Origin of the sequence: Xanthobacter nonsaccharivorans (genome assembly GCF_043194755.2) — a bacterium.
GTDB lineage: Bacteria > Pseudomonadota > Alphaproteobacteria > Rhizobiales > Xanthobacteraceae > Xanthobacter > Xanthobacter autotrophicus_G.
Map to the genome: position 1 here is coordinate 113876 of NZ_CM195526.1, position 55527 is coordinate 169402.

At 70.5% G+C, this 55527-nt stretch carries 53 protein-coding genes (2 of these 53 only partly in view); 30 read left to right on the plus strand and 23 right to left on the minus strand.

The features are described 5' to 3' along the window. The 4 genes from ftsZ to recN form a co-directional block, all read left to right on the plus strand. On the plus strand, positions 1 to 1025 hold the 3' portion of the coding sequence (ftsZ, locus tag V5F59_RS00510) for a cell division protein FtsZ (protein WP_393979303.1). Its footprint begins 802 nt before the window's first position; only the last 1025 of its 1827 coding nucleotides appear in the window; its start codon lies beyond the left edge, outside the window; it ends in the stop codon at positions 1023 to 1025. Between the two features lie 460 nt (positions 1026 to 1485). Next, the gene (gene lpxC, locus V5F59_RS00515) at positions 1486 to 2421 is read left to right on the plus strand and encodes a UDP-3-O-acyl-N-acetylglucosamine deacetylase (RefSeq protein ID WP_393979305.1); all 936 of its coding nucleotides are present in this window, start codon (positions 1486 to 1488) and stop codon (positions 2419 to 2421) included. Between the two features lie 473 nt (positions 2422 to 2894). Then, the gene (locus V5F59_RS00520) at positions 2895 to 3749 is read left to right on the plus strand and encodes an outer membrane protein assembly factor BamD (RefSeq protein ID WP_393979765.1); all 855 of its coding nucleotides are present in this window, start codon (positions 2895 to 2897) and stop codon (positions 3747 to 3749) included. 6 nt (positions 3750 to 3755) lie between these two features. Continuing rightward, complete coding sequence (gene recN, locus V5F59_RS00525) at positions 3756 to 5438, plus strand: DNA repair protein RecN (RefSeq protein ID WP_393979307.1); 1683 nt, start codon at positions 3756 to 3758, stop codon at positions 5436 to 5438. A gap of 23 nt (positions 5439 to 5461) precedes the next feature. On the opposite strand, the gene arfB is transcribed toward recN, so the two are convergent. Then, positions 5462 to 5884 carry an alternative ribosome rescue aminoacyl-tRNA hydrolase ArfB gene (arfB, locus tag V5F59_RS00530; RefSeq protein WP_393979309.1) on the minus strand — a complete coding sequence of 141 codons (423 nt, stop codon included), beginning with the start codon at positions 5882 to 5884 and terminating at the stop codon, positions 5462 to 5464. A 125-nt stretch (positions 5885 to 6009) separates the two neighbouring features. Beyond that, the gene (olsB, locus tag V5F59_RS00535; RefSeq protein WP_393979311.1) at positions 6010 to 7128 is read right to left on the minus strand and encodes a l-ornithine N(alpha)-acyltransferase; all 1119 of its coding nucleotides are present in this window, start codon (positions 7126 to 7128) and stop codon (positions 6010 to 6012) included. A gap of 357 nt (positions 7129 to 7485) precedes the next feature. On the opposite strand from olsB, the gene V5F59_RS00540 reads away from it, so the two are divergent. Next, positions 7486 to 8103 carry a hypothetical protein gene (locus V5F59_RS00540; RefSeq protein WP_393979313.1) on the plus strand — a complete coding sequence of 206 codons (618 nt, stop codon included), beginning with the start codon at positions 7486 to 7488 and terminating at the stop codon, positions 8101 to 8103. Positions 8104 to 8181: 78 nt separating this feature from the next. On the opposite strand, the gene V5F59_RS00545 is transcribed toward V5F59_RS00540, so the two are convergent. Further along, a complete protein-coding gene (locus tag V5F59_RS00545; protein WP_393979315.1) occupies positions 8182 to 9714 on the minus strand; it encodes a YifB family Mg chelatase-like AAA ATPase in 1533 nt (510 codons plus the stop codon). Positions 9715 to 9850: 136 nt separating this feature from the next. Here V5F59_RS00545 and V5F59_RS00550 point away from each other — a divergent pair, with 136 nt between their 5' ends. Beyond that, a complete protein-coding gene (locus V5F59_RS00550; protein WP_393979317.1) occupies positions 9851 to 10633 on the plus strand; it encodes a class I SAM-dependent methyltransferase in 783 nt (260 codons plus the stop codon). A gap of 470 nt (positions 10634 to 11103) precedes the next feature. On the opposite strand, the gene gshB is transcribed toward V5F59_RS00550, so the two are convergent. The 9 genes from gshB to V5F59_RS00595 form a co-directional block, all read right to left on the minus strand. Then, on the minus strand, positions 11104 to 12048 hold the full coding sequence (gene gshB / locus V5F59_RS00555) for a glutathione synthase (protein ID WP_393979319.1): 945 nt from the start codon (positions 12046 to 12048) through the stop codon (positions 11104 to 11106). Positions 12049 to 12272: 224 nt separating this feature from the next. Further along, positions 12273 to 12662 (minus strand): YraN family protein, encoded by a 390-nt coding sequence (locus V5F59_RS00560; RefSeq protein ID WP_393979321.1) that lies wholly within the window; start codon positions 12660 to 12662, stop codon positions 12273 to 12275. Further along, positions 12655 to 13599: a 16S rRNA (cytidine(1402)-2'-O)-methyltransferase gene (rsmI, locus tag V5F59_RS00565; RefSeq protein ID WP_393979323.1), complete on the minus strand. Its 945-nt coding sequence runs from the start codon at positions 13597 to 13599 to the stop codon at positions 12655 to 12657. Before rsmI ends, V5F59_RS00560 begins: the two co-directional genes overlap by 8 nt. A gap of 100 nt (positions 13600 to 13699) precedes the next feature. Continuing rightward, the gene (gene hypF, locus V5F59_RS00570; RefSeq protein WP_393979325.1) at positions 13700 to 15994 is read right to left on the minus strand and encodes a carbamoyltransferase HypF; all 2295 of its coding nucleotides are present in this window, start codon (positions 15992 to 15994) and stop codon (positions 13700 to 13702) included. A 6-nt stretch (positions 15995 to 16000) separates the two neighbouring features. Beyond that, positions 16001 to 17455 (minus strand): nickel-dependent hydrogenase large subunit, encoded by a 1455-nt coding sequence (locus tag V5F59_RS00575; protein ID WP_393979327.1) that lies wholly within the window; start codon positions 17453 to 17455, stop codon positions 16001 to 16003. A 13-nt stretch (positions 17456 to 17468) separates the two neighbouring features. Then, positions 17469 to 18476 (minus strand): NADH-quinone oxidoreductase subunit B family protein, encoded by a 1008-nt coding sequence (locus V5F59_RS00580; protein WP_393979329.1) that lies wholly within the window; start codon positions 18474 to 18476, stop codon positions 17469 to 17471. Beyond that, entirely contained in the window at positions 18473 to 19849 is a 1377-nt protein-coding gene (locus V5F59_RS00585) for a sensor histidine kinase (protein WP_393979331.1), read from the minus strand. The genes V5F59_RS00580 and V5F59_RS00585 overlap by 4 nt, the downstream gene beginning before the upstream one ends. A 75-nt stretch (positions 19850 to 19924) precedes the next feature. Beyond that, entirely contained in the window at positions 19925 to 20866 is a 942-nt protein-coding gene (locus tag V5F59_RS00590) for a hypothetical protein (protein WP_393979333.1), read from the minus strand. 119 nt (positions 20867 to 20985) lie between these two features. Further along, positions 20986 to 21633, minus strand: a complete 648-nt coding sequence (locus V5F59_RS00595; RefSeq protein ID WP_393979335.1) for an alpha-ketoglutarate-dependent dioxygenase AlkB family protein — start codon at positions 21631 to 21633, stop codon at positions 20986 to 20988. A gap of 174 nt (positions 21634 to 21807) precedes the next feature. Here V5F59_RS00595 and V5F59_RS00600 point away from each other — a divergent pair, with 174 nt between their 5' ends. Together V5F59_RS00600 and V5F59_RS00605 are read left to right on the plus strand one after the other, a co-directional pair. After that, on the plus strand, positions 21808 to 22401 hold the full coding sequence (locus V5F59_RS00600) for a hypothetical protein (RefSeq protein WP_393979337.1): 594 nt from the start codon (positions 21808 to 21810) through the stop codon (positions 22399 to 22401). Positions 22402 to 22665: 264 nt separating this feature from the next. Then, positions 22666 to 23046 carry a VOC family protein gene (locus tag V5F59_RS00605; RefSeq protein WP_393979339.1) on the plus strand — a complete coding sequence of 127 codons (381 nt, stop codon included), beginning with the start codon at positions 22666 to 22668 and terminating at the stop codon, positions 23044 to 23046. A 73-nt stretch (positions 23047 to 23119) separates the two neighbouring features. Here the strand turns inward: V5F59_RS00605 and pncA are convergent, their stop codons facing one another. Continuing rightward, positions 23120 to 23782, minus strand: a complete 663-nt coding sequence (pncA, locus tag V5F59_RS00610; RefSeq protein WP_393979341.1) for a bifunctional nicotinamidase/pyrazinamidase — start codon at positions 23780 to 23782, stop codon at positions 23120 to 23122. 247 nt (positions 23783 to 24029) lie between these two features. Between pncA and dnaK the strand changes: the two genes are divergently transcribed. Both dnaK and dnaJ read left to right on the plus strand, forming a co-directional pair. Next, positions 24030 to 25925, plus strand: a complete 1896-nt coding sequence (dnaK, locus tag V5F59_RS00615; protein WP_393979343.1) for a molecular chaperone DnaK — start codon at positions 24030 to 24032, stop codon at positions 25923 to 25925. A gap of 294 nt (positions 25926 to 26219) precedes the next feature. Then, the gene (gene dnaJ, locus V5F59_RS00620; protein WP_393979345.1) at positions 26220 to 27359 is read left to right on the plus strand and encodes a molecular chaperone DnaJ; all 1140 of its coding nucleotides are present in this window, start codon (positions 26220 to 26222) and stop codon (positions 27357 to 27359) included. A gap of 26 nt (positions 27360 to 27385) precedes the next feature. Here dnaJ and V5F59_RS00625 read toward each other — a convergent pair whose 3' ends face one another. Continuing rightward, positions 27386 to 28417, minus strand: coding sequence for an NAD-dependent epimerase/dehydratase family protein (locus tag V5F59_RS00625; protein ID WP_393979347.1), 1032 nt, complete (start codon positions 28415 to 28417; stop codon positions 27386 to 27388). Between the two features lie 79 nt (positions 28418 to 28496). Between V5F59_RS00625 and V5F59_RS00630 the strand changes: the two genes are divergently transcribed. From V5F59_RS00630 to cobT, 8 genes are all read left to right on the plus strand, one after another. After that, positions 28497 to 29117, plus strand: a complete 621-nt coding sequence (locus tag V5F59_RS00630; RefSeq protein WP_393979349.1) for a TetR/AcrR family transcriptional regulator — start codon at positions 28497 to 28499, stop codon at positions 29115 to 29117. A 64-nt stretch (positions 29118 to 29181) separates the two neighbouring features. Continuing rightward, a complete protein-coding gene (locus tag V5F59_RS00635; RefSeq protein WP_393979351.1) occupies positions 29182 to 29799 on the plus strand; it encodes a class I SAM-dependent methyltransferase in 618 nt (205 codons plus the stop codon). Between the two features lie 55 nt (positions 29800 to 29854). Further along, complete coding sequence (locus tag V5F59_RS00640; RefSeq protein WP_393979353.1) at positions 29855 to 30436, plus strand: histidine phosphatase family protein; 582 nt, start codon at positions 29855 to 29857, stop codon at positions 30434 to 30436. Further along, positions 30433 to 31167 carry an orotidine-5'-phosphate decarboxylase gene (pyrF, locus tag V5F59_RS00645; RefSeq protein ID WP_393979355.1) on the plus strand — a complete coding sequence of 245 codons (735 nt, stop codon included), beginning with the start codon at positions 30433 to 30435 and terminating at the stop codon, positions 31165 to 31167. The genes V5F59_RS00640 and pyrF overlap by 4 nt, the downstream gene beginning before the upstream one ends. A gap of 27 nt (positions 31168 to 31194) precedes the next feature. Next, a complete protein-coding gene (locus V5F59_RS00650; RefSeq protein ID WP_393979357.1) occupies positions 31195 to 31839 on the plus strand; it encodes a DUF1330 domain-containing protein in 645 nt (214 codons plus the stop codon). A gap of 308 nt (positions 31840 to 32147) precedes the next feature. Next, positions 32148 to 32963 carry a 4-hydroxy-tetrahydrodipicolinate reductase gene (gene dapB / locus V5F59_RS00655; RefSeq protein ID WP_393979359.1) on the plus strand — a complete coding sequence of 272 codons (816 nt, stop codon included), beginning with the start codon at positions 32148 to 32150 and terminating at the stop codon, positions 32961 to 32963. Between the two features lie 19 nt (positions 32964 to 32982). Further along, a complete protein-coding gene (locus V5F59_RS00660) occupies positions 32983 to 33612 on the plus strand; it encodes a 2,3-bisphosphoglycerate-dependent phosphoglycerate mutase (protein WP_393979361.1) in 630 nt (209 codons plus the stop codon). Positions 33613 to 34082: 470 nt separating this feature from the next. Further along, a complete protein-coding gene (gene cobT, locus V5F59_RS00665) occupies positions 34083 to 35105 on the plus strand; it encodes a nicotinate-nucleotide--dimethylbenzimidazole phosphoribosyltransferase (RefSeq protein WP_393979363.1) in 1023 nt (340 codons plus the stop codon). 114 nt (positions 35106 to 35219) lie between these two features. On the opposite strand, the gene V5F59_RS00670 is transcribed toward cobT, so the two are convergent. Next, positions 35220 to 36257 (minus strand): sensor histidine kinase, encoded by a 1038-nt coding sequence (locus V5F59_RS00670; protein ID WP_393979365.1) that lies wholly within the window; start codon positions 36255 to 36257, stop codon positions 35220 to 35222. A 270-nt stretch (positions 36258 to 36527) separates the two neighbouring features. Here V5F59_RS00670 and V5F59_RS00675 point away from each other — a divergent pair, with 270 nt between their 5' ends. The 12 genes from V5F59_RS00675 (at position 36528) to sciP (ending at position 49320) form a co-directional block, all read left to right on the plus strand. Then, positions 36528 to 37019 (plus strand): thermonuclease family protein, encoded by a 492-nt coding sequence (locus V5F59_RS00675; protein WP_393979367.1) that lies wholly within the window; start codon positions 36528 to 36530, stop codon positions 37017 to 37019. A 115-nt stretch (positions 37020 to 37134) separates the two neighbouring features. After that, on the plus strand, positions 37135 to 37746 hold the full coding sequence (locus tag V5F59_RS00680; protein WP_393979369.1) for a glutathione S-transferase family protein: 612 nt from the start codon (positions 37135 to 37137) through the stop codon (positions 37744 to 37746). 4 nt (positions 37747 to 37750) lie between these two features. Beyond that, positions 37751 to 38494: an MBL fold metallo-hydrolase gene (locus V5F59_RS00685; RefSeq protein WP_393979371.1), complete on the plus strand. Its 744-nt coding sequence runs from the start codon at positions 37751 to 37753 to the stop codon at positions 38492 to 38494. Next, positions 38472 to 39131, plus strand: a complete 660-nt coding sequence (locus V5F59_RS00690; protein WP_393979373.1) for a uracil-DNA glycosylase family protein — start codon at positions 38472 to 38474, stop codon at positions 39129 to 39131. Before V5F59_RS00685 ends, V5F59_RS00690 begins: the two co-directional genes overlap by 23 nt. A 198-nt stretch (positions 39132 to 39329) precedes the next feature. Then, positions 39330 to 40460, plus strand: coding sequence for an iron-sulfur cluster carrier protein ApbC (gene apbC, locus V5F59_RS00695; RefSeq protein ID WP_393979374.1), 1131 nt, complete (start codon positions 39330 to 39332; stop codon positions 40458 to 40460). Between the two features lie 213 nt (positions 40461 to 40673). Then, entirely contained in the window at positions 40674 to 41765 is a 1092-nt protein-coding gene (locus tag V5F59_RS00700; protein WP_393979376.1) for a TRAP transporter substrate-binding protein, read from the plus strand. Positions 41766 to 42211: 446 nt separating this feature from the next. Next, positions 42212 to 43138: a glycine--tRNA ligase subunit alpha gene (locus V5F59_RS00705; RefSeq protein ID WP_393979767.1), complete on the plus strand. Its 927-nt coding sequence runs from the start codon at positions 42212 to 42214 to the stop codon at positions 43136 to 43138. 18 nt (positions 43139 to 43156) lie between these two features. Then, entirely contained in the window at positions 43157 to 44503 is a 1347-nt protein-coding gene (locus tag V5F59_RS00710; RefSeq protein ID WP_393979378.1) for an MFS transporter, read from the plus strand. Between the two features lie 28 nt (positions 44504 to 44531). Next, a complete protein-coding gene (locus V5F59_RS00715) occupies positions 44532 to 45851 on the plus strand; it encodes an MFS transporter (protein ID WP_393979380.1) in 1320 nt (439 codons plus the stop codon). A gap of 116 nt (positions 45852 to 45967) precedes the next feature. Next, a complete protein-coding gene (gene glyS, locus V5F59_RS00720) occupies positions 45968 to 48052 on the plus strand; it encodes a glycine--tRNA ligase subunit beta (RefSeq protein WP_393979382.1) in 2085 nt (694 codons plus the stop codon). 136 nt (positions 48053 to 48188) lie between these two features. Further along, positions 48189 to 48629, plus strand: coding sequence for a nuclear transport factor 2 family protein (locus V5F59_RS00725; RefSeq protein ID WP_393979384.1), 441 nt, complete (start codon positions 48189 to 48191; stop codon positions 48627 to 48629). A 415-nt stretch (positions 48630 to 49044) separates the two neighbouring features. Continuing rightward, complete coding sequence (gene sciP / locus V5F59_RS00730; RefSeq protein WP_203194441.1) at positions 49045 to 49320, plus strand: CtrA inhibitor SciP; 276 nt, start codon at positions 49045 to 49047, stop codon at positions 49318 to 49320. 70 nt (positions 49321 to 49390) lie between these two features. On the opposite strand, the gene phnN is transcribed toward sciP, so the two are convergent. From phnN to phnG, 8 genes are all read right to left on the minus strand, one after another. Beyond that, entirely contained in the window at positions 49391 to 49960 is a 570-nt protein-coding gene (phnN, locus tag V5F59_RS00735) for a phosphonate metabolism protein/1,5-bisphosphokinase (PRPP-forming) PhnN (RefSeq protein WP_393979387.1), read from the minus strand. Further along, positions 49957 to 51096 (minus strand): alpha-D-ribose 1-methylphosphonate 5-triphosphate diphosphatase, encoded by a 1140-nt coding sequence (locus V5F59_RS00740; protein ID WP_393979389.1) that lies wholly within the window; start codon positions 51094 to 51096, stop codon positions 49957 to 49959. The genes phnN and V5F59_RS00740 overlap by 4 nt, the downstream gene beginning before the upstream one ends. A 45-nt stretch (positions 51097 to 51141) precedes the next feature. Continuing rightward, a complete protein-coding gene (gene phnL, locus V5F59_RS00745) occupies positions 51142 to 51819 on the minus strand; it encodes a phosphonate C-P lyase system protein PhnL (protein ID WP_509211151.1) in 678 nt (225 codons plus the stop codon). Positions 51820 to 52058: 239 nt separating this feature from the next. Next, positions 52059 to 52847 carry a phosphonate C-P lyase system protein PhnK gene (gene phnK / locus V5F59_RS00750; protein WP_393979393.1) on the minus strand — a complete coding sequence of 263 codons (789 nt, stop codon included), beginning with the start codon at positions 52845 to 52847 and terminating at the stop codon, positions 52059 to 52061. Further along, a complete protein-coding gene (locus V5F59_RS00755) occupies positions 52840 to 53721 on the minus strand; it encodes an alpha-D-ribose 1-methylphosphonate 5-phosphate C-P-lyase PhnJ (protein ID WP_393979769.1) in 882 nt (293 codons plus the stop codon). Before V5F59_RS00755 ends, phnK begins: the two co-directional genes overlap by 8 nt. A 26-nt stretch (positions 53722 to 53747) precedes the next feature. Continuing rightward, positions 53748 to 54893 carry a carbon-phosphorus lyase complex subunit gene (locus tag V5F59_RS00760; protein ID WP_393979395.1) on the minus strand — a complete coding sequence of 382 codons (1146 nt, stop codon included), beginning with the start codon at positions 54891 to 54893 and terminating at the stop codon, positions 53748 to 53750. A gap of 3 nt (positions 54894 to 54896) precedes the next feature. Next, positions 54897 to 55502, minus strand: a complete 606-nt coding sequence (gene phnH, locus V5F59_RS00765; RefSeq protein WP_393979397.1) for a phosphonate C-P lyase system protein PhnH — start codon at positions 55500 to 55502, stop codon at positions 54897 to 54899. Further along, positions 55502 to 55527, minus strand: the 3' end of a protein-coding gene (phnG, locus tag V5F59_RS00770) for a phosphonate C-P lyase system protein PhnG (protein ID WP_393979399.1). Its footprint extends 478 nt past the window's final position; only the last 26 of its 504 coding nucleotides appear in the window; its start codon lies beyond the right edge, outside the window — the gene reads right to left on this strand; the stop codon is at positions 55502 to 55504. Before phnG ends, phnH begins: the two co-directional genes overlap by 1 nt.

Below are 55527 nucleotides of genomic sequence, written 5' to 3' on the forward strand. Positions count from 1 at the left end.
TCACCGGCGGCAAGGACATGACGCTGTTCGAGGTGGACGAGGCGGCGACCCGCATCCGCGAGGAAGTGGATCCCGACGCCAACATCATTCTCGGCGCCACCTTCGACGAGGTGCTGGACGGCATCATCCGCGTGTCCGTGGTGGCCACCGGCATCGATCCGGCCGTGATCCCCGAGCAGCTCGCCCCGGTCACCGACCGCTTCCCCGAGCTCGCCGGCCGCAAGATGTCCAACGCCGGCCGCGCCGCCGTCGAGGCGACCCGCGAGGCGCAGATCCGCAGCGCCGTCGCCGCCATCAGCGCCGACGACCTGATCGGTCTCGACGATGCGGGCCAGTCGCCCCAGTCGTTCGCGCCGAACGCGCCGGCTCAGCCCGCTCCGGCCGCCCCCCAGCCGGCCCCGGCCGAGCGTGCGGTCGCCATCGACGACGTGACCATCCGCACGGCTCCCCCGAAGGCCAACACCTACTTCGCGGAGCCGGAGCCCCCGGCCCAGCCCGCGCCGGTGATGGACGACGAGTTCGCGCCCTACATTCCGCCGCAGGGCCAGCGCCCGCGGTCCCCGCGCATGCCGCGCGTGGACGAGCTGCCGCTGCCCGCCCAGAACCAGATCCGCGCCCAGCGCGGCGAGCCGCCGGTGGCCCAGGCGCAGCCGGACAAGAAGCGCATGACCCTGCTGCAGCGTCTCGCTCACGTGGGTCGCCGCGATGAGCCGGAGCCCGAGCCCGTCCGCCGCGAGCAGCCGAGCATGCGGGCTCCCGACCGGCGCGGCATGGACCCCCGCCAGGGTGACCCTCGCCAGGGCGATCCGCGTCAGGGCGAACCCCGCCAGGGCGATCCACGCATGGAAGGCCGCGGCGACGTGCGCCCGACCCTGCCCGGCCGTCCCGGCGAGCCCGTCTCGGAGTTTGCCAAGCGCCCCCCGGCCCGCCCCGCCGCGGAAGTCCCCTCCCGCCCGGCACCGCACCGCGGCGATGAGGACGACCAGCTGGAGATCCCCGCCTTCCTGCGCCGCCAGGCGAACTGACGGATCCATCACGAACGGCCCGACGGGCATGCCTGCCGGGCCGTTCGCTTGCCATATTCGGGAGCAGTGCGACGTGTGCGAAATCGGGCGCTGCCCGGCGGTCCGTTGATGCGGAGCAGAGGGAGCATCCGGGGGCGCGATTCGCGCCGGGACACTGCGGCGGAAGCCTCACACAGCGTGTAACAAACTCTGCGGGAGCCCGCGGTCCGCGTCCGGTAAGTATCTGATAGTTAATGAAAATTTGACGCGTAAGCTTGGTAACAGAGGGTAAGCAAGCGTGATTTGGCGTCGCCCCTCGAGGCGACTAGGGTGCAACCCACCAAAAGCGTTCCACACGTCTCGCGTTGACAGTTTCTTCGTACAACCGAGGCGAAAGTGGGAAGGCAAGGTGAAAGTTTGTGGGAAGGAATGCGGCGGCCAAAGGCCCCGAAGCCTTCCCGGAAATGGGACGGCACCGGACATGCAGACCACTCTGGCTCGCGAGATCGCCCTTAAAGGTGTCGGCGTTCATGCCGGGGTCGAAGCGACCCTCACCCTGAAGCCAGCTCCCGCGAATACCGGTATCGTCTTCATCCGTTCCTTCGCCGACCAGGCGCCCCGCAAGGCCACCGTGAGCCGCACCTCCGTGCAGGCGACCGACCTCGCCACCGTTCTGGGTGATCGCTCCGGCGCTCTCGTTTCCACCGTCGAGCATGTGCTGGCCGCCTTCAGCGGGCTTGCGATCGACAATGCGATCGTCGAGATCGACGGCCCCGAGGTTCCGATCCTCGACGGCAGCGCCGCCGATTTCGTCGCCGCCGTGGACGCCGTGGGCGTGGCCGAGGTGCGCGGCAAGCGCAAGTATCTCAAGATTCTCAAGCCTGTCCGCGTCGAGAATGGCGCGTCCTTCGGTGAGCTTCTGCCCTACGACGCCGGCTTCCGCCTTGAGGTGGAGATCGAGTTCGGCCATGAGGCGATCGGTCGTCAGCGTTTCGCTGCCACCATGTCTCCCGGGGTCTTCCGCCGCGAGCTCGCTGCTGCCCGCACCTTCGGCTTCCTGAAGGATGTGGAGCGCCTGCGCGCTGCAGGCTATGCCCGCGGCGCCGCGCTCGAAAACACCGTCTGCCTCGACGAGGGCGGCGTGATCAATCCCGACGGCCTGCGCTTCTCCGACGAGTTCGTGCGCCACAAGGCCCTTGATGCGGTGGGGGACCTCGCCCTCGCCGGCATGCCCCTGCTGGCGCGCTATCGCTCCTTCCGTGGCGGTCACAAGCTGAACTTCCAGGTGGTGGACGCCCTGTTCGCCGACCGCTCCGCTTATGCCATCGTCGAGGCACCTGCCCGTCCGGTGCGCGAGGTGGTGGGCGCGGATCTCGGCGTGGCGAGCCCGGTACCGGTCTTCGCTCCGGAGATCTGACCGACGTCCCTTCCGGTTCTGAAAGGCGTCCGAAGCCACTTCGGGCGCCTTTTGCTTTCGCGTGGGGCCTCCATGGCCAGGCTCATCAAGCTTCGTTGACGCTGCGGAGGCATGTGATCCCGCCAGGTGATCGGGCTCCGGCCGCTCTTGCGACAAGATCGTGAGCCGGCGTTGCGGGAGTGACACACTCGCCCGCTCCCGAAGGCCCGTCGGTATCCCCGCCGCCTGGCCGCCACATTGCGGACGGAAAGGCCCTATAGCGCGGAGGCTGCATGTTTTCCTCGAAGCTTGACGGGCGGGGTCCAGGCGTCTGCGGGTGAAACATGGTCGCGGCATGCGTGCGCGGGGCTCGGGCCTCGGGTATCGGGTGTCCAGGTTCCGGGGAAGGGGGATTTGCGCAGAGCGCGATTTCCCTTGGCCGGCACCTCAGTTACAAGCAACGCCATCGGGCGCGGGACGGAAGCTGAACCGTGATGCGATTCTTTAACGAGGCCCTGCACGCGCGCGCTGTTGTCCGTGGCGTCGCGCTCGCGCTTACCCTGTCCATGGGCGCGCTCCTTGCCGGCTGCGCCGCCGACAAGGACGACGTGCTCATTCCGGATGAGCCTGCGGAGAAGATCTACAATGAGGGTCTGACCCTCCTGCGGCGTCAGGAGCCGGAGAAAGCGGCCAAGCGATTCGAGGATGTCGACCGCACGCACCCCTATTCGGAGTGGGCGCGCAAATCCCTCATCATGACCACCTACGCCAATTTCGAGGCCGGAAAGTACGACGAGGCGATTGCCTCGGGCCGCCGCTACGTGGCGCTCTACCCTGGCTCGCAGGATGCCGCCTATGCGCAGTATCTCGTTGCCTCGGCCCTCTACGAGAACATTCCCGACATCAGCCGCGACCAGCGCAAGACCCGCCAGGCCCTGGATGCCCTTGAGGATGTGGTGCGCAAGTATCCAAATACGGAATACGCGGCGACGGCGAAGAAAAAAATCGAGGTGGCGCGCGATCAGCTGGCTGGCAAGGAAATGGCCATCGGTCGCTACTATCTGGAGCAGCGGAACTACACAGGTGCCATCAACCGCTTCAAGATCGTGGTGACGCAGTATCAGACCACCCGCCAGGTGGAAGAGGCGCTGATGCGCCTCACCGAGGCCTATATGGCCCTGGGCGTGGTGAGCGAGGCGCAGACCGCTGCCGCCGTGCTCGGCTATAACTTCCCCGACAGTCCGTGGTATAAGGACGCCTACAAGCTGGTTCAGGCCGGTGGCTCCGAACCGCAGGAAAACAAGGCGTCCTGGATCAGCCAGGCGTTCAAGAAGGCGGGGCTTGGCTGATCATCCATGTTGGCTGCGCTCTCGATCCGGGACATCGTCCTTATCGAGAAGCTCGATCTCACCTTGTCCGAGGGCCTCACGGTCCTGACCGGTGAGACGGGGGCTGGCAAATCCATTCTGCTTGATGCCGTATCCCTCGCCCTCGGTGGGCGGGGCGACGGCACGCTCGTTCGCCACGGGACGCAGAAGGGGCAGGTGACGCTCACCTTCGACCTGTCCGTCGACCATCCCGCCCACGCCGTCCTCGCCGCTGCCGAGCTGCCCGACGAGGGGCCCCTCGTGATTCGCCGTATCCAGATGGCGGACGGGCGCACCCGTGCCAGCGTGAACGAGGAGCCGGTGAGCGTGCAGACGCTCCGGCAGATCGGCGCGAGCCTCATTGAGCTGCACGGTCAGCACGACGACCGGGCGCTGGTGGATCCGGCGAGCCACCGCACCCTGCTCGACGCTTTCGGCGGGGTCGCGGCGCAGGCGGAGCGGGTGGGCATCCTCTGGCGGGCGTGGCGCGCCGCGCACTCGGAGGCGCGCGCGGAGCGCCAGCGCCTTGAGACGGCGGCGCGGGAGGCGGATTTCACCCGCCATGCCGTGGAAGAGCTGAAGGCCCTTGCCCCGGAGCCCGGGGAAGAGGCCGCCCTTGCCGAGCGCCGCACGGGCATGATGCGTGCGGAGAAGGTCGCCGCCGATCTTGACGAGGCGCTGGACGCCGTGGCCGGCGGCGCCTCGCCCATTCCTTCGCTGGCCGCCGCCGTCCGTCGCCTGGAGCGCCGGGCCGGGGAGGCTCAGGACCTCGTGCGGCCGGCGGTGGAGGCCATCGACCAGGCCCTCGACGCCCTTGAGACGGCGCGGGCTCACCTGGAAGCGGCGATTGCCGATGCAGCCTTCGAGCCGGCGGAACTGGAGCGGATCGAGGAGCGGCTTTTCGCCCTGCGCGCTGCCGCCCGCAAATATGGCGGCACGCCGGACGACCTGCCTGGCATTGTCGTGCGCTTCTCCGATGAGCTGGAACGGCTCGACCAGAGCGCTGCAACCCTGGCGCGCCTGGAAAAGCAGGTGGCGGCGGCGGAAGCCGCCTATCGTGCCGCGGCTGATGCGCTTTCCAGGGAACGCCACACGACCGCAGCCGTGCTCGACGCGGCCGTGGGGGCTGAGTTGCCCCCCCTGAAGCTGGAGCGCGCCGCCTTCATCACCAAGGTGACGAGCGACCCGCAGGCGGCGGGGGCCGACGGCTATGATCAGGTGGAGTTCTGGGTCCGCACCAATCCGGGCACCCGGCCCGGCCCGCTGATGAAGGTCGCGTCGGGGGGCGAGCTGTCGCGCTTCCTGCTGGCGCTGAAGGTGGTGCTGGCCGACCGGGGCTCGGCGCCCACCCTCATCTTCGACGAGATCGACACGGGCGTTGGCGGCGCGGTGGCCGACGCCATAGGCCAGCGCCTCGGCCGCCTTGCGCAAAAGGTCCAGGTGCTGTGCGTGACCCATGCCCCCCAGGTGGCGGCGCGGGCGCTGCACCATCTGCTCATCGCCAAGGCAACGGCCGACGGTGCCCCCGATCAGGACGCCCCGGTCACGACGCGGGTGGCGCCCCTCACCGCCTCGACCCGCCGCGAGGAGATTGCCCGGATGCTGGCCGGCGCAAGCGTGACGCCGGAGGCCCGCGCCGCAGCCGACCGCCTGCTGAAGGCGGGGCGATAGCGCCGGATTCGCTGGCGGCGGGCTTACTCGACCGCAGGCTTGGCCTGCCGCAGGGACTTCACATGCCCTCGGCGCTCCTTGGCCGCGAGCCGGCGCTCCTTGGAGGCAAGGGTCGGCCGCGTGGCCCGGCGGGCTGGCATGACAATTGTGGCGCTGCGCAGCAGCTCCACCAGGCGGGTGAGCGCATCCTCACGGTTGCGCTCCTGGGTGCGGAAGCGCTGCGCCTGGATGATGATGACCCCGTCCTGGGTCATGCGCTTGCCGGCAAGGCGCGGCAGGCGTTCCTTCACCCCATCCGGCAGATGGGGAGAGCCCCAGGCATCGAAGCGCAGCTGAACGGCGCTCGACACCTTGTTCACATTCTGGCCGCCAGGTCCCGATGCACGCACGAACGCAAGCTCGATCTCATCTTCGGAGATGGCGATGCGCGGGGTGATCTCGATCATGGCGGACCTTGGGACGTGGGCCGGTCAGCCGGCGGTGAGGCTGAACGGATAACGCGTTCCGCCGTTTTCACCTAGAGCCGGTTCCTGGCGGATTGCCGTGGCCGCCAGGCTGGGGGCGTCGCCCTTCAGATGGCGTGGCGATTCGCCGTGGGCCCGAAATGCTCCACATAGCGCGGGCTAATGACCGAGACCGGCAGGATGATGAGCACGTCGGTGGTCCCGAACTGATGGTCCACCACCGCCCCGTCCCCCACGAAGCCGCCGAGCCGCAGGTACCCCTTGATGAGGGGCGGAAGCGCCTGCAGCGCCGCCTTCGGGCTGATGTCCTCCTTCGCCATCCGATCCATCGCCACGTAGCGGGCGTCGATGGCACGGGCGCGCCATTCCTCCGGCGCCAGCGCATTGTGGTGAAGGAACGAAAGCGGCAGCGCGAGCTCCGCCGGGTCGGTGCCCTCCAGGCTGGCGCACCCGAACATGGCGTCGATCTTGTTGCGCAGGATGTAGGTCCATACCCCGTGCCACAGGAGCTCCACCGTGCGCTTGTTGCGGTAGGGCTTCAGCACGCATGAGCGGCCAAGTTCCAGGAACTTGTGCGTCGGATGGGTGTCGATGACCCGGGTCACGTCGAATTCGCCCTGGGTGTAGAAACCGCCATGACGCCCCGCCACTTCCTGCCGCAGCAGGCGGTAGGTGCCGACGACCTTGGGCTTGCGACGGCCGAGCACCATCTTGCCGGCGTCATGATCCAGCACCAGCAGGTGCTCGCAGATGGTGTCGAAGCTGTCCATATCCCGGCGGGCGATGCGCGCCGTCGCGTCCGGAACGGCGGACATTTCCTCGTAGAACACCTTGTAGCGGAGCCGTTGCGCGCGGCGCACATCCCGCGCCGTGCGGGCGAGCCGGACCTCCAGAGCGCCGATGCGACCGAGGACGATGCCGTCCTCGTCATGCGGCAGCGCATCCTTGTGACGGATCCCGGAATAGGCCCGCAAATCGGTGACGAGCTTCTGGGGGGCGGGCAGCAGCGGCTTATCGCCGGCGAAGATGGGGCCAATCTTCTCGAAGGGCGCAGGCAGGGGCCCGCTCGTCCCGAACAAGGGCACGCGCCGCCCCGCAGGATCCCGGGCGAAATCCCTGGCCAGGTCCTTCGCGAAGTCCTTGGCCAAGTCGCGGGCGACGTCGATCCCGCGCCCGACGAGGGCTGGCAGGTTGAAGCCGGGCTCCGTCTCTCCGGAACGTTTCATGTAACGACCCCCTCCCAGAGCCGCCACTGGCGGTCACCGAACGATAATCCGGGGCGAAGCCAGCGTTTAGCGGGCTTCGCCGCCTCGGTGGCCGCGCGCCATGAGGCTTTCAGGCCGTCATGAAACCGAGCGTAACGTGCTACGCGCACCCGCCCCGCGCCGGCGACCCTCCTCATCCTCCGCCTCGCGAGCGGCAGGATGTGAATGTTACCAACACCATAATTTTCCAACGGTCATGTGACAATGGCGTGGGTCGCCCCTGTGGTGCATTGCTTGCCGCCGGAGGGTCCTGGTGGTACCCGCAGCCAGGGGGCGACGCCGGCGATTCCTCGCCACCGCCCGGATGCACGGGGGCATATGAACATGAAGACGGTCGCCAACGCCGCCGCGGCGCTGTGCCTTGCTGCCGGCCTCGCATGCCCTGGCCCACTGTTCGCTCAGGCCCCGCTGCGGCCGACCCCTACCGAGGTGAACAGCGTCTTTGTCCAGGGTGTCGGTCAGGTGACGGTCTTCACCTACCGGGCTCAGTTCGTGTCGGCGGATCCGGCAACCCGCCGCGTGGTGCTGGAGCTTCCCAACGGCCGGCGCTGGGCGGTGATCGCCCCGCCGATCATCGGCGACCTGACCGCTTTCGAGAATGGCCAGACGCTCATCATCAGCGTCGCCCCCGGCGAGGTGACCGGGCTGGGCAAGGCGCGCCAGGGCCGGCCGGGCGAGCTGGTGAACGAGGTCGCGCTGAACGCCGGCCTGCCGGGCTGGCCCGAAGGCTTTGGCGTGCGCGAGGTGACGATCACCACCATCTTCGTCGATATCAACAAGCAGAACGGCACCGTCACCTTTGAAGGGCTCGACGGCGTGGTGCGGACGATGAAGGCTGCCAACCCCAATGTCCTGGCCGATCTGCAGCAGGTGGAGCCCGGCGACCTCGCCCAGATCTCCTATCTCGAAGGTCTCACAATCAACGCCATCCGTTGACGCCTTCAGGTTTGCGCCCGCCGCGTTGGCGGCGACCCGCGGCCAGGGCATGGTGATTGGTATCATATTACGCTCGGCTCAGGCCGCGGCCCGAGGCCGTTCGGCCGCCGCGCGGTAGGCCAGTGCTTCGGCGAGGTGGCGGCGGCCGACCGTCTCCATTCCGTCGAGGTCGGCAAGGGTCCGGGCCACCTTCAGCACCCGGTGGTATCCACGGGCGCTAAGGCGCATGGCGTCCGCCGCATCGCGCAGCAAGGTCATGCCGGCGGCGTCGGGGGTGGCCACCTGCTCGAGGAGAGGGCCGGAGACCTGCGCATTGGTGTGCACGTCCGGCCGCCCGAGGGCGGCGTAGCGCTCCATCTGGATCTCCCGCGCCAGGGCCACCCGCGCCGCCACCTCCCGCGAGCCTTCGGCGGGGGCCGGCAGGACCAGGTCCGAGGCCGAGACGGCCGGTACCTCCAGATGAAGGTCGATGCGGTCGAGGAACGGGCCGGAGAGGCGTGCCTGGTATTCGTCGGCGCAGCGTGGGCCGCGCTTGCAGGTGAAGCCCGGCTCGCCCGCCCGGCCGCAGCGGCACGGGTTCATGGCCGCGATCAGCTGGAAGCGGGCGGGGTAGGTGACGCGGTGGTTCGCCCGCGCGATCAACACATCGCCGGTCTCCAGAGGCTGGCGCAGGCTGTCGAGCACCTGGGGCGAGAATTCGGGCAGCTCGTCCAGGAACAGCACGCCGTTGTGGGCGAGGGAGACCTCGCCCGGCTTTGCCTTGGCGCCGCCGCCCACCATGGCCGCCATGCTGGCCGAATGGTGTGGCGCGCGGAACGGGCGACGGTCCATCAGCGCGCCGTCCTCGATGGCGCCGGCCACCGATGCGATCATGGACACGTCCAGCATCTCCGCCGGGGTGAGCGGCGGCAGGATTGAGGGCAGGCGCTGCGCCAGCATGGACTTGCCGGCCCCCGGCGGGCCGATGAAAAGCAGGTTGTGCCCCCCGGCCGCGGCCACCTCCAGCGCCCGCTTGGCGGTTTCCTGGCCCTTCACGTCCTTCAGGTCGAGCATGGAGTCCACCGGCGCCTTCATGCGCGGCTCGGGCCGGTTCATCACCTGGCGACCGGTCATGTGGTTGGCGAGCTGGATGAGGGATTGCGGCGCCAGGATCTCCATCTCCGGGCTCGCCCAGGCGGCCTCCGCGCCGCACGGGGCGGGACAGATGAGCCCGTGGCCGCGGGCGTTTGCCCCGATGGCGGCCGGCAGCACGCCGGCCACCGCCGCGATGGCGCCGTCGAGCGCCAGCTCGCCGACGACGGTGAAGCCGTTGAGGGCATCGGAGGGGATGGCGCCGATGGCCGCCATCAGTCCCAGCGCGATGGGCAGGTCGTAATGGGAGCCTTCCTTGGGCAGGTCCGCCGGCGCGAGATTGACCGTGATGCGCCGCGCCGGGAGGGCCAGGCCGGAGGCGATGAGGGCGGCGCGCACCCGTTCCCTGGCTTCGGACACCGCCTTGTCGGGCAGGCCGACGATGGTGAAGGCCGGCAGGCCGGCGGCGACATGCACCTGCACGTCCACGGGGCGCGCGTCCACCCCCTCGAATGCAACCGTTGCCACCCGCTGGATCACAGCCCGCCCCCCTCTGGACTGTCCCTTACGGTAACGGAGGCTGCCCCTTGCGACAAGAACGAAAGTGGAACAATTTCGCTTGCGCGTCCGGTTGGCGCAGATATGCTCCGCAGGATTTCTCCGGGAGGTCGAGGTCATGGGCACGGAAGCTGTGGGCACGCGCGGCCACGAGGCACATGTGGCGCAGATGTTCGGCCCGCAGGCCGCGGCCTATGTGGCGAGCGCCGTGCACGCGCGCGGTGCGGACCTGGAAGCCCTCGGCGCCCTGCTGGAGGAGGCCCGGCCCGGCCGCGTGCTCGATCTCGGGTGCGGCGGCGGGCATGTGAGCTTCGCGGCGGCGCCGTTCGCCGGCGAGGTGGTGGCCTACGATCTGTCCGAGGACATGCTGGCCGCGGTGGCGGCGGAGGCGGTCCGCCGCGGGCTCGGCAACATCGCCACGCGGCAGGGCGTCGCCGAGCGGCTGCCGTTTGACGACGCATCGTTCGACATGGTGGCCTCGCGCTTCAGCGCGCACCATTGGCGGGACGTGCCGGCCGCGCTCCATGAGGTGCGGCGCGTGGTGAAGGCCGGCGGCCTCGTGGTGATGATGGATGTGATCGCGCCCGACTGGCCGGTGGCCGACAGCTTCCTGCAGGCCGTCGAGATCCTGCGCGATCCCTCCCACGGGCGCGACTATTCGGAGGCGCAGTGGGTGGATTTCGCCGAGGGCGCGGCTCTGCGGCCCATGCGCTCCGCCCGTCGGCGGCTGCGGCTCGACTTCACCTCCTGGGTGGAGCGCATCCGCACGCCGGAGCTGCACGTGGCCGCCATCCGCTCTTTGTTCGCCGGCGCGAGCACGGATGTGGCAAGCCATTTCGAGATCGAGGCGGACGGCTCCTTCACCATCGACACGCTGACGCTGGAGCTGGAGGCGGTCTGACGCGGGGGTGATGCTGATCGGGGCGGCGCGCCCCGAGGGCAGGGGCGTGCCGGAGCCGGCGCTGGGGCCTGCCTAGCCGGGAGCGGTTCAGGGCGTAATCGGCCGTGTGGGCGCAGACGGCCCCGGTGCTCGCCCTTCGCGGGAGGGTGGAGCGCTTGGTCTGCTTTTTCTCGAGCCCGGCCGCCCGCGCCCCTCGATCGGGAGGGTGCCCAGGCTTTGCTGTGCGGGGGCGTCCCTCGCGTTCCGCGATGCCTCCCCGGGCTGGTCGAGGGCGGCAGCGGGGAAGGTGAGGGTCACGCCGGCCGAGCCTCGCTGCAGAATTCGTTGCAGAAGATGACGAGGTGAAGCCCTTGCGGTGTCGCATGGGGAACGCTTCCGAACGCGTCCGCTCGGCTCTTCCTCCCTGCTCCAGCCGGGCAAATAAGGAGGAGAGGGAGGGCACACTCGGGGCGCCGCGGGGGTAGCGGCCTTCAGCCGGCGCGCTTCTCCTCGATCCGGTCCCAGATCTGGGCGGCGATGTCCGGCCCGCCCAGCCGCTTGATGGCGCGCAGGCCCGTGGGGGACGTGACGTTGATCTCGGTGAGATTGCCGTCGATCACGTCGATGCCCACGAAGATGAGCCCCATCTTCTTCAGCGAAGGTCCGATGCGGGCGCAGATCTCCAGTTCCCGGTCGGTGAGATCGGTGGGCCGCGCCGCCCCGCCCCGCACCATGTTGGACCTCAGGTCCCCCTCGCTGGGCACGCGGTTCACCGCGCCGGCGGCCTCGCCGTCCACCAGGATGATGCGCTTGTCGCCGTGCTTTACGGCGGGCAGGAAGCGCTGCACCACCCAGGGCTCGCGGAAGGTCACGGAGAACAGGTCGAACAGCGAGCCGAAATTGAGGTCATCGGCGGTGAGGCGGAAGACGGCGGCACCGCCGTTGCCGTAGAGCGGCTTCATCACCACGTCGCCGAACTCGGCGCGGAAGGCCTTGATCTCGCTGAGGTCGCGGGTGATCAGCGTCGGCGGCATCAGGTCGGGAAACTCGGTGACGAAGATCTTCTCCGGCGCGTTGCGCACATGGGCCGGATCGTTCACCACGAGCGTCTTCGGGTGGATGCGCTCCAGAAGGTGGGTCGCGGTCACATAGGCCATGTCGAAGGGCGGGTCCTGGCGCATCAGCACCACGTCTATCTCGCCAAGCGGGATGCGGCGCGTCTCGCCCAGAGCGAAGTGCGCGCCCGCCTCGTCCTTCACGGTGAGCGGCTCCACCGTCGCGAACACCACGCCGTCGCGCATGGCCATGCGGTCGGGGGTGTAGTGGAACAGCGCGTGCCCGCGCGCCTGGGCTTCCAGCAGCAAGGCAAAGGTGGAATCGCCGGCAACGTTGATGTTGGCAATGTGGTCCATCTGGACCGCGACCTGAAGGGCCATGGCAATCTCCGGTCCCCGCGGGAGTCCGCCGGGGCGAATGGGGCTTCACCTTATCTATAGCCGCGATGGCTGCCCCGCCACCTCCCATGCCGATGGCCGCGGTCCTTGAGGAGGACCGAGAGGGTGTCGCCATGGCGCCGCGCGGGCTTGCGCCACGTGGCTCCTGCGTCTGGCGCATCGGCCTCTGGTTTCAGGTCTGGAGCGCCCGGAGCTTCAGACCGGCCTCACCACTCCGCCTCGAACGCCCCGGGCAGGTGCTCCGCCGCGCCGGTGCGGGCGATGAGAACGGCGTCGAACCGCATGTTCAGCGTCGCAAGCTCGGGATGGGCGGCGAGGTACGCCTCGGCCGCGGCGGCGATGCGCCGGCGCTGGCGCGGCAGGATGGAATAGGCGGCATCCGCGATGTCGGCGCGCTGCTTCACCTCGCAGAAGACGAGAAGGTCTCCCTGCCGGGCGATGAGGTCGATCTCCCCCGCCTTGGTGCGCACCCGCCGGGCGATGATGTCAAAGCCGTGCGCGCCGAGCAGGGCCGCCGCCCGGGTCTCGGCCTGAAGGCCGCGGTCGTGGGCGGCGCGGCGGCGGGCCTTCTGCGCAGGGCCCGAATTCTCAGCCATCGCCCTCCGCCTCGGCGCGGCCGCCGGACAAAGCCAGCGCGCGCGCATAGACGTCCCGCTTCGGCCGGCCGGTCATGGCGGTGACGGTGGCCACCGCATCCTTCAGCGAGCCTTCCTTCAGGGCGCGGGCGAGGGCCTCGTCCACGGCATCGTCGCCGGCCGCCTCTTCCAGCGGCGGGCCGATGACGAGCACGATCTCGCCCTTGGGCGGTTCCACGCCCGCGTAATGGGCGGCGAGGGCGGGCAGCTCGCCGCGCCGCACCTCCTCATAGGCCTTGGTCAGCTCCCGGCAGACCGCGGCCTTGCGCGGACCGAGGCGCTCGGCGAGGTCGGCGAGGCTCTCGGCAAGGCGCGGGCCGCTCTCGTAGAAGACGAGAGTGGCGGGCACGTTCGCCAGCGCGCCGATGCGGTTCTTCCTTTGTCCGGATTTGGGGGGGAGGAAGCCGTCGAACAGGAAGCAGTCGGTGGGCAGGCCCGCCGCCACCAGCGCCGCGAGCAGGGCCGAGGCGCCGGGCACCGGGTGCACCGTATGGCCCGCCTCCGCCGCCTCCACCACCAGCTTGAAGCCGGGATCGGAAACGAGCGGCGTGCCGGCGTCCGAGATGAGGGCCACGCGCTCCCCGGCCGCGAGCCGCGCCAGCAGCTTCGGCCGGGCGCTGGCGCCGTTGTGGTCGTGATAGGGCACGAGCGGGGTCTGGATGGCGTAGCGGTCGAGCAGGCGGCGGGAGATGCGGGTGTCCTCGCAGGCGATCACGTCCGCCGCCGCCAGGGTCTCCAGCGCCCGCACGGTCACGTCGGCGAGGTTGCCGATGGGCGTCGCCACCACGTGGAGGCCGGGCGCGAGGGCGTGGGCGGACACTTCGGTGCCGGCGAGGAGGTAGGTTTTCGGCCGCGCGCCGGAGGCATCCGGCGCAGGCGAGCGGTGCGGGCTGGTCATGGCGCCACCATAGTCCCGCGCAAGCGGAACGGGAACGCCCCGCCGCCGGGGTTTCGCCGCGGCCGTCGCGATCCGGCTGGTGGCTCAATCCGTCGGCCGCTCAGCTTATGTGCCGGGCGGCCGCCACCACCGCCTGGCCGAAGGCGAGCCCGCCGTCGTTGGCGGGTACCTCGGCGGGGACGAGGGTGGCGAGGCCGCGTGCTGCGAGGCGGCGGGCCGTCTCCTCCAGCAGCCGGGCGTTCTGGAACACGCCGCCGGACAGGGCGACGGTGCCGATGCCCTCTTTCTCAGAAATGCGCGCGGCGGCCGCGACGAAGGCCTCGGCGAGGCCGGCATGGAAGGCGGCGGCCATGTCCGCGCGGGGGCGGCGGGCGGCGAGGTCCGCGTGCATCGCCCGCCACAGGGGAGCGGGGTCGATCTCCATCGGCCCGCCCGCGCTCTCAAGCGCGAAGGGGTAGGGGGCGGCGTCCCCGGCCGCCAGCGCCTCCAGCGCCATGGCCGCCTCGCCCTCATGGCTGAGCCGGTCGGGCGCGAGGCCGAGCAGGCACGAGGCCGCGTCGAACAGCCGGCCGGCGGAGGAGGCCAAGGGCGCGTTCAGCCGCTTGTCCATCATCGCGCGCAGCGTGGAGATGGCTTTTCCGGCGAACAGGCCGGCGAGGCGGGGATCGGCGTCCACCGCGCTCCGCCCCAGCGCCCGGTCGAGATGGGCGAGCAGCACGCGCCACGGCTCCCGGCTCGCCGCATCCCCGCCGGCGAGGGGGATAGGCGCGAGGCGGGCGGCACGGCGGCTCACCCGATAGTCGCAGACCAGCACCTCGGCGCCCCAGGCCGTGCCGTCGTCGCCCAGCCCCAGCCCGTCGAGGGCGATGCCCACCACCGGACCGTCGGACCGCCGCCACCCGGCCTCCGCCATGGCGGCGGCGATGTGGGCATGGTGGTGCTGGATCCGCTCCAGCCGGAGGCCGCGGGCCTCGGCGAGGGCGATGCCGAGGCGGGAGGCGCGATAGTCCGGATGGAGGTCCACCGCCACCACCTCCGGGTGGTGGACGAAGAGGGCGGAATAGTCGGCGAGAGCCGCATCGAAGGCATCGCCCGTGGCCGGCTCGTCCAGGTCGCCCAGGTGGTGGGAGAGCAGCGCCTTCGCCCCGTGGGTGAGGCAGAGCGCGCTTTTCAGCTCCCCGCCCATGGCGAGCACCGGCGGGGCCTCGGCGAAATCGGCGGGCAACCGCAGCGGCATGGGGGCGAGGCCACGTCCGCGCCGCATCACCCGCAGCCCGCCGGCCGCGAACCGCGCCACGCTGTCGTCGAGGCGCCGGGCGATGGGCCGGTCGTGCATGAGGAAGCCGTCGACGATGCCGGAAAGGCCCGCGCGCGCCTCCTCGTCCCGGAAGATCTGCGGCGCGCTGGAGCGGTTGCCGGAGGTCATCACCAGGGGCCCGCCGGTCTGCGCGACCAGCATGTGGTGCAGGGGCGTGTAGGGCAGCATCAGCCCCAGCACGGCCTGTCCCGGCGCGACGCCAAGGGCGAGGGGCCCGCCCGGCCTGAGCCGCAGCAGCAGAATGGGCGCGGACGGATGAGCGAGCGCCGCCTCCTCCTCCGGGGAAAGGAAACAGAGGGCCCGGGCGGTGGCGAGGTCCGCCATCACTGCGAGCGGCTTGGTGGGCCGGTGCTTGCGGGCGCGCAGGGTCTCGACCGCGGCGGCATTCGTGGCATCGCAGGCGATATGGAAGCCGCCGATCCCCTTCACGGCCAGGATCCGGCCCGCCCGAAGCAGGGCGGCGGCGTGGGCGAGCGGGTCCGTGCCGTCAGCCTCGACCCCTTCCAGCCACAGCCGCGGCCCGCAGTCCGGGCAGGCGATGGGCTGGGCGTGGAAGCGGCGGTCGGCCGGGTCGTCATACTCGGCGCGGCAGGCGGGGCACATGGCGAAGCCCGCCATGGTGGTTGCCGGCCGGTCGTAGGGCAGGCCGGTGACGATGGAGAAGCGCGGCCCGCAATCCGTGCAATTGGTGAAGGCGTAGCGGTGGCGCCGGGCGTTCGGGTCGGCGATCTCGGCCCGGCAGGCGGGGCAGGTGGCCACATCCGGCACCACGCCCACCGAGACGGTGCCCGGCCCGCTCTCCACGATGCGGAAACCGTCCCCGGGCGGGAGCGCCGGCCGCCGCGTCACCGCCTCCACCCGCGCCAGCACCGGGGCTTCCGCCGCCAGCGCCGCCGCGAACGCATCGAGCGTCGCGCGGGCGCCACCGGCGTGAATGACCACCCGGTCCCCGGCGTTGCGCACGGTGCCGCGGATGCCGAGGCGCGTGGCGAGGCGATGCACGAAGGGGCGGAAGCCGACCCCTTGGACGATGCCGGAGACCTCGATCTCCTCTCCCTCGATCCCGTCCGCAGCCATGGCCGGTCAGTGCACCGTGCAGACCATGCAGGGGTCGAACGAGCGCACGATGTGCTGCACGCTCACGGGCGTCACCTCCCCTTGCCGCACGGGCGCGCCCACGAGGGCGGTCTCCAACGGGCCGGGCTGGCCGGAAGCATCGCGGGGGGAGAAGTTCCAGGTGGTGGGGGCGATGATCTGGTAGCGGGCGATGCGGCCTTTCTCCACCACCACCCAGTGTCCGAGCGCACCGCGCGCCGCCTCCGTCAGCCCGAAGGCGCGGCCGTGCTGGGGAAGGTGTCCCTGCGCGCACCAGGGCGCGCCCGGCTGAAGCTCCCGCACCCAGCCTTCCATGGCGATGAGGGTGCGGGCCGTCTCCACCAGCCGGCCGATGACGCGGGAGCGCACGTTCGCCCCCTCCCGCGCCGCGAGGTCGCGGGCGAGCGGATGGCCGGCCACCACCTGCCGGGCGAAGGCGCCCGTCTCGAACGGCAGGCCAGCGAGGCGCGGGGCCTTGCACCAGGTGTAGCCGGTCTCGTCCGTGGCATCGGGGAAGGTGGTGCCCTCGAAGGGCACGTGCGGCGCCTCGCGGCCCTCCATGCGGGCGAAGGTGTGATCCTCGGCGATGGCGGCGGGGTCGAGCGCACCTTCCGCACCGGCGAACGTGCCGGATGCGTAGAGGCGGCCCTCCGCCTGCGGATAGGCGCCATAGGACAGGAAGCGGTCGTGGGCGCGGCCGAGGGTGGTGAGGTCGAGGTCGGTGGCGATCTCGAGGAACAGGCGGAAGTCCCCTTCGGGCCCGGCCTGCCGCCAGGCCTCCAGCTCATCGGCGGAGGCGATCTGCGCGACCTGCTCCAGCGGCGCGCCGTAGAGACGCTCCTCCAGGTCCGCGCGCACGGCGCCGAGGGTGGCAAGCAGGCGCATCTGGTCCCGTGCATCCGCGCCCCTGGCGACACCGCCGGGCTGGAGCGCGAGGGTGTGCGGCCAGCGCCCGGCGAGGAGGCCGAGCACATGCAGCAGCGTCGCCCGCGTCGCCAGCGCCCGGCGCACGCTCTCCCCCTGGGCCGCCTTGAAGCGCCGGGCCGCCGCCGCGAACCACGGCCGGTCCTCGTACACCGCCCGGGCGAAGTCGGGCATGAAGAAGACGTGGAAGTGGGTCAGGTGGTCCGCCACGTTCTCGGTGGCGAGGATGAGGTTGGTGGCGATGCGCCCGTTGTCGGTGGGCCGGATGCCCTCAAGCTCCGCCAGGGCCAGCGCCGCGGCGTGGGACTGGGACACCGAGCAGATGCCGCAGATGCGCGGGGCGATGACGAGGGCATCGCGCGGGTCGCGCCCTTCCAGGATGCGCTCGAAGCCGCGGAAGAGGGGCGAGGAGACGAAGGCCCGCCGCACCTCCCCGCCCGCGACGTCGAGCCGGACCTCGAGGTCGCCTTCCACCCGGTTGAACGGCCCGACGACGAGCCGCTTTTCACCTTCCGTCATGGTTTGCTTGCGCTCATCGCTTCTTGATGTCCCGGACGGCGGGCGGCGTCACGACGTGGTCGGCGGTGGCGTTGCGCCTGAGGCGCTCCGGCGTCGCCGCCTTGGCCAGTGACGAGAGGGCGATGAACCAGGCCTTGGGCATGTCGGTGGGAAGGCCCACGGGAATGCCGCCGATCTTCGGCGTCTCCAGGAAGGCGTGGCCCGGCTCCTCGAACTCGGGGGCGGTGCAGTTGATGCAGGCGTGGCCGCCGCGGGTGCAGGAGCCCTCGCCGTTCCACAGGCGGGTGTTGCAATCGGCGTGCGCCTGCGTGCCGAGGCAGCCGAGATGCTCCATCATGCAGCCGAGGTCGCTCATCTTCTCGGCGCTCGCCTTGTACTCGTAATATTCGTTGCGCGGGCAGCCGTGGTGCACCAGGTGGTCGGCGTAGAAGCGCGGCCGGGCGTAGATGTCCAGGTCGCCTTCGTGGATCAGCCCGGCGGCGAGCAGCATCAAGGTCTCGGTCACCCAGTTGGGATGGGTGGGGCAGCCGGCCACGTTGATCACCGGCAGGCCGGAGCGGGAGCGGAAGTCCGCCCCCAGCGCGCCGCCCTTGCGGCGGCCGTCATACTGCAGGCCGCAGGCGTCGGCGGGATTGATGCCGGCGGCGGTCACCCCGCCATAGGCGGCGCAGGTGCCGACCGCGACCACGTTCTCGGCCACCGCCGCCAGGCGCCGCGCCCAGTCGATGGTGGGCGTGCCGGTGCCGGCGAGCATATGGAAGCGCCCGGTCCCGTTCGGCCCGCGCAGCAGGGCGCCCTCCACGCACAGGGCATCGAGCCGGACCGCGCCGGAGAGCACGGCCTCGAACACCGCGAGGGCCTCCGCGCCGGTCTCCTCCGACAGGGTCGGATGCCAGAGGAAGCGGATATGGGCGCTGGCGAGGGTCGCCGTGAGGTCCGGCGCCTCGGCGCACAGCAGCGACATGGTGCAGCCACCGCAACCGCCGGATTGCAGCCAGAGCAGGGTGAACGGCTCGTTCATGGGCGCCCCGCCGGAAGGATGAGGGAGAAGACGGCGCCGCCGTCCGGGTGGTTGGTGGCCTCGAGCCGCCCTTCATGCTCCTCGACGATGCGATAGCAGATGGAGAGGCCGAGGCCGGTGCCCTTGCCCACCGGCTTGGTGGTGAAGAAGGGGTCGAACACGCGGCCGAGGATGTCCTCGGGGATGCCCGGCCCGCTGTCGCGGACCCTGACCACCACGCGCGGGGCGCCGGGCCCGTCGAGCCGCGCGCCGGTGATCTCCAGCCGGCGCTCGGGCCGGCCTTCCAGGGCATCCACCGCATTCTGAACCAGGTTCATCATCACCTGGTGGATGTGGCCGGGGTGGCCCACCGCCTCCAGGCCCTCGGGCACGTCCACGAGGATGGCGAGGTCCGGCATCTGGCTCTTGGCCACCCAGTCCACGGCGGAGCGGACCACGCCGGCGAGGTCGAACACCTCCCGCGCCTCCCGCCGGTCGGAGGAGAAGCGGCGCAGGTCGGCGACGATGTCGCGCACGCGCTCGGCCCCCTCCAGCATGCCGGAGAGGGTGGCGGGGATGTCGGACAGCGCGCGATCGATGCGCAGGTCGCCCCGCGCCTTGGCGAGGGCCGGACCGTTCGCGCCGCCGTGCACCTGGTCGAGATAGGCGATGAGCCGCTCGGCATAGCGCTTCAGCGCATGGGCGTTGCCATAGACGAAGGAGATGGGGTTGTTCAGCTCGTGGGCGACGCCCGCCACCAGGCGGCCGAGGGAGGCCATCTTCTCCGAATGCACCAGCTGCTGCTGGGTGCGCTTCAGATGCTCGTGCGCCTGAGCGAGCTCGTGATAGGCGGCACGCAGCTCGCCGATGGGCCGGCCCACCAGCACGATGCCCACCGCCCGCCCGCGCGGATCGAACCGCACGGCGCCGTTCACCGCCACGGGGAGAGGCCCGTCGGTGGTGGCGAGGGTGAATTCCCGGTCGGCGATGCGCTGGCGCATCCCCATGGTCGCCAGCACATCGGCGGCGGTGGTCGGCGAGGAGGCGTCGATGAGGTCGGCGAGCGGGCGGCCCACCAGCCCTTCCGCCAGCTGGCCGAAGGCACGTTCGGCGGCGAGGTTCACCTGCTCCACCCGTCCCGAGAGGTCGCAGGCGACGAGCACGTCCGTCATGGAGCCCAGCAGGCCGGCGATGAAGCCCTGGGCTTCCTCCAGCGCGGCGTTCTTGGCCTCCAGCTCCACCTGCTGGCGGACCAGCTCCGCATAGGCCTCGTCCATCTTGCGGATGACGGCGATCCACGCCTCTTCCGCATCCACCGCGCCGAAATCCGCTCCCGCGCCGGTGAGCGCGAGGGGTGGTTCGGCGAGAAAGTCCTTGCCCCCGGAGACGGGCATCGGGCGGTCCTGCGCTGGAGAGCGGGGGAGGGAGAGGTTAATCCCGCCCGTCCCTCCGGCGCAACGGGGCGGTGCTCAGCGCGATTCCAGCCCGTCGCGCAGGGCACGCAGGCGGTCGTAGAGGTCGGGGAAGGCGTCGAGCTTGGTGACGCCGACCATGCGGACGTAGGCCGTGGGGCCGAAGCGCAGCCATTGCACGATCTTCACCGGCTGCCCGGTCTTGGCGTCGGCGGCGGTGGCCATCACCTCGAAGCCGGGCTGGCCGGAGATGCGCAGGGGCTCCGCCCGCTCCAGCCGCATCTCCTTCACCCCCGGCAAGGTGGACAGGGCGCGGATGGCGAACTGCCGGCGGTCGTCCTCGCGCGGCGCGCCGGAGCCGATGGATACCACGAAGATCGGTTGCTCCGCGCCGTCCACCACGTCCTTCGGGCCGTCGGTGAGCAGGAGCGTGTTGCCGGCGATGGCGCGGATGGGGCGAAAGCCCGCGAGGTTGCCCATGACGAAGGGCAAGGCGTCCACCTGGTTCTGCACCGAGCGGAAGGTGAGGGTGGCGAGCGCCGCGCGCACCACCGCGTCGGGATAGGCGGCGATCTCGCCCTCGGGCACCTGCATGGTGACGAGGGCGGTCATGGCGTCGTTGCCGGCGAGCAGCACCCATTTGCGGAAGGTGGCGGATCCCACCGTCTGCCGGGCGGTGAACAGCACCCCTTTGCCGCCCTTCAGCTCGAACGGCTCGCGCTTCTCCAGCTCGATGCCCTTGGAGGCCAGCGCCGAGGAGGTGAAGCCGGCCTCGATCGGGTCGAAGGCCTCGGCCGGCATCTCGGCGATGACCAGCGCGGCGGTATGCCCGAGGTCCTCGAAGCCGGTGAAGGCCTGGCTCTCGCTCATGCCCGGCGGCGGCACGAGGCCGATGGCGGAGCCGCGCGGAAATGTGACGTCCGCCGCCCGCGCGGGGCTGGCGATGGCGGCTGCGGTGAGGGCGACGGCGAGGACGGCGGCGGTCAAAAGGCGGCGCATGAAGGGCTCCGGCGGACGGACGTGCCGGGTGGCGGGGCCTCTTTTCCCCTCCGCCGCGGGCGAACGGCCTGTTTCGGGCGACAATCGGGCAATTCTGTGGGACCTCACGCGGGTGTGCGTCATGCGGGGTTCACGCGGCGGAGGGTCAGGTTGATGCGTCCGCCTTCCGCCAGGAGGGTGGACGTGCCGGCGAGGATCCGGTCGACGCCATGGAAGGCGAGCCGGCTCGGCCCGGACAGCACGAAGATATCCCCCGAGGCAAGGCGGACCGAGCTGGTCTTCCCCCCGCGCTCTTCCCCGCCGATGCGGAACAGCGCCGTGTCCCCGAGGGAGAGGGAGAGGACCGGCGCGGTGAGATCGAGCTCGTCCCGGTCCTGGTGCAGGCTCATGCGGGCGTCGGGCCCGTAATAATTGACAAGGCAGGCTTCGGGCGGGGCCGGGCAGCGGGCATAGGTCTCCCACAGCCGCAGCAGGCGGGCCGGCACCGGCGGCCAGGGCTGGCGCGTGTCCGGGTGGAAGGACTGATAGCGGTATCCGGAGGTATCCGAGACCCACCCCAATGGCCCGCAATTGGTCATCGTCACGGAGAAGGGCTTGCCGGTGCGCGGCATGGTGGGGGTGAAGGGTGGCGCCTGTGCCATCACCGCGCGGATGTCGGCGAGGAGGGCGGCCTGTTCCGCGCGGTCCAGCGCCTCGCGATACCACAGGGCACCGGGAGCGATGGCGAGGGGCGTGGGCCTTGAAGGCTCGGGTGCAGGGGGTGGCACGCGGTTTCAGGCGATTTGAAGAAGAAACACGGTGATCACGCGGGCGCTCCTCGGGCTTCACTTCGGCGTTAATATGGTAGTAACTATATGTTACATGGCCTTTTTCGGCCAAGTGGGAACAAATTGGCGGATCAGCATCTCTTCTCGGAGCTGGGGCGAGGAGGATGTTCCGTCATGACTGCCGCCATTACGACCACCACCCTTACGGCCGTCGGCGACCCGTGCGCCACCGCACGCCGGCCGTCCACCCGATTGCCATCCCCCCTCTCGCTGGGCCTCGGCTTGGTGCTGCTGGTGGCGGGCGCGGCCGGGGCCTCGGCGCAGACCACCGTCGTCATCACCAACGGTGGGGGCTACGGCTATGGCGGCTATGCCGGCTACGGCGCCTTCGGCCCCGCCCAGCGCGACTACATGGCGGGCTACGTGGTGCGCCATCCGGTGCCGCCGGCGCCCATTCCGGGCGGTTTCGTCGCTTCCGTCGGGGCCGTGGTGCCGAATGGGGTGGTGCTCAACCGCTTCGGTCCGCCGGTCGCCTATGGCGGCTATGCGGCCGGCTACCCGCAGGGCTACGGCCAGGCGGCCTATGACGACGGCGGCTATGGCGATGCCGGCTATGTCGCGGGCGGTTACGGGGCGGTGGGACCCGGCTACGGCGGGGCCTATCCCGGGGGCTATGACTTCTCCGGCTACCGCTACGTCGTGCTGCCCGGCAATGAGGCGGCGGTGGTGGAGGCGCGGACCCGCCGCATCATCCTCATCATCGAGTGAGGCCCGGGCCGAGGCAGCAGGGTATCCGGCCGGCCCTGGAGCGTAATCCGGGCAAATGGAATCCGTTTGCCCGGTGGGCCGCTCTGTGAACCCGGGAAAGAGAACGCGTCCCCCGATCAACTCGTGATGCGGGCTGATCGGGGCGTGCCCTGGCGGGCTGGGGCCTTTGCGGAAAGGCCGTTGGCCGCTTGCGGCCGGCTCGGGCATAGTGCCGCCGCGCCGGCACGGCGCATGCTCCGCCACGGGAAAGCCGAAGGAAAATCCATGGGCCCGCACGGAAAGTTCTACTGGAACGAGTTGCTCACCGACGACGTGGACAAGGCCAGGGCCTTCTACGGCGCCACCCTCGGCTGGACCTTCAGCGAGATGCCCATGGCGGACGGCGGCACCTATCATGTCGCCGCCCTCGGCGAGGAGCCGGTGGCGGGCCTCATGGACAAGACTGACCTCCTGCCTCCCACCGTGCCGCCCCACTGGTTCAGCTACATCAACGTGGACGACATCCACCAGCGCCTGAAGCTGCTGCAGGCCGCCGGCGGCCATGTGCTGCGGGAGCCGTTCGAGGTGCCGGGCATCGGCTGCATCGCCATCGTGTCGGACGCGACCGGCGCGCCCTTCGGCCTCATGACCGCCAGCGAGGGGTGATCCGCTTTGTGCGCCCGCCCCTGGATCGTGTCCTATCCGGTGGGATGACGCGATCCCCTTGGGTCGAGCGGGCTCAGCCCGTGAGGTCCGCCGCCGCAAGGCGCCGAACCCCGGCGGCGGTCATGTCGGCGAAGGCGGCGGCCAGCGAGCCGTCCACGTCAATGGCGCGGCAGGCATCCTCCACCACGTAGGTGGTAAAACCGTGCCGCGCCGCATCCACCGCCGACCAGGAGACGCAGAAGTCGAGGGCGAGCCCCGCAAGATAGACCGTCTCGATCCCCCGTTCCCGAAGGTAGCCGGCAAGGCCGGTGGGGGTGGTGCGGTCCGCCTCATAGAAGGTGGAATAGCTGTCGATGCCCTGGTGGTGGCCTTTGCGCACCACCAGCTGGGCGTGGGGCACGTCGATCCGGGAGGAAAGCCGGGCGCCGTCCGTGTCCTGCACGCAGTGCACCGGCCACAGGATCTGCCGTCCGTAGGGCAGGTCGATGATATCGTAGGGCGCACGGCCGGGATGGCTCGCGGCAAACGAGACGTGCCCCGGCGGGTGCCAGTCCTGGGTGAGCACCACGTTGCGAAAGCCGGCGGCGAGCTGGTTCGCCAGCGCCATCACCTCGTGCCCGCCGGGCACGGCGAGGGCGCCGCCGGGCAGGAAATCCACCTGCAGGTCCACCAGGATGAGCACGCTGCGCGGATCGGTGCCGCGGCCGGGCGCCCCGGTGGGCTTGGAGGGGCTCATCTGCGGCGCCTCATGGGAAAAGCCCGGCGCGGAGAAATCCTCGCGGGGACGTGAAAAAGGGATCGAACGCCTGCTACCACGCCTTGCAGGGCCAAATCACCCCCCCTATATCCGCCTCGATCGCCGTTGTCGCGGCGAACCCCAATTCAAGTTCAGGGGGCCGGCGGATCGGTCGCGGGAGGGGCTCGCGGCCTTCCATCTCGGGTGCCGAAAGGGCCCGGTCGGCCTGCCGGCAAGGAGAAGCTATATGGCCAAGATCATCGGTATCGACCTCGGCACCACCAATTCCTGCGTTGCGGTGATGGAGGGGTCTGCCCCGAAAGTCATCGAGAATGCCGAAGGCGCGCGCACCACGCCTTCCATCGTCGCCTTCACGGAGGATGGCGAGCGTCTCGTCGGCCAGCCTGCCAAGCGGCAGAGCGTTACCAATCCCGAGCGTACCTTCTTCGCGGTGAAGCGCCTCATCGGCCGCCGCTATGACGATCCCACCGTCGAGAAGGACAAGAAGCTCGTCCCCTACCAGATCGTGCGCGCCGACAACGGCGACGCCTGGGTCGAGGCGGACGGCAAGAAGTATTCCCCCTCGCAGATCTCCGCCTTCATCCTGCAGAAGATGAAGGAGACGGCCGAGTCGTTCCTGGGCGAGAAGGTGGAGAAGGCGGTCATCACCGTCCCCGCCTACTTCAACGACGCCCAGCGCCAGGCCACCAAGGACGCCGGCCGCATCGCCGGCCTTGAGGTGCTGCGTATCATCAACGAGCCCACCGCGGCGGCGCTCGCCTACGGCCTCGACAAGAAGTCGGCCGGCACCATCGCGGTCTATGACCTCGGCGGCGGCACCTTCGACGTGTCGGTGCTGGAGATCGGCGACGGCGTGTTCGAGGTGAAGTCCACCAACGGCGACACCTTCCTCGGCGGTGAAGACTTCGACATGCGGCTCGTGGGCTACCTCGCCGACGAGTTCAAGAAGGAGCAGGGCATCGACCTGCGCAACGACAAGCTCGCCCTTCAGCGCCTCAAGGAGGCCGCCGAGAAGGCGAAGATCGAGCTGTCGTCCGCCACCCAGACCGAGATCAACCTGCCCTTCATCACGGCGGATGCCTCGGGTCCGAAGCATCTCACCATGAAGCTCACCCGCGCCAAGTTCGAGGCGCTGGTGGACGACCTCATCCAGCGGACCGTCGAGCCCTGCCGGCTCGCGCTGAAGGATGCCGGCCTCACCGCCGGGCAGATCGACGAGGTGGTCCTCGTCGGCGGCATGACCCGCATGCCCAAGGTGCAGGAAGTGGTGAAGCAGTTCTTCGGCAAGGAGCCCCACAAGGGCGTCAACCCGGACGAGGTGGTCGCCATCGGCGCCGCCATCCAGGGCGGCGTGCTCCAGGGCGACGTGAAGGACGTGCTGCTGCTCGACGTGACCCCGCTGTCGCTGGGCATCGAGACGCTGGGCGGCGTGTTCACCCGCCTCATCGACCGCAACACCACCATCCCGACCAAGAAGAGCCAGGTGTTCTCCACGGCCGAGGACGGACAGACCGCGGTGACGATCCGCGTGTTCCAGGGTGAGCGCGAGATGGCGGCCGACAACAAGATGCTCGGCCAGTTCGATCTCATGGGCCTTCCCCCGGCGCCCCGCGGCGTGCCGCAGGTGGAGGTGACCTTCGACATCGACGCCAACGGCATCGTGCAGGTCTCCGCCAAGGACAAGGGCACCGGCAAGGAGCAGCAGATCCGCATCCAGGCCTCGGGCGGCCTCAACGATGCCGACATCGAGAAGATGGTGAAGGACGCCGAGGCCCACGCGGCCGAGGACAAGAAGCGCCGGGCCCTGGTGGAAGCCAAGAACCACGCGGAAGCCCTCGTCCACTCCACCGAGAAGGCCGTCGCCGAGCATGGCGAGAAGGTCGGCGCGGCGGAGAAGGGGGCCATCGAGGCGGCGCTCGCCGACCTCAAGTCGGCGCTGGAGGGCGATGATGTCGAGGCCATCACGGCCAAGACCAACGCCTTGGCCCAGGCCTCCCTCAAGCTCGGCGAGGCCATGTACGCGGCCCAGCAGGGCGGCGCGGAGCCGGGCGCGGCCAAGAAGGACGACGTGGTGGACGCCGAGTTCACCGAGGTCGACGACCACAACAAGAAGTCGGCCTGACGAACCCGCCGGCGGGCGCTGAGCCCGCCGGTTTTCTTCGCTGCCCCTGAAGGCGGTATTTGATTCGACCGGTTTCAGTCGCTATTCCCGGCCCGTTCCGGGTGCTGCGCCGGGTCCCAGGCGGTTTGCGCGAGGCGGGCCATCGGCGCACCCCCCGGATGGGGCGCATCAACCGCCGGCAGGATGGCCGGCCATGACAACCCGTTCCGAATGCCGAAGACAGCCCGGACGCCCTTGACCCGGCATTCGGCAGGCCTGTTGCGGCAGGCGAAGTGCGGCAGGTGAAGACAGACTATGGCCAAGCGCGACTATTACGAGATCCTCGGCTGTGACCGCGGCGCCGACGAGACGGTGCTCAAGGCCTCCTACCGCAAGCTGGCCATGAAGTGGCATCCAGACCGCAACCACGGCAATGACGACGCCGAGGTGATGTTCAAGGAGGTCAACGAGGCCTACGAGGTCCTCAAGGACCCCCAGAAGCGCGCCGCCTATGACCGCTTCGGCCATGCCGCCTTCGAGAACGGCGGGGGCGGCGGCCCCGGCTTCGGCAACGACTTCGCCTCCTCCTTCGCGGACATCTTCGACGATCTGTTCGGCGGCTCCATGGGTCGCGGGCGCGGCGGCGGCCAGCAGCGCGGGCGCGGCGCGGACCTGCGCTACAACATGGAGATCACGCTGGAGGAAGCCTTCACCGGCAAGACCGCGCAGATCAAGATCCCTACCTCCGTCACCTGCGAGACCTGCTCGGGTTCGGGCGCCAAGCCCGGCACCCAGCCCAAGCCCTGCCGCACCTGCGGCGGCGCGGGCAAGATCCGCCATGCCCAGGGCTTCTTCACCCTGGAGCGCACCTGCCCCACCTGCCAGGGCCGCGGCCAGGTGATCGAGGATCCGTGCGGCGCCTGCGGCGGTGCCGGCCGGGTGACGCGCGAGCGCACCCTCTCGGTGCAGATTCCGCCCGGCGTCGAGGACGGCACCCGCATCCGCCTCGGCGGCGAGGGCGAGGCCGGCGTGCGCGGCGGACCGGCCGGCGACCTCTACATCTTCCTCTCCCTCGAGCCCCACGCTTTCTTCCAGCGGGAGGGCGCGGACCTCTATTGCCGCGTGCCCATCTCCATGGTGACGGCGGCGCTGGGCGGCGCGGTGGAGGTGCCCACCATCGACGGCGACAAGACCAAGGTGAAGATCCCCGAGGGCACCCAGTCGCAGAAGCGCTTCCGCCTCTCCGGCAAGGGCATGCCCATCCTGCGCGCGCGCAATCATGGCGACATGTATGTGCAGGTGGTGGTGGAGACCCCGCAGAAGCTCACCAAGCGCCAGCGCGAGCTGCTCGCCGAGTTCGACAAGGAATGCTCCGGCGAGACCCATCCCGAATCCACGGGCTTCTTCTCCAAGGTGAAGGAGTTCTTCCAGGGGGCCGCGGGCGAGGGGGCGTGAGCGGGTGGGCTCCGTCCCGGGGCCCCTCAGGCGGTCTGCGGAACGGGTGACGCGCCGCTCTTGCCGCTGAGCGCGTCCCGCGCCGCCGCCATGCAGCGGGCGATGCCCTCGTCATAGGGGGTCTTCGCGATGGGGCCGATGAGGCGCTGGAGGGCGCTGTCGTCGAAGACCACGGGCGTGGTCATCAGATAGTTCATCTCCACCAGCTCGCGCATCAGCGGGTCGAACAGGCCGGCGAGGCGCAGCAGGGTCTTGCCGGCCACCATCAGCTTCGGCGGCCGGTGCGCCAGGGCGAAGGCGCGGTCCGCGACCTCGCGAACGGTGATCGTGCCCGCACCGCCGAGATTGAAGGTGTGGCCGAAGGCGTCCTCCCGCCCGACCAGCGCCCGCGCCACCGGCCCCACGTCCGGCACGAAGACGAATTCGTGCGGCGTGTCGATGGGTCCCACCACCTTCGCCCGCCGTCCCTCGGCCGCCGCGGCGAAGATGTCGGCCAGGAAGCTGCGCTCCACGCCGGGGCCGTAGAAGTCGGGCAGGCGCAGGATGCTGGCGCGGATCGTCCCGGCGGCGTCCGCCGCCATCAGGATATCCTCCTGCTCCTTGCGCATCTGCCCCTTGCGGGTGTGGGGCATGCGCGGGTGCGCCTCGTCCACCCGTGTCGCCTGGGGCCGCCCGAAGGGATAGGCGGTGCCGATCAGCAGCAGGCGGGACACCCCCTCGGCGGCGGCCGCGGCGATGGTCCGCCGCATCAGTTGCGGGTGGAGGTGGAAGGCGTCGTAGGGCACGCCCACCATGTAGATGAGGGTATCGAGCCCCCGAAAGGCCGGGCGCATGCCGTCCACATCGTCCGGCTGCCACAGCCGGGCCTGCGCCAGGCGGGTGTCGCCAGCCATGCGGGCGAGGCTCGCCGCCGACCGGCCGATGACGGCGTAGGGCGTGGCGGCGGCCTCGAAGGCCGAAGCGATGCTCGCCCCCACCGCGCCGGTTGCGCCGACGAGGCCGATGCGAGGAGCGGGATGGGGGTGGGCGTTCTCTTGCGGAAAGGTGGCGGCGGACATTAGAGTGATCCTGAACGTTGTTCACTAAACGATGTTCATAAACTGAACAGTGTTTATGTCAAGCCTTGAAGGAGGGCCCGTGCCCGCGCCTGCCGCCCCCCGTGCCCGCCGGAAGGAAGACGCCCGTGCCCGCATCCTCGCAGAGGCGCGCCGCATCGTGCTGGAGCAGGGGTTCGAGGCCCTCACCATGCGGCGGATCGCCGACGCGGCGGGCTATTCGGCGGCCGCCCTCTACCTCCACTTCGAGAATCGCGAGGCCATCGCCCGCGAGCTCGGCGAGGCTGGCATGCGTGCGCTGCTGGCCGCCCTTGCGGAAGCGGGCGCGACGCCCGATCCGGTGGCGCGCCTCGCCGCGCTCGCTTTTGCCTATGCTGCCTTCGGCCGCGCCGAGCCGGACACCTACCGCCTCATCTTCATGGAGCCCGGCTTTGCCGCGAGCGCGCTGGGCGGCAAGGACGAGGCCGGGGCTGCGGCATTTGCGCTGATCCACGGCGCCTTCGCGGACCTCGCGGCATCGGGCCGGCTGAGGCAGGGCAAGGCCCCGGAGGCCCTTGCGCTCACCTTCTGGATCCTCATCCACGGCACGGTGAGCCTCAAGCTCACCTGCTCCGCCTTTCTCGCCGCGCCGGAGGAGGACCTGATCGCCGACGCCCTCGACAGCCTCCTCCATGGCGTGCTGGTTGCGCGGCACGAATCTTGACCCAGCCCGTTTTCCCGTCTAAGCGCCTGAGAACCGATCCAATCGGGCGCTCGAGGTTCCGTCGATGCTTCATTCCCACGACCAGCGCAGCCCGCTTCACAAGCCTTTGCTTTCGAAGCCCAATCTCAAGGACGAGGTGCGCTTTCTCCAGTCGTGGTTTCAAAATCCGCTGAAGACCGGCGCCGTCGCTCCCTCCAGCCCGGCGCTCGCCAAGATGATGGCGAGCTATCTGGACCCGAAGATGGACGGCCCGGTGATCGAGCTCGGCCCGGGCACCGGCCCGGTGACCAAGGCGCTGCTCGCCCGCGGCTTCGCGCCGGAGCGGCTGTTCCTCATCGAATACAATCCGGAATTCTGCGCCTTGCTGCGGCTGCGCTATCCGGGGGTCACGGTCATCAACGGCGACGCCTACAAGCTGGGCAAGACGCTGGCCGACCGCCTGCCGGGCAAGGCCGTGGGCACCATCTCCTCCTTGCCGCTCTTCACCATGCCGGAGAGCGAGCGTCACCGGATGGTGAACGAGGCCTTCGATCTCTCCCACCCGCATGCGCCGTTCGTGCAGTTCACCTATGCGGTGGTCTCGCCGGTGCCGCTGGTGAAGGGCGCCATCGACGGCGAGCGTTCCCCGCGGGTGTGGCGCAACATCCCGCCGGCGCGGGTCTGGGCCTATCGCCGCCCGTGACGCATCGGGCCGGCGCCGCCCCGCGCCGGGTCTTCATTCCACATGCGGGGCCGCTGTGGCGCATTTCCTCTATCTGACCCATCCGCAGGTCAAGGTGGATGCGGCCGTTCCGGTGCCCCAGTGGGGCCTGTCCGCTGTCGGCCGGGCCCGTGCCCAGGCCTTCGCGGCCTTGCCGGGCCTCGGTTCCTACCGCCGGCTCATCGCCTCCACGGAGGAGAAGGCGAAGGAAACCGCCGGCATCCTCGCCGCTGCCCTCGACCTTGGCGTGGAGGTCCACGACGGCCTGGAGGAGAACGACCGCTCCGCCACCGGCTACCTGCCGGAAGCCGAATTCCAGACCATGGCCAACGCCTTCTTCGCCAGTCCCGAGGCCAGCGTGCGGGGCTGGGAGCGGGCGGTGGACGCGCAGGCGCGCGTCGTCGCGGCGGTCCGGGCGGTTCTGGAGGTTCGGCAGGATCGAGACCTTCCGGTCATCTTCGTCGGCCATGGCGGCGTTGGCACCTTGCTTCTGTGCCACTTGGCGGGCTACCCCATCTCGCGCGTCCACGACCAGCCCCCGGTGGGGGGTGGATGCTGGTTCCGCGCCGGCCCCGGATCTCCTCCGGAGCGTTGGCGCCCAATGGAGGAGGCCCCATGAGCGAGCGCGAAGCAGGCCATGCCGACTTGCACGAGTTCCATGCCAGGGGCCGCGACCGCCTGATCGTCGCCCTCGACTTCCCGAGCGCCAGCGCCGCGGAGGCGCTGGTGTGGCAGCTCGGCGATGTCGTGAGCTTCTACAAGATCGGCCTTGAGCTGACCGTGGCCGGCGGCCTCGACCTCGCGGCGGACCTCATCGGCGCCGGCAAGAAGGTGTTCCTGGACCTCAAGCTGCACGACATCGGCAATACGGTGGAGCGCGCCACCGCCGCCGCGGCGGAGAAGGGCATCAGCCTGCTCACCGTCCATGCCTACCCCCAGACCATGGCCGCCGCCGCCCGCGGCGCGGCGGGCAGCGATCTGAAGGTGCTGGGCGTCACGGTGCTGACCTCCTACGACGATGCCGACCTCGCCAAGGCGGGCTATGGCGCGAGCGTGACCGACACGGTGCGCCTGCGCGCCGGGCAGGCGCGGGAGGCGGGCATCGCCGGCTGCATCTGCGCGCCGACCGATGCCGCGATGGTGCGCGCCATCCTCGGCCCGGACCGGCTGGTGGTGACGCCCGGCGTGCGCCCGGCGGGCGCGGAGGTGGGCGACCAGAAGCGCATCGCCACCCCCGCCGCGGCCATCGGCGCGGGGGCGAACATGATCGTGGTGGGCCGGCCGATCCTCGCCGCGCCGGATCCTCTGGAAGCGGCGCGCAGCATCGTGGCGGAACTCGCCGGCGCCTGAGGGCGCGACGGACCGGGGGATGGGAAGATGGCGAAGGGCTACTGGTTCCTCAATCTCGACGTGGTGAACCCGGTGGACTACATCACCTACCGGGAGGCGAACCTCCAGTTCGCCCGGCAGCATGACTTCCGCTTCGTCATCCGCGGCGGCGATTTCGAGCAGCTGGAAGGCATCAAGCGCCATCGCAACGTGCTGGTGGAGCTGCCTTCCTTCGAGGTCGCCGTCGCCACCTACGACGCGCCCGACTATGCGGACATCCGCGCCCTGCGCCGCGCCACCGCCATTTCCGACCTTGCCGCCGTGGAGGGCTACGACGGGCCCCAGCTTTCGCCCGCGCCGCCGCCGGAGGGCACGGCGGAGCATCCCCGCGGCTACTGGATGGGCAAGGTGGATGTGAGCGATCCGGAGCGCTACAAGGATTATGTCGCCGCCACCGCCGAGCCCTTCGCTGAATATGGCGCCTGGTTCCTGGTGCGCGGCGGCCGGCACCATCTGCTGGAGGGGCGGGGGCGCTCGCGTTATGTGGTGGTCGCCTTCCGCGACCCCGCCACCGCCCGCGCCTGCTATTTCTCGCCCGCCTATCAGCGGGCGCGTGCCATCCGGCAGGAGACGTCCGTCGCCGATATCTGCCTCGTCTCCGGTTATACCGGCCATGAGGCGCCGCCCGCCTGAGGGACGCGCCGCGGGGTCATGCCCCGATTGTTGCATTGCAACGCCGACGCGCCCAGACCATTGGCTAGAGCACGCGCCGATCCGATTGCACCCCAATCGGATCGGACACCGCGTTCTCTAACCTTGAGTAAGAGAGCGATTCACCGTTCGGATGGAGGCCATCCGAACGGATCGCACTCTGGAGCCCGCGCCGATCCGACTGCGCCGCAACCGGATCGGGCACCGCGTTCTCGAACTTGGATTTGCAGCACGCGCCTTCACGCGGGCCGGCCTCCGGCAACCCAGCGGCGCATCCGGGGAGTTGAACTGTGTCCGATCTGCGCATCGTCATCGCCGGGGCCGGTGGCCGCATGGGCCGCACCCTCATCAAGGCCATCAGCGAGGCCGGGGGCCTTGTGCTCGTGGGGGCGCTGGAGCATTCGGGCTCCGCGCACCTGGGCGAGGACGCGGGCCTGATGGCGGGCCTCAGGGCCGATGGCGTGACGGTGGAGAGCGACGTCGCCCCCACCCTCAATGGCGCCGACGTGGTGGTGGACTTCTCCTCTCCCGGCGCCTCCGTGCGGCTCGCCGAGCGCCTTGCCGAGGCGGGCATCGCCCATGTCATCGGCACCACCGGCTTTTCCCACGCCGACAATGCGGCCATCGCCGCCGCGGCCCGGCGCACGCCGGTGGTGAAGTCCGGCAACATGAGCCTCGGGGTGAATCTGCTCGCCGCCCTCACCCGCCGGGTGGCCGCGACGCTGGACGAGAGCTTCGACATCGAGATCGTCGAGATGCACCACAACAAGAAGGTGGACGCCCCCTCCGGCACCGCCTTGCTGCTGGGAGAGGCGGCGGCGCAGGGGCGCGGCTGCGAGCTTTCCACCTCCTCCGAGCGCGGCCGCGATGGGGTGACCGGCGCCCGCAAGCCCGGCGCCATCGGCTTCGCCAGCCTGCGCGGCGGCTCGGTTGTGGGCGAGCACATGGTGATCTTCGCCGGCCCCTCCGAGCGCATCGAGCTCGCCCACAAGGCGGAGGACCGCATGATCTTCGCCCGCGGCGCCCTCGCGGCGGCGCGCTGGGCGAAGGGCCGCGAGCCGGGGCTTTATTCCATGGCCGACGTGCTCGGCCTGTCCGATTTCTGATCCGCTGGAGTTTATGTCCATGTCCGAGCGCATCCTCGTCCTCGTCCGTCACGGGCAGAGCGAGTGGAATCTCAAGAACCTGTTCACCGGCTGGCGCGATCCCGACCTCACCGAGCAGGGCGTCGCCGAGGCGAAGCGCGCCGGCGCGCGCCTGAAGGCGGAAGGGCTCACCTTCGACGTGGCCTTCACCTCCGCGCTCACCCGCGCGCAGAAGACCCTCGACCTCGTGCTGGGCGAGATGGGCCAGCAGGGGGTGAAGACCTTCAGGAACCAGGCGCTCAACGAGCGGGACTACGGCGACCTGTCCGGCCTCAACAAGGACGACGCCCGCGCCAAGTGGGGCGAGGAGCAGGTGCACCTGTGGCGCCGCTCCTACGACGTGCCCCCGCCCGGCGGCGAGAGCCTGCGCGACACGGTGGCCCGCACGCTGCCCTATTACGTCCAGGAGATCCTGCCCGCGGTGCTGCGCGGCCAGCACACCATCGTCACCGCCCACGGCAATTCGCTGCGCGCCCTCATCATGGTGCTGGAGAAGCTCTCCCCCGAAGGCATCATGAAGCGCGAGCTGGCCACCGGCGCCCCCATCGTCTACCGCCTTGCGGCGGACTCCACGGTGGAGAGCAAGCGCGACCTGGTGGCGGCCGCCTGAGGGCGATGGCGACGCCGCGACCTTGTGCCCCGGCCGACTGAAACGGAGCGTCAGCGCGGTGAAAGGAGAGCCGGGGCCCAGCGCGAGAGCGCGTTGAAGGCTGCCGCTGCCAGAACCTCGCTGAAGATATGGCGCTGCTGCGCAGGATTTTCCCCCGGGCCCCGGATCGGCGCTCCACCTTCGGTGTCGCTGGTCCGGGATGCGCAGGCTGCTTCTCGGGCGTTGCCACGTTTGCCTGCCACGATGGGTTCTTCCGGGCCTCATGCCCCGGCTGGCCCGGGGCATCCGTTCCGTCGCCCGCTTCGCGCGGGAAGGTGAAGCGACAGCCGGGCCGCAGGGTGAAGCCCTCCCCCGGAACGCCGGCTGCCGCCGGGCTCCACCGCAAGACCGGAAACGCCCATTTGCCCCCGGCGGCCGGGAGTTCTATTGAGCGGCGCACGATCGTTCCGCCGCATTCCCATCGAGGCCCCATGTACCCCACCGACACCGGCCTGCCCTTCGACGACATCCGTCACCTGGTCTCCACCATGCCCGGCCCCTCGGAGGGCGCGCGGGAGGCGGCGCTGGCGCGGCAGGGGCAATTGGTGAAGCCGCCCGGGGCGCTGGGCCGGCTGGAGGAGATCGCGGTCCACATGGCGGCGTGGCAGGGCAATTCCCTGCCCACGGTCAACCGGCCCATGGTGGCGGTGTTCGCCGCCACCCACGGCATCGCCGACCGCGGCGTCTCGCCCTATCCGGGTGCCGTGACCAAGCAGATGATGGCCACCTTCACCGCCGGCAAGGCGGCCGTGAACCAGATCTGCGCCACCTTCGACGCCGGCCTCAGGGTGTTCGACCTCGCCCTCGACTACCCGACCCCGGACATCACCGGGGAGGCCGCCCTCGACGAGAAGGCCTGCGCCGCCACCATGGCCTTCGGCATGGAGGCCATCGCCGGTGGCTCGGACCTGCTGTGCCTGGGCGAGATGGGCATCGGCAACACCACCATCGCCGCCGCCCTGTGCCATGGCCTCTATGGCGGCACGGCGGAGGACTGGGTGGGCGCCGGCACCGGCTCCACCGGCGACGTGCTGGCCCGCAAGGTCGAGGCGGTGCGCGCCGCGGTGGCCTTCCACAAGGACCACCTTTCCGATCCGCTGGAGGTGCTGCGCCGCCTCGGCGGGCGCGAGCTTGCGGCCATGGCGGGGGCGATCATCGCCGCCCGCCACGAGAAGGTGCCGGTGGTGCTCGACGGCTATGTGGTGACGGCGGCCGCCGCCGTGCTCCACGCCATGGATCCCGCCGCCCTCGACCATTGCCTCGCCGGCCATGTCTCGGCGGAAAAGGCGCACCGCGTCCTGCTGGAGCGGCTCGGCCTGAGGCCCATCCTCGACCTCGACATGCGGCTCGGGGAAGGCTCGGGCGCGGCGCTGGCGGTGGGGGTGGTGAAGGCCGCGGTGGCCTGCCATCGCGGCATGGCCACCTTTGCCGAGGCGGGCGTCTCGGACAGCTGAGACCTGCCTGGGCCCGCATCGCGCCCGGGCGGTCCGGGGGCTCGCCGGCGCGGCGTTCGCGCGTTCCCCGGTGCGGCTCCCGTGCCGGGATCGAAGGCTCAGCCCGCCGTGTCCTCAGCCCGCCGTGTCCATCGCGCGCGTGCCGGGAAAGGCGACGCACGCCCGCGTGCCGCTGCCGGGCCGCCGGGTCAGGGTCAGGCTCGCGCCGTGGAGCGTGGCGAGCCCGCGCACGATGGCAAGCCCCAGCCCCGCGCCCCGCCCGGTGGCCACGTCGAGCCGGCTTTCGCGCGCATGGGCGCCGCCCAGCGGCAGCTCCCGCTCGGCGATGCCCGGCCCCGTGTCCTCCACCGCCAGCACCGGCGCCCCGTCCCCGGCGAGGCCGGCGAGAAGCCGCACGGTGCCGCCCGGCGGGGTGAACTTCACCGCATTGGCCAGCAGGTTGAGGGTGATCTGGCGCAGCGCCCGCTCGTCGCCCCACAGGCGGGGCGCCTCGCCGAGGATCTCGGCTTCCAGGGTCAGCGCCCGGTCGTCCGCCTGGGGACGCATCATGGCAAGGCAGTCCTGCGCCAGCTGGTCGAGGCGCACCGGCGTCTCCATGAGCGTGCGGTGGCCGATCTCGATGCGGGCGAGGTCGAGCAGGTCGTCGGCAAGCGCCAGCAGGTGGCGGCCGGAGGCGTGGATATCCCGTGCATAGCCGGCATAGGCGGGCACGCGGTGGGGGCCGAGCACCTCCTGCGCCATCATCTCGGAAAAGCCCATCACCGTGTTGAGGGGCGTACGCAGCTCGTGGCTCATCTCGGCCAGGAAGAGGGACTTGGCCCGGCTGTCCGCCGCGGCGCGGGCGCGGTCGGCCTCGGCGGCGCGGGCGCGGGCCTCCCAGGCGCGGCGTTCCTCGGCGAGGCGCTCCATGCGCCGCAGCAGCACGGCGGCGGCGATGGCGGCCGCCCCGCCTCCCGCCAGCGCCCCGACGAGACCCGACACGGCCCCGCCCGCGAGCGCGATGCCCGCCACCCCGAGGGCTCCGGTGACGACGACGGACGCCCGCTCCCGCCACGGGACCTGGTCCGGGCCGGCCGTCGCGACTCCTCCCCCCTGCGCCGCGGGCGGGGGGCCTGCGGCGTCGGTGAGCGGGGGGCAGAGCGGGCCGGACATGCGGCGGGGAGCCCTTCGCACCCGGCGCATCCGGGACAGGATGCGGCGCGGGCCTCAAGAGCGCGTGCCGGGCCGGCTTGCAGGGCAGGCGGACCGGAGCACGCGTTCGCGGTGTTGGAACGAGAGGCGGACCCTCCGGGCAGGGCATGCGACCCACCCGGCTTCCGCTCTGGAAGACACGATGCGGACTGTAGCGGCCGACGCAGTTAACGAGCAGTTAACGCGACCGCGCCATGCTGGCGTTATCCCGTTCCAGAGTGCCTCGGCATCATGCGCGCGCCCGATCTCGTCATTGCCATCCTCGTGATCGTCGGCTGCGCGCTGGTGGCGGCGTTCCTCCAGCAGCGCGAGGTGCGGGAAGGCATGGCCGTGGCGGTGGACGGCGACACGCTGGACATGGGCGGCACCCGCATCCGCCTCGCCGGCATCGATGCGCCGGAGCTGCGGCAGGAGTGCACGCGGGAGCGGCGCCCGTGGCCGTGCGGCCTGGCGGCGCGCAGTGCCCTCGCCCGGCTGGCCGAGCAGGGGCAGGTGCGCTGCGCGGGGCGGCAGACCGACCCCTACGGGCGACTGGTGGCCCAGTGTTCCGTGGGCGACATCGACCTGTCCGACTTCATGGTGCGCGAGGGCTTTGCGCTGGCCTATCGCGGGCGCGACTACGCGGGCGCGGAAGCCGAGGCGCAGGCGTCGCGCCGCGGCATCTGGGCCGGCACCTTCCAGAAGCCGGCGGACTTCCGCGCCGACCATCCGGTCCTGCACTGAGCGCAGGCCGGCCCGGCGCCCTCCGCCCGGCCGGGCCATCGACCCTTGCGTCCGCTGCGCCGGCATGGTCTTTCGCGGGCAAAAGACACGGGAAGACCGAGGAGACGGCAAGGCCATGAAGCTCTATGACGCGGGACGGGCGCCGAACCCCCGTCGTGTTCGCATCTTCCTCGCGGAGAAGGGCATCACCGTCCCGCTGGAGCCGGTCGACCTCGCCAAGCTGGAGCACAAGGGGGAGGCGTTCACCCGCGTCAACCCGCGCCAGCGCGTGCCGGCCCTCGAGCTCGACGACGGGACCGTGATCTGCGAGACCATGGCCATCTGCCGCTATTTCGAGGCGCTCCAGCCCGAACCCAACCTGTTCGGCCGCACCCCGCTGGAGCAGGCCCAGGTGGAAATGTGGCAGCGCCGGGTGGAGCTGGATCTGTTCTATCCGGTGATGATGGTGCTGCGGCACCTGAACCCGGCCATGGCCCAGATGGAGGTGCCGCAGGTGCCCGAATGGGGCGAGGCCAACAAGCCCAAGGTGCTGGCCTTCCTCGAATATCTCGACCTGGAGCTGGCCGAGCGCGGCTATGTGGCGGGCGACCGCTTCACCGTGGCCGACATCACCGCTTTGGTGGCCATCGACTTCCTGAAGGTGATCCGCGCCGAGGTGCCGGCCGGCCATACCCATCTCCTGCGCTGGCGCGACGTGGTCTCCCAGCGGCCGAGCATGAAGGCCTGACGCGATGAAGCTGAAAGTGGTGGGGTGCGGCGACGCCTTCGGCGCCGGCGGGCGGGGCAACAGCTGCTATCGCATCGCCGCGGCGGGGCTGGTGGCCACGTTCGACTTCGGCGCCAGCGCGCTCGTCAACTTCAACCGGTTCGCCCTCGATTCCGCCGACATCGACATCATTTTCCTCAGCCACCTGCACGGGGACCATTTCGCCGGCATCCCCTTCCTGCTGCTGGACGGGCAGTTCGTGCGGCGGCGCCGGAAGCCGCTCCTCGTCGTCGGCCCGCCCGGCACGCGGGCGCGCATCGACGCCGCCATGGAGGTGCTGTTCCCGCGCATGGGCGAGAATGCGTGGTGGTTCGACTGGCGGGTGGAGGAGGTGGAGCCCGGCTCCACCTCGGCATTCGGCCCCTTCACCCTCACGACGGCGACGGTGATCCATTCCTCGGGAGCCCCCTCCACGGCGCTGCGCCTGACCGACGGCGCGCGCACGCTCGCCTTCTCCGGCGACACCGAATGGACCGATGCGCTCCTGCCCATCGCCGGCGGCGCCGACCTCTTCATCTGCGAGAGCTTCATGTTCGACGGCGCGCCGGTGGGCCACATGGCCTACCGCACCATCGAGCGCCGGCGCGCCGACCTCAACGCCGGGCGCATCCTCCTCACCCACATGGGCGACGACATGTGGGCGCGGCGCGGCGAGGTGGATGCCGCCCATTTCATCGTGGCCGAGGATGGACTCGAGCTCGACATCTGATCTCGACGCGCTCGTCGCGCGCATCCGCGCCTGCCGGCTGTGCGTGGAGGCGCCGCGCGGCGCGCCCCTGCCGCATGCCCCGCGGCCGGTGCTGCGCGTGTCCGCCTCCGCCGCCATCCTGGTGGCGAGCCAGGCGCCGGGCACCAGGGTGCACGCCAGCGGCCTGCCCTTCACCGACGCTTCCGGCGATCGCCTGCGCGCCTGGATGGGGGTGAGCAAGGAGGAGTTCTACGACACCGCCCGCGTCGCCATCGCCCCCATGGGCTTCTGCTTTCCCGGGCAGGATGCGGCGGGCGGCGACCTGCCGCCCCGGCGGGAATGCGTCGCCACCTGGCACGACGCTCTGTTCGCCGCGCTGCCGCCGTTCCGGCTCATCCTCGCCGTGGGGCGGCCGGCGCAGGCCTATCACCTCGCCCGCCTCGGCCTGCGGGAGGCGCTCGCGCCCAGCCTGACGCAGACGGTGGCGAACTGGGAGGGCGTGCGCGCCGCCGGCCTCGCCCGCCCCGATCCGGTGGCGGTCTACACCCTGCCGCACCCCTCCTGGCGGAACACCGGCTGGCTGAAGAAGAACCCCTTCTTCGAGCGGGACCTTCTGCCGCAGCTGAAGGCCGACATCGCCCGCGCGCTCGGACGCTGAGGGCAGGCCTGCCGCAGGCTTGGGCAGGCAAGGAATGGCCGTGGCGGAGGGGGGCGTGGTTGCCCAAGCTTTAATCAGCGCCCATATGTCGGGCTTTGAACTTGCGCCGCGCCATGCGAATCAGAAGGTAACTTCGAGCAATTCCAGCCCGGCGCCGCGCCAGCCCCGAAACGCGCGCCGGCGGGGGAGTGAGAGACGATGACCGACACAGCCGAACTGACCGAAGACCTGGTGCGCTCCGCCCTCGCCAAGGTGCGCACGCCGGAAGGCGTGGCGCTTTCCGTCTCCCCGGCGCTCACCGGCGTGGTGGTCACCTCGGGCAAGGTCTATCTCTCCATCAATGTGGAGCCGGCGCAGGCGCGGGCCTGGGAGGACGTGCGCATCGCCGCCGAGAGCGCGGTGAAGGCGCTGCCGGGCGTCGCCTCGGCCCTGGTGGCCCTGACCGCCGAGCGCAAGGTGGCCCCTGCCGCGCCCGCCGGCCACGGACATGGCCATGGAGCGCCGGCGCCCTCGCGGGCCATCTCGGTGCCGGGCGTCGCCTCCATCATCGCCGTGGCCTCCGGCAAGGGGGGCGTGGGCAAGTCCACCACCTCCATCAATCTGGCGCTGGCGCTGCGGGACCTCGGTCTCAAGGTCGGCCTGCTGGACGCCGACATCTACGGCCCCTCGGTGCCGCGCCTCACCGGCGTCGCCCAGAAGCCGGAGACGACCCCTGACGGCAAGACCATGATCCCGCTGGAGAACTTCGGGCTCCAGCTGATGTCCATCGGCTTCCTCGTGGAGGAGGACACGCCGATGATCTGGCGCGGGCCCATGGTCATGTCCGCCATTTCGCAGATGCTGAAGGAAGTGAAGTGGGGCCCCCTCGACGTGCTGGTGGTGGACATGCCCCCCGGCACCGGCGACGCCCAGCTCACCATGGCCCAGCAGGTGAACCTCGCCGGCGCGGTCATCGTCTCCACCCCGCAGGACCTCGCCCTCATCGATGCGCGGCGCGGCGTCGCCATGTTCGAGCGGGTGAACGTGCCGATCCTCGGGGTGGTGGAGAACATGGCCTATTTCGTCTGCCCCCACTGCGGCGGACGCTCGGACATCTTCGGCCACGGCGGTGCCCATGCGGAGGCCGACAAGATGGGCGTGCCCTTCCTCGGCGAGATTCCGCTGCACATGCGCATCCGCGAGATGTCCGACGCGGGCCTGCCCATCGTCGTCTCCGATCCCGCGAGCCCCCAGGCGGACGCCTATCGCCACGTGGCCCGGGGCGTGAAGGCGGCGCTGGAGCGCGCCACCGCCTCCAGCCGCCAGGCGCCGAAGATCGTCATCGAGTAGCAGCTGCGCGGGCGCCGGCGCCAGATTTTCCGGTGCGGCGCGGCAGGCTTTCCTGCGGAAATGTCAAAAACGCGTGCGGTGGCGACGGTACCTGTCGCTGCGGCAATCTTTTGCGCTGCACGCACGCTTCCCAGCATCAACCCGGCCCTCTAGAAGGGATTTATGACGGCCCGCGCGCGGGACCGCATCGATAAGACGTCTGGGGAGCCATTCATGAAACGCCGTGATTTCCTGACTGCCGCCGGCGCCGGTGTCGCCGCTTCCGCCGCCGTGGCCATGCCGGCCGTCGCCCAGTCGGCGCCGGACGTGAAATGGCGCTGTACCTCCTCCTTCCCGAAGTCCCTCGACACCATCTTCGGGGCGGGCGAGCTGATGGCGCGCACGGTCTCCGAGATCACCAGCGGCAAGTTCCAGATCCAGGTGTTCGCGGCGGGCGAGATCGTCCCCGGGCTGCAGGCGCTGGACGCCACCCAGAACAACACCGTGGAGATGTGCCACTCCGCGTCCTATTACTATGTGGGCAAGGACCCCACCTTCGCGCTCGGCACCGCCGTTCCGTTCGGCCTCAACACCCGCATGATGAATGCGTGGTTCGAGTTCGGAAACGGCCTCAAGCTCATGAATGAATTCTACAAGAAGTACGGCGTGGTGATGATGCCGGGCGGCAACACCGGCGGCCAGATGGGGGGCTGGTTCCGCAAGGAGATCAGGTCCGCCGCCGATCTCAAGGGCCTCAAGATGCGCATCGCCGGCATGGGCGGGCAGGTGATGGCCCGCCTCGGCGTGGTGCCGCAGCAGCTCGCCGGCGGCGACATCTACCCGGCGCTGGAGAAGGGCACCATCGATGCCGCCGAGTGGGTCGGCCCGTATGACGACGAGAAGCTGGGCCTCTACAAGGTGGCCCAGTATTATTACTTCCCCGGCTGGTGGGAGGGCTGCGCCGCCCTCAACTTCTTCGTGAACGAGGCCAGGTTCAACGAGCTGCCGAAGCCGTACCAGGCCGCCCTCGTCACCGCCATGGCCCGCGCCAACGAGAGCATGCTGGCGAGCTACGACGCCAAGAATCCGGTGGCCATCCAGAGCCTCGTGAAGGCCGGCACCCAGCTGCGCCGCTATCCCGACGAGGTGATGGACGCCGCCTACAAGGAATCCTCCGCGCTCTACGAGGAAATCGGCGCGAAGAACCCCGATTTCAAGAAGATCTACGAGGACATGAAGGCGTTCCGCGGCGAGGCCTACCAATGGTGGCAGGTGGTGGAATACACCTACGACAATTTCATGATCCGCGCCCGCAACCGCGGCTGATGCCGAAGGCCCGTCAGCGCGCCTCAGACGAAGCCCCGGAGCGATGCTCCGGGGCTTTTTCTTCGGCGCGCCGATCTGGTCGCACCGCGCTCAGATCGGATGACGCATGCTCTTTCTTCACGCCCGGAGGGTGATCCCTCAGCGGGCCGCGCCCGCGTCGCCTGGATGCGGCCGCCCTCCTGCGCTGACGCCGGGCCCAGCTGGAATGGCCGCCGCGCGCGGGGGTGGCGAGCTTGAGGACCGTCCTTCCGCGCTCCTTCCGTCGGGTGCATGTGCCGGGGGCGACCCGTGCCGGCGCGGTCTTGCGGCCGCGCGAAAGGGCCGGCGGCCCGCTGCGCCTGCGTGGACGGGGGCGCATGCGTTGCAATTTCAGGCGCGTGCTCTAGTGTCCGCCCGCCCGCGGCGGCCTCCTGCCGGCGGGCGCGAGTTGCTGCGAGCGGATGATGATCGACCCCACCCTGCCGGCCCACATGCGGCCAGACCGTTCCTTCCAGGCCCTGCTGCTGACCCTTCAGCGCTTCTGGGCGGACCAGGGCTGCGTGGTGCTCCAGCCCTACGACATGGAAGTGGGCGCCGGCACCTTCCACCCGGCCACGACGCTGCGCGCGCTCGGCCCGCGGCACTGGAAGGCGGCCTACGTGCAGCCCTCCCGCCGGCCGAAGGATGGCCGCTATGGCGAGAACCCCAACCGCCTCCAGCATTATTACCAGTTCCAGGTGATCCTGAAGCCCTCGCCGGAGAACCTTCAGGAGCTGTACCTGAAGTCCCTGGAAGCCATCGGCGTGGACCTGAAGCTGCACGACGTGCGCTTCGTGGAGGACGACTGGGAGAGCCCCACCCTCGGCGCCTGGGGGCTCGGCTGGGAATGCTGGTGCGACGGCATGGAGGTGTCGCAATTCACCTATTTCCAGCAGGTGGCGGGCTTCGAGTGCGCGCCCGTGTCGGGCGAGCTCACCTATGGCCTGGAACGCCTCGCCATGTATGTGCAGGGGGTTGAGAACGTCTACGACCTCAACTTCAACGGCCGCGAGGGGGCCGAGAAGACCACCTATGGCGATGTCTTCCTCCAGGCGGAGCAGGAATATTCCCGGCACAATTTCGAGGCCGCGGACACGGAGATGCTGTTCGCCCAGTTCCGCATGGCGGAGGCCGCCTGCCACAAGTATCTCGCCGCCGGCGACAAGGGCGAGAAGCACGAGATGGCGCTGCCGGCCTATGACCAGTGCATCAAGGCGTCCCACGTCTTCAACCTGCTCGACGCCCGCGGCGTGATCTCGGTGACCGAGCGGCAGAGCTACATCCTCAGGGTGCGCGAGCTGGCCAAGGCCTGCGGCGCCGCCTGGCTGAAGACCGCCGCCGGCGGCGCGGCCTGAGGCGGCGGAGCTCCTGTCATGACCGGCGGGGCGGGGGAGGCCGCGGCGATCGCGCCCAGCTCCCCGCCGTCCGCCGGGGGTGACCCGCTTGCGCGGGAGACCTCACCCCGGGCACCGCTCCGCATCATGGCGGCAGGCGCCATCGGCAACCTGCTCGAATGGTACGATTTCGCCGCCTACGGCTTCCTCGCCGCCACCTTCGCCCGCAACTTCTTTCCCGGCACCGATCCGCTCGCGGCGCAGCTCTCCGCCTTCGGGGTATTCGCAGCCTCTTTCCTCATGCGCCCGGTGGGCGCCGTGGTGATGGGCCATGTGGGCGACCGGCACGGGCGGGGGCGGGCGCTGCTCCTCTCCGTGGTGCTGATGACGCTCTCCACGGTGGGCATCGGCCTGCTGCCCACCCATGCGACGGCAGGGGCGCTCGCCCCCGTTCTGCTCCTGCTGCTGCGCCTCATGCAGGGCGTGGCGGTGGGCGGCGAATACACCACCTCCGCTGTCTTCCTCGCCGAGAATGCCCCGCCCGAGCGACGCGGGTTCGTCACCGCCCTTGCCATGGCCGGGTGCCAGGGCGGCACGCTCCTGGGCTCGGGGGTCGGGGCGCTCACTGTCTTTCTGCTGCCGCCGGATGCGCTCCTCGCCTTCGGCTGGCGCATCCCCTTCCTGCTCGGGGCGGTGCTCGGGATTGTCGCCTTCGTGCTGAGGCGCTCCGCCAGCGAGACGCCGCGCGCTGCATTCGGTCGCCCGCCGCTGGCGCGGGCGATCCGCGAGGCGGGCGGAAACATCCTGCGCGCCGCGGCCGTGACCTTCCTGATGGGCGCCGATTTCTATCTCCTGTTCGTCTATCTCCCCACCTATCTGGAGCAGGTGGCGGCGCTGCCGCCGGCCCGGGCGCTCGCCTTCAACACCGCGAGCATGCTGGTGCTGGTGGCCGGCGTGCTGTTCTGGTCCGCGCTGTCCGACCGCATCGGGCGCAAGCGTGTCGCCGGCCTCGGCCTCGGCGCGCTGATCGTCTGCGTCTGGCCCCTGTTCCTGCTGCTGCGGTCCGGCGAGCCGGCGGTCGTGCTCGCGGCGCAGATGGGCCTTGCCGTGATCGTCTCGGCGGCGAGCAGCCCTATGCCCGCCTTCCTCGCCGAGCTGTTCGAGGCGCCGGTGCGCTGCACGGCCATGGCCATCAGCTGGAACCTCGCCATCGGCATCTCCGGCGGCACGGCGCCGATGATCGCCACCTATTTCGTGACGGGCCTCGACGCCCCGATGGCGCCGGCCGTGCACCTGATGGGGCTGGCGGCGATCGCCGCCCTCGCGCTCTGGAGCATGCCGGAACGGCGCGGCCGGGCGCTGGACGCGCCGGCGGAAAGCCCGTAACCCTCAGGCTCTCTGGCTGGGGGTGGGCATGAGCGGCATGGTGGGCACCGATGTGGCGGGCGGCCTTTCCGGGGGCGCCGGGGCCGTGCCGCGCGACGGCCTTTCTTCCCGCCTCTCGCCCCGGCTGATGGTCGCCGGCACGCTCGGCAACGTGCTGGAATGGTACGACTTCGCGGTCTACGGCTTCCTTGCCGGGGTGTTCGCCAAGACCTTCTTTCCGGACTCGAGCCCGGTGGCGGCCATGCTCTCCGTGTTCGGGGTGTTCGCCGCCTCCTTCCTCATGCGTCCGCTCGGCTCGGTCCTGTTCGGCCATCTGGGCGACCGCTACGGGCGGCGGGCGGCGCTGCTCACCTCCGCCGGGCTCATGAGCCTGTCCACGGTGGCGGTGGGCCTCCTGCCCACCTACGAGACGGCAGGGGCGCTGGCTCCGGCCCTGTTGTTGCTGTTGCGCCTCGCGCAGGGGCTCTCCGTGGGCGGGGAATACATGACCTCCGCCATCTTCCTGGCGGAGAACGCGCCGGTGCGCCGGCGCGGGGCGGTTACCTCCCTCGTCATCGTCGGCTGCAACGGCGGCATGCTGCTCGGCTCCGCCGTGGGCGCCCTGGTCTCGGGCCTGCTCTCCACGGAGCAGCTGTTCGCCTGGGGCTGGCGGCTGCCCTTCCTGCTGGGGGTGCTGCTGGGCGGCTTTGCCCTGGTCCTGCGCCGGGCGGTGGCGGACGAGCCGCCGCCAGAGAAGACCCCCGGGCTGCCCCTCGTCCTCGCCTTCCGCGAGGACTGGCGGGACATGCTGCGCGCCATCCTCATGACCTTCGTGGTGGGCGTCGCCTTCTACCTCGTCTTCGTCTATCTCGTGACCTGGCTCCAGCAGGCGGACCATTTCCCCCGCCACGTGGCGCTGGAGCTGAACACCGTCAGCATGGCGGTGGTGATGCTGGCCTGCCTCGGCTTCGCGGCTTTGTCCGACCGCATCGGCCGGCGGGGGCTGGTGGTGGCGGGCTTCGGCTGCCTCGCCCTCTTCTCCTGGCCCCTGTTCCTGCTGTTGCGGTCGGGCGACCCGACCCTGGCGCTGCTCGGCCAATTGGGCTTCGCGGTGATCGTTTCCCTGTATGGCGGGCCCATCGCCGTGGCGCTGGTGGAGATGTTCCCCCGCCACACCCGTTGCACGGCCGTGGGGCTCAGCTGGAACGTGGGCCTCGGCATCGGCGGCGGCGCGGCGCCCATGGTGTCGGTGATGCTGGTGAGCCTGACGGGAAATGCCATGGCGCCGGCCTTCTACCTCATCGTCATGGGCGTGGTCGCCTTCCTCGCCGCGCTCACCCTGCGGGAAACCCGTGGCCGCCCGCTCTGACGCAGCGTCAGACACCGCCTCTCGACGTGGTGGCCGAAAGGCACTAGCAACACAGCCGAACCTTCACCCCGGCGCGCCCGCGCCAGCCTCCCGTCCGGGAGGGCGAGCCCGAAACGATGCCTGACCTTCTGCTCGAACTCTTCTCCGAGGAAATCCCCGCCCGCATGCAGGCCCAGGCGGCCGACGCGCTCAAGAAGCTCGTCACCGACGCCCTGGTGGAGCGCGGCCTGCTCTACGAGGGCGCCAAGGCCTTCGTGACGCCGCGCCGGCTGGCGCTGGCGGTGCACGGCCTGCCGGGCCGGCAGGCGGACCAGAAGGAGGAGAAGAAGGGCCCCCGCGTCGGCGCCCCCGAGGCCGCCGTCGCCGGCTTCCTGAAGAGCGCGGGCCTTTCCTCGCTCGACCTGGCCACCATCCAGACCGACCCCAAGAAGGGCGATTTCTACGTGGCCGTGGTGGAAAAGCCCGGCCGCTCGACGCCCGAGGTGATCGCCGAGATCGTGCCGGCCGTCATCCGCGCCTTCCCCTGGCCGAAGTCCATGCGCTGGGGCACGGGCACGCTGCGCTGGGTGCGTCCGCTGCATTCCATCGTCTGCACCTTCGGGGCGGAAGGGGACGAGCCGGAGGTCGTGACGTTCGAAGTGGAGGGCATCCGCTCGTCCAACGTCACCCGCGGCCACCGCTTCCTGGCGCCGGAGCCCTTCACTGTGAAGCGGCTGGACGACTGGATGGCGAAGCTGGAGGCCGCCAGGGTGGTGGCCGACCGCGACCGCCGCAAGGACATCATCCTCAACGACGCCAAGGATCTGGCGCTTGCCGCCGGCCTGGAGCTGGTGGAGGACGAGGGGCTGCTGGAGGAGGTGGCCGGCCTCGTGGAATGGCCCGTGGTGCTCATGGGATCGTTCGAGGAGCGCTTCCTCGACATTCCCGACGAGGTGATCCGCGCCACCATCCGCGCCAACCAGAAGTGCTTCGTGCTGAAGGACCCGAAGACCGGGCGCCTCGCCAACCGCTTCCTGCTCATCTCCAACCTCGTCGCCACCGATGGCGGCACGGCCATCGTGGCGGGCAACGAGCGGGTCATCCGCGCCCGGCTCTCCGACGCCAAGTTCTTCTGGGACACGGACCGGGAGAACGGGCTCGAGATCAACATGCCCAAGTTCCAGTCCATCACCTTCCACGAGAAGCTGGGCTCGCAGGCGGACCGCATCGAGCGCATCCGCCGCCTCGCGGTGGAGCTGGCGCCGAAGGTGGGCGCCGAGCCGGCGCTCGCCGAGGACGCGGCCCTCATCTGCAAGGCCGACCTGCTGACCGAGGTGGTGGGCGAGTTTCCCGAGCTGCAGGGCCTCATGGGCCGCTATTATGCGCAGGGCGAAGGCCTCGCGCCCGAGGTCGCCGCCGCCTGCGAGGACCACTACAAGCCCCAGGGCCCGGGCGACCGGGTGCCCACCGCCCCCGTCTCCGTGGCCGTGGCGCTGGCGGACAAGATCGACACGCTGGTGGGCTTCTGGGCCATCGACGAGAAGCCGACCGGCTCGAAGGACCCCTATGCGCTGCGCCGGGCGGCGCTGGGGGTGATCCGGATCATTCTGGAGAACGGGCTGCGGTTGCACCTGTCCGAGGTCATCACTGCCGCAGCTGCGGGCAGCGGATTGCCCGATGGCGCCGGCGCGTGGCAGGCCGACCTCCTCGCCTTCTTCGCCGACCGCCTGAAGGTGTACCTGCGGGACCGCGGCGCCCGGCATGACCTTGTGGATGCGGTGTTTGCCCTCGAAGGGCAGGACGACCTGCTCCTCGTGGTCCGCCGGGTGGAGGCGCTCGGCCGCTTCCTCGACACGGAGGACGGCAGGACCCTGCTCGCCGGCTATCGCCGCGCGGTGAACATCCTGCGCATCGAGGAGAAGAAGGACGGCCGGGCCTTCAACGGCCCCACCAGCGCCGCGCTTCTGAAGGAGCCGGCGGAGGAGCACCTCGCCGCCGCCATCGAGGACGTGAAGGGGCGGGTCGCCGCCGCCGTGCGGGCGGAGGACTATGAGGCCGCCATGACCGCCCTGGCGGACCTGCGCGGCCCCGTGGATGCCTTCTTCGACGCCGTCACAGTGAACGACGCCGACCCGGCCCTGCGCGAGAACCGCCTGAAGCTGCTGGACGAGATCCGCGCCGCCACCCGCGGCATCGCCGATTTCGACCGCATCGGCGGGTAGATCGGTACTTCGGGGGCACGCACCTTCGGTCCGCCCCGGAATGGGGGCGGACCCGTCGTCCATCCGGGAAATTTCGGTTAAGATCCAAGCGTCCACTGCGACCGGGATCGACTGCGACCTGGATCGGAGGTGTGAGATGAGCAATCGCGCTTGTGCTTGCCTGTTCATGCTTTTCGCCGTGACCTGCCCCGTGCCCGCCGCCTTTGCCCAGACCGACCCGGCGTTGATCTTTCGCCAGGCGATCGATGCGCGCAACCGCGGCGATCTCGAAGGATTGATGACGTTCTTCGCGCCGGATGCGGTGCGGGAAGACGCGTCGTGCAATCCCGCGTGCGTCGGCGAGGCTGCCGTCAGGCGCTCGTTTGAAAAGAACATCGCAGACCACTTTCAGGCGTCCCTCACCGTGGTGGAGGGCGCGGGCGACACCGTGACGGGGCGCGCGGAGGTTCGCAGCGACGCGCTGCGGGCCAACGGCGTGGACCATCGCATGGCGAGCTACACGATCAAGTTCAGGGCCGGCAGGATCGTGCTCTGGTCCTCGCCCCTGGCGGGCGGCCCGGCCGCGCCGAAGCCGTAAGCCGCGCCGGGGCGCGGGGCCGTCAGCCACGGCCCGCCTTGAGGTGCCGTCACATGAGGCGTCATAAATCGCCGCTGAACCGCCTGGCGCGATGGGGAGACCCCGTCTCAAATCAGCCAGAGAGAAGGGGTGGCTGGCGATCGCCACGCGAGGGGCGCGCCCGGGGCGAGCCTGTTTAAGTAGACGATATCCGTCATGACGCACCTTCTCCTTGCGCGTCCCGCGTACAATTCCTCCTCAAGCCTTGCCCAATTCGCATTTTGCGAAAAATACTCGCTGTCATTTACGTTTCAAAAACGCACTGTTCACGCGGCGTTAAGACAAGTAAAAATCCAGTTGTTCTCGTGCCTTAGCAAATTTTTCATTCGCGCCTGCCATCTTCTCTTGGGCTGAGATGAGTAACAGGTGCGTAGCAATGACCGATGCCTATCGGCCGCGGGTAAAATATGTAATCGGACCCGACGGCGGGCCGCTGACCATCGCCGATCTGCCGCCGCCGGATACCCGACGCTGGGTCATCCGCCGCAAGGCCGAGGTGGTCGCCGCCGTGCGCGGCGGGCTCCTGTCCCTGGAGGAAGCGTGCAAGCGCTATACGCTGACCGTGGACGAGTTCCTGTCCTGGCAGTCCTCCATCGACCGCCACGGCCTTCCCGGCCTCCGGACCACCCGCATCCAGCACTACCGGCAATAAGGCCACCGGGCCTGCGCCCGCCGCCGCCCGCGGGCTTTCCCCGCGGGGCGATGGGGCGGTGCGGCGGCCCTCAGGCCACCGCCGCAAGCTCCTCCGCGATGAAGCCGCACAGGGCCGCGCCGGCCTCCGCGGGCGTTCCCACATTCTCGATGGTGAGGTCGGGCGACACGTCCACCTCCGGGGCGCGGGTGAGGCGCTCCTCGATGTCGGCGGCGCTTTCGCGGCCGCGCGCGGCCAGCCGATGCGCCCGCACTGCGGCCGGCGCCGTCACATGCACCACCTTGACGCGGGCAAAGCGCGCCCGTGCCTCCGGCAGGGTGGCGCGGGAGCCGTTGGCCACCACCACGCCGCCGGCGGCGATGGTGTCCCGCACCTCCGGCCCCAGGGCATAGGCGAGGCCGTGCGCCCGCCAGCTGAGGGGAAAGCGCCCGGCGGCGCGGGCCGCCTCGAAGTCCCTTTCGCTCAGCGTGCCGTTGTCCTCCCCCGCGCCTGCCGGCCGGGTGACGAGGCGCCGGGCGAACAGCACGCGGGCCTCGCCGGCGAAGTTCGCGCGGGCGATGTCGAGGAGCGTGTCCTTGCCGGCGCCGGAGGGACCCACCACCAGCAGCAGGGTTCCCGGACCTGTCCTGTCCGCGCTCATGCCACGCGCCGCCCCTCGCGATAGGTGGCCCTGGCCACCGGGATCTCGCCGGCGAGGCCCACGCGCACCAGATCCGCCCGGCGGCCTTGCGCGATCTCGCCGCGATCGGCGAGGCCGGCCACTTCCGCCGGCGTCTTGGTGATCATGCGCACCGCCCGCGGCAGGCCGATGGACGGCACGCGCCGGGTGAGGTCGAAGGCGGCCCACAGCAGGGACGAGGGCACGTAGTCCGACGACAGGATGTCGAGCAGCCCGGCCCGCGCCAGCGCCTCGGCCGAGGCGTTGCCGGTGTGGGAGCCGCCGCGCACCAGGTTCGGCGCGCCCATCAGCACGCGGATGCCGGCCTCGTGGGAGAGCTTGGCGGCCTCCTCGGTGGTGGGGAACTCGGCGACGGCGACGCCGTCGCCGATGGCCTCCGCCACATGCTCGGGAGTGCCGTCGTCATGGCTCGCCACCACGCAGCCGTGGGCATGGGCGAGGGCCACGAGGCCGGCGCGGTTCTCCCGCGCGAAGCGGTGGTGGAACTCCAGCCGCGAGGTCACGATCACATCCATCTCCTCGGCCGAGATGCCGCTCTTCTTCATGTAATAGGAGCGGAACTGGTCGATGGTCGCAAACTGCCGCTGGCCGGGCGTGTGGTCCATGAGGGAGATCAGCTGCACGTCCGTCCGGTCGAGGATGGCGGCGGCGTCCTCCACCACCGTGTCGGTGGGCACCTCGCAGCGCAAATGGATGAGGTGGTCGGCGCGCAGGGCGCCGGCGGCGCGGGCTTCCTTCAGGGCGGCGATCAGCTGGGGCGCGTCGCCATCCATGCCCACCGCCTTCTTGTCCGGCCACACGCGCAGGCTGTCGAACACGGTGGTGATGCCGGAGGCGGCGATCTGCGCGTCATGGGCGAGCACGGCGGCCACCGGGTTCCAGCGCACCTTGGGCCGGGGGGCGAGATGGCCCTCCACATGGTCCGTATGCAGCTCCACCAGGCCGGGCAGCAGATAGTCGCCCTCAAGGTCCTCCGCGCCCGGCGGCACCGCTCCGGTGCCGATGGCGGCGATGGCGCCATCGCGCAGGGTCACGTGGCCGAGGATCACCTCGTCCGCGAGCACGAGGCGGGCATTGGCGAGCACCTGTTCGGTCATGGGGCGGATCCGGCTCTGTTCGATGAATTGGAGGGCGATGAGCGGTCAGGCGGAAAAGCGGGCGACGTCCACCACCCGGTCGGCCACCGCCTCGCGGGTCTCGGCATCGTGGAAGATGCCGAGCAACCCGCAGCCGGCCGCCTTCTTCTCATGGATGAGGTCGATGACCACCGCGCGGTTGGCGGCGTCCAGCGATGCGGTGGGCTCGTCCAGCAGCAGCAGCGGCTGGGCGCCGATGAAGCCGCGCGCCACGTTCACCCGCTGCTGCTCGCCGCCGGAGAAGGTGGCGGGCGGCAGCCCCCACAGCCGCTCCGGCAGGTTGAGGCGGGCGAGCAAAGCGGCGGCGCGGGCCTTCGCCTCCTCCTCGTTTACGCCCTCGGCACGCAGGGGCGCGGCCACCACGTCGAGGGCGCCGACGCGCGGGATCACACGCAGGAACTGGCTCACATAGCCCACCCGCTCCCGCCGCAGGCGCAGCATCCGCCGCGGCGCGGCGCCCGCCACCTCGGCGACGCCGTCCTCGTCCGCCATGCGCACGGAGCCGGCATCGATGCGGTAATTGCCGTAGACCATCTTGAGGATGGAGCTCTTGCCCGCCCCGGACGGGCCACCCAGGGCTACGCACTCGCCGGGGAACACCTCGAACGACACGGCCGACACCACCGGCAGCCGCACGCCGCCCTGGAGGTGCAGGGTGAAGCTCTTGGCGAGGTCTTCCACCACGAGGAGGGGGCGGTCGGGAGCGCTGGCGTCCCACGTGTCCCGGCCGAGTGACGGCGAAGCCGGAGCGCCGGGCCGGGATCCAACGCTAGACTTCTGCGCAGCAGGTGAATTCCAGGGACGCTGAGACATGGAAGCGCCTTCGGCGGACTCTTGCGCCGGGTCCCTGCTCGCGTTCCGCGCCAGCTCCGCTGGCGCTGCATTTGGCCGGGACACCGTGGAGGGGGGCGTATCGAACGTCGTCATGCGGCGAGCACCGAGGAGACGAGGAGCTGGGTGTAGGGCTCGCGCGGGTCGTCGAGCACCTGGTCGGTGAGGCCCTGTTCGATCACGCGGCCGGACTTCATCACCATGATGCGGTGGGAGAGCAGCCGCGCCACGGCGAGGTCGTGGGTGACGATCACCACCGCGAGGCCGAATTCCTCCACCAGCTGGCGGATGAGGTCCAGCAGACGCGCCTGCACCGACACGTCGAGGCCGCTCGTGGGCTCGTCCATGAAAACGAGGCGCGGGCGGGTGACGAGGTTGCGGGCGATCTGCAGGCGCTGGCGCATGCCGCCGGAGAACGTGCGCGGATCGTCGTCCATGCGCTCGGCGGCGATCTCCACCCGGCCCAGCCAGTCGGCGGCCTCCTGGCGGATGTTGCCATAGTGGCGCCAGCCCACCGCCATCAGCCGCTCGCCCACATTGCCGCCGGCCGAGACCGCCATGCGCAGGCCCTGCTCCGCATGCTGGCGCACGAAGCCCCAGTCGGTGCGCAGGAGCAGCCGGCGCTCGGCTTCGGTAAGGCCGGCGAGGTCGCGCAGCTCCCCGTCCCGCATGCGGTAGGAGACGCGCCCGGCGCTGGGGGAAAGCTCGGTGGAGAGGAGGCCCAGCAAGGTGGACTTGCCGGAGCCCGACTCGCCGACGATGGCCAGGACCTCGCCCGCGTGGAGGGTAAGGTCCACGTCGCGGCAGCCGAGGCGCGCGCCGTAGTATTTCGCGAGGCTCTCGGCGACGAGGAGGGGGGCGTCAGCGGGGGGCTCAGTCATGGCCGGCCTCGCTGTAGGGCGCGCTCATGGTGCCGGTGTGGCCCTCCGCCTGGCGGGTGGAGCAATGGTCCGTGTCGGAGCACACGAACATGCGGGAGCCCTTGTCGTCGAGGATCACCTCGTCGAGATAGACGCCCTCGGCGCCGCACAGGGCGCAGGGGTGCGTGAACGCCTGCACCCGGAACGGGTGGTCCTCGAAATCCAGCGACACCACCTGCGTGTGCGGCGGGATGGCATAGATGCGCTTCTCGCGCCCCGCGCCGAACAATTGCAGCGCCGGGCTGTCGTTCATCTTCGGATTGTCGAACTTGGGGATGGGGGAGGGGTCCATCACGTAGCGGCCCTGAACCTTCACCGGATAGGCGTAGGTGGTGGCGATGTGGCCGTGGCGGGCGATGTCCTCGTAGAGCTTCACCTGCATCAGGCCGTAGTCGGCCAGCGCGTGCAGGCGGCGCGTCTCGGTCTCGCGCGGCTCCAGGAAGCGCAGAGGCTCGGGGATCGGCACCTGGTAGACGATGACCTGCCCCGCCTTCAGCTGCGCCTCGGGAATGCGGTGGCGGGTCTGGATGACGCTCGCCTCCTGTGTGCGGGTGGTGGTGGCGACCCTGGCCGTGGTCTCGAAGAAGGTGCGGATGGCCACCGCATTGGTGGTGTCGTCCGAGCCCTGGTCGATCACCTTCAGCACGTCGTCGGCGCCGAGGATGGAGGCCGTCACCTGCACGCCGCCCGTGCCCCAGCCGTAGGGCATGGGCATCTCGCGGCTGGCGAAGGGCACCTGATAGCCGGGGATGGCGATGGCCTTCAGGATGGCCCGGCGGATCATCCGTTTCGTCTGTTCGTCCAGATAGGCGAAGTTGTAGGTGATGGCCGGCATGCCGGCGGCGGAATTGGCGATGGCGTTCATTCCGCGGCCTCCTGCCGAAGAGGCTCGGCCGTTTCGTCGTCCGGGCCCTCGGCCAGCTCCGCCCGCATGCGGCGGATGAGGTCCAGCTCGGCCTGGAAGTCCACGTAGTGGGGCAGCTTCAGGTGCTCCACGAAGCCGGTGGCCTGCACGTTGTCGCAATGGGAGAGGACGAATTCCTCGTCCTGCGCCGGCGCGCTCTTCTCCTCGCCCAGCTCGGCGAAGCGCAGTGCCCGGTCCACCAGCGCCATGGACATGGCCTTGCGCTCGCACTGGCCGAACACCAGGCCGTAGCCGCGGGTGAACTGCGGCGGCTGGGTGGCCGAGCCCCTGAACTGGTTCACGCTCTGGCACTCGGTGACGGCGATCTCGCCCAGCGGCACGGCAAAGCCCAGTTCCTCGGCATGGAGGCCCACCTCCACCGTGCCGAAGCGGATCTCGCCAACGAACGGGTGGGTGCGGGCGTAGCCGCGCTGGGTGGAATAGCCGAGCGACAGCAGGAAGCCCTCGTCGCCCCGCGCCAGCGCCTGCAGGCGCAGGGGCCGGTCGGCGGGGAAGGCGAGGGGCTCGCGGGTCAGGTCGCGCGGCGGCGTGCCGTCGTCCGCAGGGGCGGGCTCGATGAGGCCTTCGTCGCCCAAGAGGTCGGTGACGCGGGGCATGGGGGCCGCGGCGGGAGGCTCCGCCACCTCCGGCGGCGTGTCCGGCTGCGGGGCCGCCGGCGCGGTGGCGTCGGTCGCGCGGGTGGCCAGCCGCTCGTCCAGCAGGCGGTGGGTATAGTCGAAGGTGGGACCGAGCACCTGCCCGCCGGGCAGGTCCTTGAAGGTGGCCGAGATGCGCCGCTCCACCCGCATGGCGCCCGTGTCCACCGGCACCGTGGCGCCGAAGCGGGGCAAGGTGGTGCGGAAGGCGCGGGCGAGGAAGATCGCCTCGATGAGGTCGCCGCGCGCCTGCTTGATGGCCAGGGCCGCGAGCTCGCGGTCGTAAAGCGAGCCCTCCGCCATCACCCGGTCCACGGCGAGGCCGAGCTGCTCCGCAATCTGGTCCAGCCCGATCTCGGGCACAGAGTCATCGCCCCGCCGACGCTTCGCAAGGAGCGCATGGGCGTTGCGGATGGCAGCCTCGCCGCCTTTCACCGCCACGTACATGGGTCAATCCTCCGGGAATGGCATGACGCTGCGCGGCAGGCCGGCCACGGCCCCCGGCGCGATGAGGAAGAGGTCGACGCCGAGCGGATAGAGCATCCGGTTGGCGGCGAGCCGCCGGTCGAAATCTGCCGGCAAGGGCGCGGCAGCAAAGGCCCGCCGGCCCTTGATGCCGGGCCCCTCCAGCGCGAGCGCGCCCGCCCCCAGGGTCTCCACCTGCACGAGGAGGGTGGCCGAGCGGTCGGGATAGTCCGGCTCGCCCTGGGCGAAGGCGGAAAAATCCGCCAGCCCCGCCGGGTCGCCGATGAGGGCGAAGCGGGCGCCGGCCGGCTCCGCCGCGAGGGGCGCGCCGGTGTGGAAGCGCAGGAAGGCGGCCACCTGGGGATGCGCGGCCAGCGCCCTGTCGAGGAAGACCGGCGTCTCATAATCCAGCAGTGCGAGGGCCGCGGCCGCCATCTCCGGCGAGAGGGGGGCAGGGGGCGCAAGCTCGCTTGAAAGCGGCACCGGCAGGCCCGGCTGCGCCATGGCCCACATGAGGGCGGAAAAGGCGCGCTGGGCGTCGTGCACCGGGTCGGCGAAGCCGGCGGCGAGGGCGGTGGCGGGCGCAGCCATCAGTCCTCTCCGCGCGTCATGGTGA

What these genes read in the sequence shown, in the direction of transcription:
- lpxC (WP_393979305.1), top strand. Translation starts at nt 1,486, where the DNA reads ATGCAGACCACTCTGGCTCGCGAGATCGCCCTTAAAGGTGTCGGCGTT.
- V5F59_RS00700 (WP_393979376.1), top strand. Translation starts at nt 40,674, where the DNA reads ATGAAACGCCGTGATTTCCTGACTGCCGCCGGCGCCGGTGTCGCCGCT.
- V5F59_RS00605 (WP_393979339.1), top strand. Translation starts at nt 22,666, where the DNA reads ATGGGCCCGCACGGAAAGTTCTACTGGAACGAGTTGCTCACCGACGAC.
- hypF (WP_393979325.1), bottom strand. Translation starts at nt 15,994, where the DNA reads ATGGCTGCGGACGGGATCGAGGGAGAGGAGATCGAGGTCTCCGGCATC.
- apbC (WP_393979374.1), top strand. Translation starts at nt 39,330, where the DNA reads ATGACCGACACAGCCGAACTGACCGAAGACCTGGTGCGCTCCGCCCTC.
- V5F59_RS00590 (WP_393979333.1), bottom strand. Translation starts at nt 20,866, where the DNA reads ATGCGCCGCCTTTTGACCGCCGCCGTCCTCGCCGTCGCCCTCACCGCA.
- rsmI (WP_393979323.1), bottom strand. Translation starts at nt 13,599, where the DNA reads ATGACCAGCCCGCACCGCTCGCCTGCGCCGGATGCCTCCGGCGCGCGG.
- olsB (WP_393979311.1), bottom strand. Translation starts at nt 7,128, where the DNA reads ATGAAACGTTCCGGAGAGACGGAGCCCGGCTTCAACCTGCCAGCCCTC.
- dnaJ (WP_393979345.1), top strand. Translation starts at nt 26,220, where the DNA reads ATGGCCAAGCGCGACTATTACGAGATCCTCGGCTGTGACCGCGGCGCC.
- phnN (WP_393979387.1), bottom strand. Translation starts at nt 49,960, where the DNA reads ATGAGCGCGGACAGGACAGGTCCGGGAACCCTGCTGCTGGTGGTGGGT.
- arfB (WP_393979309.1), bottom strand. Translation starts at nt 5,884, where the DNA reads ATGATCGAGATCACCCCGCGCATCGCCATCTCCGAAGATGAGATCGAG.
- V5F59_RS00625 (WP_393979347.1), bottom strand. Translation starts at nt 28,417, where the DNA reads ATGTCCGCCGCCACCTTTCCGCAAGAGAACGCCCACCCCCATCCCGCT.
- V5F59_RS00670 (WP_393979365.1), bottom strand. Translation starts at nt 36,257, where the DNA reads ATGTCCGGCCCGCTCTGCCCCCCGCTCACCGACGCCGCAGGCCCCCCG.
- V5F59_RS00715 (WP_393979380.1), top strand. Translation starts at nt 44,532, where the DNA reads ATGAGCGGCATGGTGGGCACCGATGTGGCGGGCGGCCTTTCCGGGGGC.
- V5F59_RS00575 (WP_393979327.1), bottom strand. Translation starts at nt 17,455, where the DNA reads ATGACGGAAGGTGAAAAGCGGCTCGTCGTCGGGCCGTTCAACCGGGTG.
- V5F59_RS00760 (WP_393979395.1), bottom strand. Translation starts at nt 54,893, where the DNA reads ATGTACGTGGCGGTGAAAGGCGGCGAGGCTGCCATCCGCAACGCCCAT.
- phnH (WP_393979397.1), bottom strand. Translation starts at nt 55,502, where the DNA reads ATGGCTGCGCCCGCCACCGCCCTCGCCGCCGGCTTCGCCGACCCGGTG.
- V5F59_RS00685 (WP_393979371.1), top strand. Translation starts at nt 37,751, where the DNA reads ATGAAGCTGAAAGTGGTGGGGTGCGGCGACGCCTTCGGCGCCGGCGGG.
- dnaK (WP_393979343.1), top strand. Translation starts at nt 24,030, where the DNA reads ATGGCCAAGATCATCGGTATCGACCTCGGCACCACCAATTCCTGCGTT.
- cobT (WP_393979363.1), top strand. Translation starts at nt 34,083, where the DNA reads ATGTACCCCACCGACACCGGCCTGCCCTTCGACGACATCCGTCACCTG.
- V5F59_RS00540 (WP_393979313.1), top strand. Translation starts at nt 7,486, where the DNA reads ATGAACATGAAGACGGTCGCCAACGCCGCCGCGGCGCTGTGCCTTGCT.
- pncA (WP_393979341.1), bottom strand. Translation starts at nt 23,782, where the DNA reads ATGAGCCCCTCCAAGCCCACCGGGGCGCCCGGCCGCGGCACCGATCCG.
- V5F59_RS00560 (WP_393979321.1), bottom strand. Translation starts at nt 12,662, where the DNA reads ATGGCTGAGAATTCGGGCCCTGCGCAGAAGGCCCGCCGCCGCGCCGCC.
- pyrF (WP_393979355.1), top strand. Translation starts at nt 30,433, where the DNA reads ATGAGCGAGCGCGAAGCAGGCCATGCCGACTTGCACGAGTTCCATGCC.
- V5F59_RS00710 (WP_393979378.1), top strand. Translation starts at nt 43,157, where the DNA reads ATGACCGGCGGGGCGGGGGAGGCCGCGGCGATCGCGCCCAGCTCCCCG.
- glyS (WP_393979382.1), top strand. Translation starts at nt 45,968, where the DNA reads ATGCCTGACCTTCTGCTCGAACTCTTCTCCGAGGAAATCCCCGCCCGC.
- V5F59_RS00660 (WP_393979361.1), top strand. Translation starts at nt 32,983, where the DNA reads ATGTCCGAGCGCATCCTCGTCCTCGTCCGTCACGGGCAGAGCGAGTGG.
- V5F59_RS00600 (WP_393979337.1), top strand. Translation starts at nt 21,808, where the DNA reads ATGACTGCCGCCATTACGACCACCACCCTTACGGCCGTCGGCGACCCG.
- V5F59_RS00680 (WP_393979369.1), top strand. Translation starts at nt 37,135, where the DNA reads ATGAAGCTCTATGACGCGGGACGGGCGCCGAACCCCCGTCGTGTTCGC.
- V5F59_RS00725 (WP_393979384.1), top strand. Translation starts at nt 48,189, where the DNA reads ATGAGCAATCGCGCTTGTGCTTGCCTGTTCATGCTTTTCGCCGTGACC.
- phnK (WP_393979393.1), bottom strand. Translation starts at nt 52,847, where the DNA reads ATGACTGAGCCCCCCGCTGACGCCCCCCTCCTCGTCGCCGAGAGCCTC.
- V5F59_RS00650 (WP_393979357.1), top strand. Translation starts at nt 31,195, where the DNA reads ATGGCGAAGGGCTACTGGTTCCTCAATCTCGACGTGGTGAACCCGGTG.
- V5F59_RS00675 (WP_393979367.1), top strand. Translation starts at nt 36,528, where the DNA reads ATGCGCGCGCCCGATCTCGTCATTGCCATCCTCGTGATCGTCGGCTGC.
- sciP (WP_203194441.1), top strand. Translation starts at nt 49,045, where the DNA reads ATGACCGATGCCTATCGGCCGCGGGTAAAATATGTAATCGGACCCGAC.
- recN (WP_393979307.1), top strand. Translation starts at nt 3,756, where the DNA reads ATGTTGGCTGCGCTCTCGATCCGGGACATCGTCCTTATCGAGAAGCTC.
- V5F59_RS00585 (WP_393979331.1), bottom strand. Translation starts at nt 19,849, where the DNA reads ATGCCCGTCTCCGGGGGCAAGGACTTTCTCGCCGAACCACCCCTCGCG.
- V5F59_RS00550 (WP_393979317.1), top strand. Translation starts at nt 9,851, where the DNA reads ATGGGCACGGAAGCTGTGGGCACGCGCGGCCACGAGGCACATGTGGCG.
- V5F59_RS00580 (WP_393979329.1), bottom strand. Translation starts at nt 18,476, where the DNA reads ATGAACGAGCCGTTCACCCTGCTCTGGCTGCAATCCGGCGGTTGCGGT.
- V5F59_RS00690 (WP_393979373.1), top strand. Translation starts at nt 38,472, where the DNA reads ATGGACTCGAGCTCGACATCTGATCTCGACGCGCTCGTCGCGCGCATC.
- V5F59_RS00755 (WP_393979769.1), bottom strand. Translation starts at nt 53,721, where the DNA reads ATGCCGGCCATCACCTACAACTTCGCCTATCTGGACGAACAGACGAAA.
- V5F59_RS00635 (WP_393979351.1), top strand. Translation starts at nt 29,182, where the DNA reads ATGCTTCATTCCCACGACCAGCGCAGCCCGCTTCACAAGCCTTTGCTT.
- V5F59_RS00740 (WP_393979389.1), bottom strand. Translation starts at nt 51,096, where the DNA reads ATGACCGAACAGGTGCTCGCCAATGCCCGCCTCGTGCTCGCGGACGAG.
- V5F59_RS00520 (WP_393979765.1), top strand. Translation starts at nt 2,895, where the DNA reads ATGCGATTCTTTAACGAGGCCCTGCACGCGCGCGCTGTTGTCCGTGGC.
- gshB (WP_393979319.1), bottom strand. Translation starts at nt 12,048, where the DNA reads ATGGCCCTTCAGGTCGCGGTCCAGATGGACCACATTGCCAACATCAAC.